General features: G+C 61.6%; 53 protein-coding genes (2 of these 53 cut by a window edge). 22 read left to right on the plus strand and 31 right to left on the minus strand.

Features of this window, described 5'->3' with window-relative positions:
- From J3D60_RS22475 to J3D60_RS22515, 9 genes are all read left to right on the plus strand, one after another.
- Positions 1 to 401 carry the 3' portion of a MetQ/NlpA family ABC transporter substrate-binding protein gene (locus tag J3D60_RS22475; RefSeq protein ID WP_027607851.1) on the plus strand. The gene continues 382 nt to the left of window position 1, outside the view, so only the last 401 of its 783 coding nucleotides appear in the window; its start codon lies beyond the left edge, outside the window; it ends in the stop codon at positions 399 to 401.
- Between the two features lie 510 nt (positions 402 to 911).
- Entirely contained in the window at positions 912 to 1,577 is a 666-nt protein-coding gene (locus J3D60_RS22480) for an amino acid ABC transporter permease (RefSeq protein ID WP_057725386.1), read from the plus strand.
- Positions 1,558 to 2,217 carry an amino acid ABC transporter permease gene (locus J3D60_RS22485; RefSeq protein ID WP_027607849.1) on the plus strand — a complete coding sequence of 220 codons (660 nt, stop codon included), beginning with the start codon at positions 1,558 to 1,560 and terminating at the stop codon, positions 2,215 to 2,217. The genes J3D60_RS22480 and J3D60_RS22485 overlap by 20 nt, the downstream gene beginning before the upstream one ends.
- Entirely contained in the window at positions 2,214 to 2,990 is a 777-nt protein-coding gene (locus tag J3D60_RS22490; protein ID WP_253492845.1) for an amino acid ABC transporter ATP-binding protein, read from the plus strand. Before J3D60_RS22485 ends, J3D60_RS22490 begins: the two co-directional genes overlap by 4 nt.
- Entirely contained in the window at positions 2,987 to 3,841 is an 855-nt protein-coding gene (locus J3D60_RS22495) for a transporter substrate-binding domain-containing protein (protein WP_092489312.1), read from the plus strand. The genes J3D60_RS22490 and J3D60_RS22495 overlap by 4 nt, the downstream gene beginning before the upstream one ends.
- Before the next feature lie 205 nt (positions 3,842 to 4,046).
- Positions 4,047 to 5,129 (plus strand): efflux RND transporter periplasmic adaptor subunit, encoded by a 1,083-nt coding sequence (locus tag J3D60_RS22500; protein ID WP_169899701.1) that lies wholly within the window; start codon positions 4,047 to 4,049, stop codon positions 5,127 to 5,129.
- Positions 5,126 to 6,196 (plus strand): efflux RND transporter periplasmic adaptor subunit, encoded by a 1,071-nt coding sequence (locus J3D60_RS22505; protein WP_027607845.1) that lies wholly within the window; start codon positions 5,126 to 5,128, stop codon positions 6,194 to 6,196. Before J3D60_RS22500 ends, J3D60_RS22505 begins: the two co-directional genes overlap by 4 nt.
- On the plus strand, positions 6,193 to 9,258 hold the full coding sequence (locus tag J3D60_RS22510) for an efflux RND transporter permease subunit (protein WP_253492846.1): 3,066 nt from the start codon (positions 6,193 to 6,195) through the stop codon (positions 9,256 to 9,258). The genes J3D60_RS22505 and J3D60_RS22510 overlap by 4 nt, the downstream gene beginning before the upstream one ends.
- A 221-nt stretch (positions 9,259 to 9,479) precedes the next feature.
- Positions 9,480 to 11,651, plus strand: a complete 2,172-nt coding sequence (locus tag J3D60_RS22515; protein WP_253492847.1) for a glycoside hydrolase — start codon at positions 9,480 to 9,482, stop codon at positions 11,649 to 11,651.
- Between the two features lie 83 nt (positions 11,652 to 11,734).
- Here the strand turns inward: J3D60_RS22515 and J3D60_RS22520 are convergent, their stop codons facing one another.
- The 12 genes from J3D60_RS22520 to J3D60_RS22575 all read right to left on the minus strand — a co-directional run bounded on the left by J3D60_RS22520 (position 11,735) and on the right by J3D60_RS22575 (position 23,545).
- Positions 11,735 to 12,361 (minus strand): bifunctional 2-polyprenyl-6-hydroxyphenol methylase/3-demethylubiquinol 3-O-methyltransferase UbiG, encoded by a 627-nt coding sequence (locus J3D60_RS22520; protein WP_253492848.1) that lies wholly within the window; start codon positions 12,359 to 12,361, stop codon positions 11,735 to 11,737.
- A 39-nt stretch (positions 12,362 to 12,400) separates the two neighbouring features.
- Positions 12,401 to 13,045: a methionine ABC transporter permease gene (locus J3D60_RS22525; RefSeq protein WP_027607841.1), complete on the minus strand. Its 645-nt coding sequence runs from the start codon at positions 13,043 to 13,045 to the stop codon at positions 12,401 to 12,403.
- Positions 13,035 to 14,150 carry a methionine ABC transporter ATP-binding protein gene (locus J3D60_RS22530; RefSeq protein ID WP_253492849.1) on the minus strand — a complete coding sequence of 372 codons (1,116 nt, stop codon included), beginning with the start codon at positions 14,148 to 14,150 and terminating at the stop codon, positions 13,035 to 13,037. Before J3D60_RS22530 ends, J3D60_RS22525 begins: the two co-directional genes overlap by 11 nt.
- Positions 14,147 to 14,962: a MetQ/NlpA family ABC transporter substrate-binding protein gene (locus J3D60_RS22535; protein ID WP_065941082.1), complete on the minus strand. Its 816-nt coding sequence runs from the start codon at positions 14,960 to 14,962 to the stop codon at positions 14,147 to 14,149. Before J3D60_RS22535 ends, J3D60_RS22530 begins: the two co-directional genes overlap by 4 nt.
- A gap of 79 nt (positions 14,963 to 15,041) precedes the next feature.
- Positions 15,042 to 16,394, minus strand: a complete 1,353-nt coding sequence (locus tag J3D60_RS22540) for an LLM class flavin-dependent oxidoreductase (RefSeq protein WP_253492851.1) — start codon at positions 16,392 to 16,394, stop codon at positions 15,042 to 15,044.
- Positions 16,394 to 17,587, minus strand: a complete 1,194-nt coding sequence (locus J3D60_RS22545; RefSeq protein WP_253492854.1) for an SfnB family sulfur acquisition oxidoreductase — start codon at positions 17,585 to 17,587, stop codon at positions 16,394 to 16,396. The genes J3D60_RS22540 and J3D60_RS22545 overlap by 1 nt, the downstream gene beginning before the upstream one ends.
- Before the next feature lie 24 nt (positions 17,588 to 17,611).
- On the minus strand, positions 17,612 to 18,853 hold the full coding sequence (locus J3D60_RS22550; RefSeq protein ID WP_253492858.1) for an SfnB family sulfur acquisition oxidoreductase: 1,242 nt from the start codon (positions 18,851 to 18,853) through the stop codon (positions 17,612 to 17,614).
- A gap of 187 nt (positions 18,854 to 19,040) precedes the next feature.
- Positions 19,041 to 19,817 carry a hypothetical protein gene (locus J3D60_RS22555; RefSeq protein ID WP_253492861.1) on the minus strand — a complete coding sequence of 259 codons (777 nt, stop codon included), beginning with the start codon at positions 19,815 to 19,817 and terminating at the stop codon, positions 19,041 to 19,043.
- A gap of 305 nt (positions 19,818 to 20,122) precedes the next feature.
- A complete protein-coding gene (tcyN, locus tag J3D60_RS22560; RefSeq protein WP_027607834.1) occupies positions 20,123 to 20,869 on the minus strand; it encodes an L-cystine ABC transporter ATP-binding protein TcyN in 747 nt (248 codons plus the stop codon).
- A 3-nt stretch (positions 20,870 to 20,872) separates the two neighbouring features.
- Positions 20,873 to 21,538, minus strand: a complete 666-nt coding sequence (tcyL, locus tag J3D60_RS22565) for a cystine ABC transporter permease (protein ID WP_253492864.1) — start codon at positions 21,536 to 21,538, stop codon at positions 20,873 to 20,875.
- Positions 21,538 to 22,332, minus strand: coding sequence for a cystine ABC transporter substrate-binding protein (gene tcyJ, locus J3D60_RS22570; RefSeq protein WP_108573701.1), 795 nt, complete (start codon positions 22,330 to 22,332; stop codon positions 21,538 to 21,540). Before tcyJ ends, tcyL begins: the two co-directional genes overlap by 1 nt.
- 217 nt (positions 22,333 to 22,549) lie before the next feature.
- A complete protein-coding gene (locus J3D60_RS22575; protein ID WP_065941087.1) occupies positions 22,550 to 23,545 on the minus strand; it encodes a D-cysteine desulfhydrase in 996 nt (331 codons plus the stop codon).
- A 166-nt stretch (positions 23,546 to 23,711) separates the two neighbouring features.
- Here J3D60_RS22575 and epsC point away from each other — a divergent pair, with 166 nt between their 5' ends.
- Together epsC and betT are read left to right on the plus strand one after the other, a co-directional pair.
- Positions 23,712 to 24,638 carry a serine O-acetyltransferase EpsC gene (gene epsC / locus J3D60_RS22580; RefSeq protein WP_027607830.1) on the plus strand — a complete coding sequence of 309 codons (927 nt, stop codon included), beginning with the start codon at positions 23,712 to 23,714 and terminating at the stop codon, positions 24,636 to 24,638.
- A 392-nt stretch (positions 24,639 to 25,030) separates the two neighbouring features.
- Positions 25,031 to 26,992 (plus strand): choline transporter BetT, encoded by a 1,962-nt coding sequence (gene betT / locus J3D60_RS22585; protein WP_168209042.1) that lies wholly within the window; start codon positions 25,031 to 25,033, stop codon positions 26,990 to 26,992.
- Between the two features lie 3 nt (positions 26,993 to 26,995).
- Here betT and J3D60_RS22590 read toward each other — a convergent pair whose 3' ends face one another.
- The 5 genes from J3D60_RS22590 to J3D60_RS22610 are packed head-to-tail and all read right to left on the minus strand — an operon-like array spanning position 26,996 to position 29,913.
- A complete protein-coding gene (locus tag J3D60_RS22590) occupies positions 26,996 to 27,244 on the minus strand; it encodes a hypothetical protein (protein ID WP_065941089.1) in 249 nt (82 codons plus the stop codon).
- A 2-nt stretch (positions 27,245 to 27,246) separates the two neighbouring features.
- Positions 27,247 to 27,702, minus strand: coding sequence for a DoxX family protein (locus J3D60_RS22595; RefSeq protein ID WP_253492865.1), 456 nt, complete (start codon positions 27,700 to 27,702; stop codon positions 27,247 to 27,249).
- A gap of 17 nt (positions 27,703 to 27,719) precedes the next feature.
- Positions 27,720 to 28,616: an SDR family oxidoreductase gene (locus J3D60_RS22600; RefSeq protein ID WP_065941091.1), complete on the minus strand. Its 897-nt coding sequence runs from the start codon at positions 28,614 to 28,616 to the stop codon at positions 27,720 to 27,722.
- A 25-nt stretch (positions 28,617 to 28,641) separates the two neighbouring features.
- Positions 28,642 to 29,151 carry a DUF1097 domain-containing protein gene (locus J3D60_RS22605; RefSeq protein WP_253492866.1) on the minus strand — a complete coding sequence of 170 codons (510 nt, stop codon included), beginning with the start codon at positions 29,149 to 29,151 and terminating at the stop codon, positions 28,642 to 28,644.
- A gap of 30 nt (positions 29,152 to 29,181) precedes the next feature.
- Positions 29,182 to 29,913, minus strand: a complete 732-nt coding sequence (locus tag J3D60_RS22610; protein ID WP_253492867.1) for an SDR family oxidoreductase — start codon at positions 29,911 to 29,913, stop codon at positions 29,182 to 29,184.
- Between the two features lie 121 nt (positions 29,914 to 30,034).
- On the opposite strand from J3D60_RS22610, the gene J3D60_RS22615 reads away from it, so the two are divergent.
- From J3D60_RS22615 to mgrA, 3 genes are all read left to right on the plus strand, one after another.
- On the plus strand, positions 30,035 to 30,925 hold the full coding sequence (locus tag J3D60_RS22615) for a LysR family transcriptional regulator (RefSeq protein WP_253492868.1): 891 nt from the start codon (positions 30,035 to 30,037) through the stop codon (positions 30,923 to 30,925).
- 161 nt (positions 30,926 to 31,086) lie between these two features.
- Positions 31,087 to 32,415: an OprD family outer membrane porin gene (locus J3D60_RS22620; protein ID WP_253494028.1), complete on the plus strand. Its 1,329-nt coding sequence runs from the start codon at positions 31,087 to 31,089 to the stop codon at positions 32,413 to 32,415.
- A gap of 108 nt (positions 32,416 to 32,523) precedes the next feature.
- Entirely contained in the window at positions 32,524 to 33,561 is a 1,038-nt protein-coding gene (mgrA, locus tag J3D60_RS22625; protein ID WP_027607827.1) for an L-glyceraldehyde 3-phosphate reductase, read from the plus strand.
- Between the two features lie 127 nt (positions 33,562 to 33,688).
- On the opposite strand, the gene tauD is transcribed toward mgrA, so the two are convergent.
- The 7 genes from tauD to J3D60_RS22660 all read right to left on the minus strand — a co-directional run bounded on the left by tauD (position 33,689) and on the right by J3D60_RS22660 (position 41,843).
- Positions 33,689 to 34,525 (minus strand): taurine dioxygenase, encoded by an 837-nt coding sequence (gene tauD / locus J3D60_RS22630; protein WP_253492871.1) that lies wholly within the window; start codon positions 34,523 to 34,525, stop codon positions 33,689 to 33,691.
- An 11-nt stretch (positions 34,526 to 34,536) separates the two neighbouring features.
- A complete protein-coding gene (tauC, locus tag J3D60_RS22635; protein ID WP_253492874.1) occupies positions 34,537 to 35,370 on the minus strand; it encodes a taurine ABC transporter permease TauC in 834 nt (277 codons plus the stop codon).
- Positions 35,367 to 36,146, minus strand: a complete 780-nt coding sequence (gene tauB, locus J3D60_RS22640) for a taurine ABC transporter ATP-binding subunit (RefSeq protein WP_065925820.1) — start codon at positions 36,144 to 36,146, stop codon at positions 35,367 to 35,369. The genes tauC and tauB overlap by 4 nt, the downstream gene beginning before the upstream one ends.
- An 18-nt stretch (positions 36,147 to 36,164) precedes the next feature.
- Positions 36,165 to 37,142 (minus strand): taurine ABC transporter substrate-binding protein, encoded by a 978-nt coding sequence (gene tauA / locus J3D60_RS22645; RefSeq protein WP_065941101.1) that lies wholly within the window; start codon positions 37,140 to 37,142, stop codon positions 36,165 to 36,167.
- A gap of 183 nt (positions 37,143 to 37,325) precedes the next feature.
- The gene (gshA, locus tag J3D60_RS22650) at positions 37,326 to 38,909 is read right to left on the minus strand and encodes a glutamate--cysteine ligase (protein WP_253492878.1); all 1,584 of its coding nucleotides are present in this window, start codon (positions 38,907 to 38,909) and stop codon (positions 37,326 to 37,328) included.
- Positions 38,910 to 39,123: 214 nt separating this feature from the next.
- The gene (locus J3D60_RS22655) at positions 39,124 to 39,507 is read right to left on the minus strand and encodes a PaaI family thioesterase (RefSeq protein WP_253492879.1); all 384 of its coding nucleotides are present in this window, start codon (positions 39,505 to 39,507) and stop codon (positions 39,124 to 39,126) included.
- Positions 39,507 to 41,843: a Tex family protein gene (locus J3D60_RS22660; RefSeq protein WP_065941102.1), complete on the minus strand. Its 2,337-nt coding sequence runs from the start codon at positions 41,841 to 41,843 to the stop codon at positions 39,507 to 39,509. Before J3D60_RS22660 ends, J3D60_RS22655 begins: the two co-directional genes overlap by 1 nt.
- 355 nt (positions 41,844 to 42,198) lie before the next feature.
- On the opposite strand from J3D60_RS22660, the gene ompR reads away from it, so the two are divergent.
- Both ompR and J3D60_RS22670 read left to right on the plus strand, forming a co-directional pair.
- Complete coding sequence (ompR, locus tag J3D60_RS22665; RefSeq protein WP_015373500.1) at positions 42,199 to 42,939, plus strand: two-component system response regulator OmpR; 741 nt, start codon at positions 42,199 to 42,201, stop codon at positions 42,937 to 42,939.
- Between the two features lie 116 nt (positions 42,940 to 43,055).
- On the plus strand, positions 43,056 to 44,369 hold the full coding sequence (locus tag J3D60_RS22670; RefSeq protein ID WP_115487864.1) for an ATP-binding protein: 1,314 nt from the start codon (positions 43,056 to 43,058) through the stop codon (positions 44,367 to 44,369).
- A 98-nt stretch (positions 44,370 to 44,467) separates the two neighbouring features.
- Here J3D60_RS22670 and rimK read toward each other — a convergent pair whose 3' ends face one another.
- Genes rimK through J3D60_RS22685 form a run of 3 tightly spaced genes read right to left on the minus strand, consistent with a single transcriptional unit; the run spans position 44,468 to position 46,645 of the window.
- Positions 44,468 to 45,373, minus strand: coding sequence for a 30S ribosomal protein S6--L-glutamate ligase (gene rimK, locus J3D60_RS22675; protein WP_003171022.1), 906 nt, complete (start codon positions 45,371 to 45,373; stop codon positions 44,468 to 44,470).
- Positions 45,370 to 45,819 carry an ATP-dependent zinc protease gene (locus J3D60_RS22680; protein WP_169899741.1) on the minus strand — a complete coding sequence of 150 codons (450 nt, stop codon included), beginning with the start codon at positions 45,817 to 45,819 and terminating at the stop codon, positions 45,370 to 45,372. Before J3D60_RS22680 ends, rimK begins: the two co-directional genes overlap by 4 nt.
- Positions 45,820 to 45,865: 46 nt before the next feature.
- A complete protein-coding gene (locus J3D60_RS22685) occupies positions 45,866 to 46,645 on the minus strand; it encodes an EAL domain-containing protein (protein WP_027605150.1) in 780 nt (259 codons plus the stop codon).
- A 116-nt stretch (positions 46,646 to 46,761) separates the two neighbouring features.
- On the opposite strand from J3D60_RS22685, the gene J3D60_RS22690 reads away from it, so the two are divergent.
- Positions 46,762 to 47,169: an RNA-binding S4 domain-containing protein gene (locus tag J3D60_RS22690; protein WP_027605149.1), complete on the plus strand. Its 408-nt coding sequence runs from the start codon at positions 46,762 to 46,764 to the stop codon at positions 47,167 to 47,169.
- A gap of 42 nt (positions 47,170 to 47,211) precedes the next feature.
- On the opposite strand, the gene J3D60_RS22695 is transcribed toward J3D60_RS22690, so the two are convergent.
- A complete protein-coding gene (locus tag J3D60_RS22695) occupies positions 47,212 to 48,015 on the minus strand; it encodes a phosphatase PAP2 family protein (RefSeq protein WP_253492880.1) in 804 nt (267 codons plus the stop codon).
- A 126-nt stretch (positions 48,016 to 48,141) separates the two neighbouring features.
- Between J3D60_RS22695 and hslO the strand changes: the two genes are divergently transcribed.
- Both hslO and J3D60_RS22705 read left to right on the plus strand, forming a co-directional pair.
- A complete protein-coding gene (gene hslO / locus J3D60_RS22700; RefSeq protein ID WP_065941106.1) occupies positions 48,142 to 49,044 on the plus strand; it encodes an Hsp33 family molecular chaperone HslO in 903 nt (300 codons plus the stop codon).
- 179 nt (positions 49,045 to 49,223) lie between these two features.
- A complete protein-coding gene (locus J3D60_RS22705; RefSeq protein ID WP_065941107.1) occupies positions 49,224 to 50,765 on the plus strand; it encodes a phosphoenolpyruvate carboxykinase in 1,542 nt (513 codons plus the stop codon).
- Positions 50,766 to 50,892: 127 nt separating this feature from the next.
- Here the strand turns inward: J3D60_RS22705 and J3D60_RS22710 are convergent, their stop codons facing one another.
- From J3D60_RS22710 to J3D60_RS22720, 3 genes are all read right to left on the minus strand, one after another.
- On the minus strand, positions 50,893 to 51,249 hold the full coding sequence (locus tag J3D60_RS22710; RefSeq protein ID WP_027605145.1) for a DUF1493 family protein: 357 nt from the start codon (positions 51,247 to 51,249) through the stop codon (positions 50,893 to 50,895).
- A 711-nt stretch (positions 51,250 to 51,960) separates the two neighbouring features.
- Positions 51,961 to 52,560 (minus strand): putative adenosine monophosphate-protein transferase Fic, encoded by a 600-nt coding sequence (locus J3D60_RS22715; protein WP_253492881.1) that lies wholly within the window; start codon positions 52,558 to 52,560, stop codon positions 51,961 to 51,963.
- Positions 52,560 to 52,730 carry a YhfG family protein gene (locus J3D60_RS22720; protein WP_003236014.1) on the minus strand — a complete coding sequence of 57 codons (171 nt, stop codon included), beginning with the start codon at positions 52,728 to 52,730 and terminating at the stop codon, positions 52,560 to 52,562. Before J3D60_RS22720 ends, J3D60_RS22715 begins: the two co-directional genes overlap by 1 nt.
- 176 nt (positions 52,731 to 52,906) lie before the next feature.
- Here J3D60_RS22720 and J3D60_RS22725 point away from each other — a divergent pair, with 176 nt between their 5' ends.
- From J3D60_RS22725 to J3D60_RS22735, 3 genes are all read left to right on the plus strand, one after another.
- The gene (locus J3D60_RS22725; RefSeq protein ID WP_253492882.1) at positions 52,907 to 54,082 is read left to right on the plus strand and encodes a tetratricopeptide repeat protein; all 1,176 of its coding nucleotides are present in this window, start codon (positions 52,907 to 52,909) and stop codon (positions 54,080 to 54,082) included.
- 286 nt (positions 54,083 to 54,368) lie between these two features.
- Entirely contained in the window at positions 54,369 to 56,306 is a 1,938-nt protein-coding gene (locus J3D60_RS22730) for an ATP-dependent DNA helicase RecQ (RefSeq protein WP_253492883.1), read from the plus strand.
- A gap of 23 nt (positions 56,307 to 56,329) precedes the next feature.
- Positions 56,330 to 56,376, plus strand: the beginning of a protein-coding gene (locus J3D60_RS22735) for a thioesterase family protein (RefSeq protein ID WP_065925806.1). Its footprint extends 385 nt past the window's final position; only the first 47 of its 432 coding nucleotides appear in the window; it begins with the start codon at positions 56,330 to 56,332; the stop codon falls past the right edge of the window.

Consider the following 56,376-nt stretch of genomic DNA (forward strand, 5'->3'; position numbering starts at 1 on the left):
ACGAAGGCTCCAACAGCGGCCGCGCCCTGTTGCTGCTGCAGAAAGCCGGCGTGATCACCCTGAAAGACCCGACCAACGCCCTGGCCACGCCGAAAGACATCGCCAGCAACCCGAAGAACCTGAAGTTCAAGGAGCTGGAATCGGCCCTGCTGCCACGGGTGCTGGACCAGGTTGACCTGGACTTGATCAACACCAACTACGCCCTGGAAGCTGGCTTGAACCCAGCCAAGGACGCGCTGATCATCGAAGATGCCAAGTCGCCGTACGTGAACTTCCTGGTGGCGCGCCCGGACAACAAGGACAGCGACGCTATCCAGAAACTGTCCAAGGCCCTGACCAGCCCGGAAGTCAAAGCCTTCATCGAGAAGAAGTACAACGGCGCAGTCGTGCCCGCGTTCTGATGTAAGCCAAAACCCCCTTCAAGGTTTCAACGCCGACGGCTCACATAGCGTCGGCGTTTTTTATGTGTGGAATCTGGAATGCAATCAAAATGTGGGAGGGGGCTTGCCCCCGATAGCAGTGGTTCAGTCAATGCATCTGTGACTGACATACCGCTATCGGGGGCAAGCCCCCTCCCACATTTGATCTTCATCTCACAGTGGATTTTCAGCGTATCAGAGCGCGCGGCTATTGATCGCCCTGCGCAACGCCACCAACCATTTCACCAGCTCCTGCGGATCAATCGGTTTCGCTTTGTTCATTGTTCATTCCCTCGAAACACAGACCCCCCAACCATAGCCGTCACCTGGAAAACCCGCGAATCCGTCGGTTATCTTTTTGGGTGATATCAATATGCTTTTTCGGTATTTAAATTTTACTTTTTATACCTTTAAAGTTCGCGCTACCCGGCGTTACCCACGCCGGATCGGACGGCGCTCGCCGCATTACCCCTGCGGTGTCATGGACTCACAATGACCTTCGATTTCGCTTTTATCCTCAGCACCCTGCCGGCGTTTTTGAAAGCCGTGGGCGTCACGCTGCAAGTGGGCCTGATCGCCATTGCCACCTCGTTGCTGGTGGCGCTGATCAACGCTGCACTGCTGGTGTTTCGCACGCCGTACTTGTCGCGCCTGGTGGCGCTCTATGTGGAACTGGCGCGCAATACACCGCTGCTGATCCAGCTGTTCTTCGTGTACTTCGCCTTGCCGGCCCTGGGTTTGAATATCTCCGGGTTCTGGGCGGCGATCATCACCATGACGTTCCTCGGCGGTGCCTACCTCACCGAAGTGCTGCGCGCCGGTGTGGAAGCGGTGCCGCTGGCGCAGATCGAGTCGGGCAAGTCCATCGGCCTGTCGGACTGGCAACTGCTGCGCCATGTGATCCTGCCCCAGGCCGGCATCCTCAGCCTGCCGGCGTTGTTCGCCAACTTCATCTTCCTGCTCAAGGAGACCACCGTGGTCTCTGCCGTGGCGGTGCCGGAGATTCTCTACACCACCAAGAGCTACATCGCCCTCTACTACAAAACCTACGAAATGCTCGCCGTGCTGACGCTGATTTGCGTGCTGCTGTTCTTGCCGCTGTCGCTGCTGCTCAGCCGCCTGGAAAGGAGGCTCCAGCATGGCCAGTTCGGGTCTTGAGTTGTTGTGGGTGTCGTTGCCGCAACTGGGCAAGGGCGCTGCGCAAACCCTGTCGATTTCGTTGTTGAGCATCGCCTTCAGTACGGTCGGCGGTGTGTTGTATGGCGTGCTGCGCACCTTGAACAACAGGCTGGTCAACGCGGTGCTGCGGGTTTACCTGGAGCTGTTCCGGGCGATTCCGGTGCTGGTGTGGTTGTACCTGCTGTTCTTTGGTCTGCCGATCTTCTTTGGCCTGAGCATCCCCAGCTTCTGGTGCGCGGTGCTGGTGTTGTCGCTGTGGGGCGCCAGCGAAGTGGGCGAAGTGGTACGCGGCGCGTTGCATTCGCTGCCCCGCGGCCAGCGCGAAGCGGGCCTGTCGATTGGCTTGTCCGACCCGCAGTTGTACGGCTACGTGTTGCTGCCCCAGGCCCTCAAGCGCATGACGCCGCCGACCATCAACGTCTACACGCGCATCATCAAGACCAGTTCCCTGGCGGTGCTGATCGGTGTGGTGGACGTGATCAAGGTCGGCCAGCAAATCATCGAGCGCACCTATGAGTCGGTGTTGATCTACGGCGCGCTGTTCCTGTTTTTCTTCTTTATCTGCTACCCGTTGTCGGCCGCCTCCAAGGTGCTGGAACGGCGCTGGGCCCAAGCATGAGCGCATTGATCGAGTTCCAGGGTTTCAACAAATTCTTCGGCGACCAGCAGGTGCTCAAGGGCATCGACCTGAGTGTGCAAAGCGGCGAAGTGGTGGTGATCCTCGGCCCCAGCGGCTGCGGCAAAAGCACCTTGCTGCGCTGCCTCAACGGCCTGGAAGTGGCCCATAGCGGCAGCCTGCGGTTTGCCGGCAAAGAGTTGTTGGATAAAACCACCGACTGGCGCCAGGTGCGCCAAGACGTGGGCATGGTGTTCCAGAGCTACCACCTGTTCCCGCATATGAGCGTGCTCGACAACATCCTGCTCGGCCCGCTGAAAGTGCAAAAGCGCGAGCCGCGCGAAGCCCGCGCGCAGGCCGAGAAACTGCTGGCGCGCGTCGGCCTGGCGGACAAGCGCGACGCCTTCCCGCGCCAGCTCTCCGGCGGCCAGCAGCAACGCATCGCCATCGTCCGTTCGCTGTGCATGAACCCCCAGGTCATGCTGTTTGACGAAGTCACCGCCGCCCTCGACCCGGAGATGGTCAAGGAGGTGCTGGAGGTGATCCAGGGCCTGGCCCGCGATGGCATGACCCTGCTGATCGTCACCCACGAAATGGCCTTCGCCCGCGCCGTCGCCGACCGCGTGGTGTTTATGGAGGCCGGTTGCATCCTCGAACACAACACCCCCGAAGAATTCTTTACGAACCCGCAAACCGCACGCGCGCAGCAGTTCCTGGAGAAGTTCTCCTTTGTCTCAACACTGCCCAAGAAAACCAAGGAACTGGAGCTGCTATGAAAAAGTTACTGCTGCCACTGTTGGCTGTCGCCTTACTGGCCGGCTGCGATAAAAAGGCCGAAGAGCCCACCAAGCCTGCGGCCGCTGCCGTGAGCTACCTCGACAAGATCAAGGCGCGCGACAAGCTGATCGTCGGCGTATTCACCGACAAGCCACCGTTTGGCTTCGTCAACGAAGCGGGCCGCTATGTCGGTTTCGATACCGACATCGGCCGCCAATTCGCCAAGGACCTGTTGGGCGATGAGAACAAAGTCGAATTCGTCGCCGTCGAGCCGGCCAGCCGTATTCCGTTCCTGCAAAGCGACAAGGTCGACCTGATCCTCGCCAACATGACCGTGACGCCCGAGCGCAAGGAAGCAGTGGACTTCACCAACCCCAACCTGAAAGTCGCGGTGCAGGCTTTGGTGCCCCAGGACAGCGCGGTGAAAAGCCTGGATGACCTGGCCACCCGCACCACCATCGTCACCACCGGTACCACTGCCGATATCTGGCTGACCAAGAACCACCCGGACTGGAAACTGCTGAAGTTCGAGAAAAACTCCGAGTCGCTGCAAGCGCTGTCGGCCGGGCGTGGCGATGCCTACGCGCAAGACAACCTGGTGCTGTTCAGCTGGGCCAAGCAGAACCCGGGCTACCGCGTGCTGGAACAGAAACTCGGTGACGAAGCGCCCATCGCCCCGGCGGTGAAGAAGGGCAATATCGAACTGCGTGACTGGGTGAATGCCGAGTTGGCGAAGCTGGGTGAGGAGAAATTCCTGCTCAAGCTCTACGACCAATATGTGCGCAAGGAGCTGAGCGATGACACCAAGCCTGAGAGCGTGATCGTTGAAGGCGGGAAGTGGCAGGGCTAGTTCTGCGCTGACTGTTATGCCGCTATCGGGAGCAAGCTCCCTCCCACATTTGAATGTATTCACACGTCACATGTGCGAGAGGACTTGCCCCCGATGAGGCCGATGAACTCACCTCAATACGCCTTCCCCATGCAGATAAGGAACCCTGAACTAAGCTCACAGTCGCATACACACTGGCACATCGCATCGCGCACAAGGAGTCTGCATGGGCGGTCGTATTTCCATCTGTATCGTCGGTCTGGGTTTAGTGGTGTTGCTGAGCGCGTGTGGCCAGGAAAAAGCTGAGCCCAAGGCCCATTCGCGGGTTTTTGTTCAAACCGTACAACCCGCCGATTTCGCCGCGGCCGTCACGCTGACCGGAGATATCCAGGCCCGCGTGCAAACCGATTTGTCCTTCCGGGTCGGCGGCAAGATCATCCAGCGCATGGTGGATGTGGGCGATCGCGTCAAAGCCAGACAGGTGCTGGCCAGGCTCGATCCCAAGGATTTGCAGACCAACGTCGATTCCGCCCAGGCCCAGGTCGTGGCCGAGCAGGCGCGGGTCAAGCAAACCGCCGCTGCGTTTGTGCGCCAGGAAAAGCTCCTGCCCAAGGGCTACACCAGCCGCAGCGAATACGATTCCGCCCAGGCCGCGCTGCGCAGCAGCCAAAGTGCCCTGGCCGCCGCGCAGGCGCAGTTGGCCAACGCCCGTGAACAACTCGGCTATACCGCGCTGATCGCGGATGCGCCGGGGGTGATCACCGCGCGCCAGGCCGAAGTCGGTCAGGTGGTGCAGGCCACCGTGCCGATTTTCAGCCTGGCCAGCGATGGCGAGCGCGATGCGGTGTTCAACGTCTATGAGTCACTGCTGGTTGAGCCGCCGCCGGATGCGCCGATCACCGTCAGCCTGCTGGATAACCCGAGCATCAAGGCCGTAGGTAAGGTGCGTGAAGTCACACCTGCCGTGGCCGCCAATACCGGCACGGTGCAAGTGAAGATCGCCCTGCAATCGTTACCCGAAGGCATGCGGCTTGGTTCGGTGGTCAGTGCCACCGCCAATGGCCCGGCCAAGGCGAGTATCGAGCTGCCCTGGTCGGCGTTGACCAAAGACCTCAACGAGCCCGCCGTATGGCTGGTGGACGGCGAGGGCAAGGCGCAACTGCACAAGGTCACGGTGGCGCGTTACCTCACCGGCAAAGTGATTATTGGCGACGGCCTCAAGGGTGGCGAAAAAGTCGTGGTGGCCGGTGGGCAATTGCTGCACCCCGGCATGCTGGTCGAGATTGCCCAGCCAGGAGCCCAGCCATGAAGCGCCTGACGGTTGTACTCGCCGCCAGCCTGTTGCTGATGGCCTGCTCCAAAGAAGAACCGGCGCCCGAGCCCGTGCGCCCGGTGCTGTCCATGGAGGTGAAATCCGAGGACCAGGAAACCCTCGGCCGTTTCGCCGGCACCATCCAGGCGCGCTATGAAAGCAATCTGGGCTTCCGGGTCCCCGGTCGCATCGCCCGGCGTGCCGTGGATGTGGGCGCCGAAGTGGACAAGGGCGCCTTGCTCGCGGTGCTTGACCCTACCGACCAACAGAACCAGTTGCGCGCCGCCCAGGGCGATTTGGCACGGGTGCAGGCCCAGTTCATCAACGCCCAGGCCAATGCCCGTCGCCAGCAGGAGCTGTTCAACCGTGGCGTCGGCGCCCAGGCCCAACTGGACGTGGCCCAGACCGACCTGAAGACCACCCAGGCCTCCCTCGACCAGGCCCAGGCTTCGGTCAACCAGGCCAGGGACCAGCTCAACTACGCCGAGCTGCGCACCGACCACGCCGGCATCGTCACCGCCTGGAATGCCGAGGCCGGCCAGGTGGTCAGCGCCGGTCAGCAAGTGGTGACCCTGGCACGCCCGGACATCAAGGAGGCGGTGATCGACCTGCCCGCCGGCCTCGCCGAGCGCCTGCCGGCGGATGTGGTATTCCTCGTCGCCGGGCAACTCGACCCCAGCGTCCACACCACCGCCACCGTGCGCGAGATCGAACCCCAGGCCCAAAGCGCCACGCGCACCCGTCGCGCGCGCTTGACCCTGGCCGAAACGCCGCCCGCATTCCGCCTTGGCACGGCGATCAGCGTGACCTTGAGTTCGGCCATCGCCCCACGCATCGAGTTGCCCCTGAGCGCCTTGCAGGAAGTCGACGGCAAGACCCGCATCTGGATCCTCGATACCCAAAGCCAGACCGTGCAACCGCGCGACATCACGGTGCTTAGCCGTGACGCTGACAGCGCCTTGCTCAACGGCGGCGTCAAACCCGGCGAGCGTATCGTTACCGCCGGCGTGAACAGCCTGAAGCCCGGGCAGAAAGTCAAAATCGACGAGGACAGCCCGCGATGAAAGGCAGCTTCAACTTATCCGACTGGGCCCTCAAGCATCAGTCCTTCGTCTGGTACCTGATGTTCGTCGCGCTGCTGATGGGCGTGTTCTCCTACATGAACCTGGGCCGCGAGGAAGACCCCTCGTTCACCATCAAGACCATGGTGATCCAGACCCGCTGGCCGGGCGCGACCCAGGAAGAAACCCTCAAGCAGGTCACCGACCGCATCGAGAAAAAGCTCGAGGAACTCGACGCCCTCGACTATGTGAAAAGCTACACGCGACCGGGTGAATCCACGGTGTTCGTGTTCCTCAAGGACACCACCAGCGCCAAGGCGATTCCGGAGATCTGGTACCAGGTCCGCAAGAAGATCGACGACATTCGCGGCACCTTCCCCCAGGGCTTGCAGGGGCCGTCGTTCAACGACGAATTCGGCGATGTGTTCGGCTCGGTGTATGCCTTTACCGGCGACGGCCTGTCGATGCGCCAGTTGCGCGACTACGTGGAGCAGGTGCGCGCCGAGATCCGTTCGGTGCCGGGGCTGGGCAAGGTCGAGATGATCGGCCAGCAGGACGAAGTGATTTACCTGAACTTCTCCACGCGCAAACTGGCGGCCCTGGGCATCGACCAGCGCCAGGTGGTGCAAAGCCTGCAATCGCAGAACGCGGTGACCCCCGCCGGGGTGATCGAGGCCGGGCCGGAGCGCATCTCGGTGCGTACCTCGGGGCAGTTCGCTTCGGAGAAAGACCTGGCCAACGTCAACCTGCGCCTCAATGACCGCTTCTATCGCCTGGCGGATATCGCCGAGATCAGCCGTGGCTACGTCGACCCGGCGCGGCCGATGTTCCGTTTCAACGGCAAGCCGGCGATTGGCCTGGCCATCGCCATGCAGAAGGGCGGCAATATCCAATCGTTCGGCAAGGCCCTGCACACGCGCATGGACGAACTGACCGCCGACCTGCCGGTGGGCGTCGGTGTGCATAAGGTCTCCGACCAGGCCGAAGTGGTGGAAGAGGCCGTCGGCGGCTTTACCAGCGCGCTGTTCGAAGCGGTGATCATCGTGCTGGTGGTGAGCTTTATCAGCCTCGGCATGCGCGCCGGGCTGGTGGTGGCGTGCTCGATTCCACTGGTGCTGGCGCTGGTATTCGTGTTCATGGAATACAGCGGCATCACCATGCAGCGTGTGTCGCTGGGTGCGTTGATCATCGCCCTCGGCCTGCTGGTGGACGATGCGATGATCACCGTGGAGATGATGATCACGCGCCTGGAAAAAGGCGAAACCAAGGAGCAGGCGGCGACCTACGCCTACACCTCCACGGCATTCCCGATGCTCACCGGTACCTTGGTGACCGTGGCCGGCTTCGTGCCGATTGGCCTCAACGCCAGTTCGGCGGGCGAGTACACCTTTACCCTGTTCGCGGTGATTGCCGTGGCGATGCTGGTGTCGTGGGTGGTGGCGGTGCTGTTTGCGCCGGTGATCGGCGTGCATATCCTCAGCGCCAAGGTCAAACCCCACAGCGCCGAGCCGGGGCGCATCGGCCGCGCGTTCAATGGCGGCATGCTGTGGGCCATGCGCAACCGTTGGTGGGCGATCGGCATCACCGTGGGCCTGTTCGTGGCGTCGGTGTTCTCCATGCAGTTTGTGCAGAACCAGTTCTTCCCGTCGTCGGACCGCCCGGAAATCCTCGTCGACCTCAACCTGCCGCAAAACGCCTCGATCAACGAGACGCGCAAGGCCGTCGACCGCCTCGAAGCGATCATCAAGGACGACCCGGACATTGCACGCTGGAGCACGTATATCGGCCAGGGCGCGATCCGTTTCTACCTGCCCCTCGACCAGCAACTGGAAAACCCCTACTACGCGCAGTTGGTGATCGTCAGCAAAGGCCTGGAAGAGCGCGGCGCCCTGATTGCGCGCCTGCAGAAGCGCCTGCGTGATGACTTCGTGGGTATCGGCAGTTTTGTGCAACCACTGGAAATGGGCCCGCCTGTGGGGCGTCCGATCCAGTACCGCGTATCCGGCAAAGACACCGACCAAGTGCGCAAGCACGCCATCGAACTGGCGACCCTGCTGGATCAAAACACCCACCTGGGCGAGATCATCTACGACTGGAACGAGCCGGGCAAAGTGCTGCGCATCGACATTGCCCAGGACAAGGCGCGCCAGCTCGGGCTGTCCTCCGAAGACGTGGCGCAACTGATGAACAGCGTGGTCAGCGGCGCCTCGGTGACCCAGGTGCACGACGATATCTACCTGATCAGCGTAGTCGGCCGTGCCGAAGACGCCGAACGTGGCACGCCGGAAACCTTGCAGAACCTGCAGATCGTCACCCCCAACGGCACCTCGATTCCGCTGCTGGCCTTCGCCACTGTGCGGTATGAGCTGGAGCAGCCGCTGGTGTGGCGCCGCGACCGCAAGCCGACCATCACGATTAAAGCGTCGGTCCGCGATGAGATGCAGCCGACCGACCTGGTCAAGCAGCTCAAGCCGGAGATCGATCAATTCAGCGCCGGCCTGCCGGTGGGCTACAAGGTCGCCACCGGCGGTACCGTGGAAGAAAGCGGCAAGGCCCAGGGCCCGATTGCCAGCGTGGTGCCGTTGATGCTGTTCCTGATGGCGACGTTCCTGATGATCCAGCTGCACAGCGTGCAGAAGATGTTCCTGGTGGCCAGTGTCGCGCCGCTGGGGCTGATCGGCGTGGTGCTGGCGCTGATCCCCACGGGCACGCCCATGGGCTTTGTGGCGATCCTCGGCATCCTGGCGCTGATCGGCATCATCATCCGCAACTCGGTGATCCTGGTGACGCAGATCCACGAATATGAAGTGGCCGGCTACACGCCGTGGGACGCGGTGGTGGAAGCCACCGAGCATCGGCGCCGGCCGATCCTGCTCACGGCGGCGGCGGCGAGCCTGGGCATGATCCCGATTGCCCGGGAAGTGTTCTGGGGACCGATGGCCTACGCGATGATCGGCGGGATCATCATCGCCACCTTGCTGACGCTGTTGTTCCTGCCGGCGCTGTATGTGGCCTGGTACAAGATCCGCGAGCCAAAGCAGGAACAACAGGAACAACACGGTTAAAAATGTGGGAGGGGGCTTGCTCCCGATGGCGGTGGGTCAGCAAAAAATATTTGTCTGACCCACCGCCATCGGGAGCAAGTCGAATCGTCGCACCGCCCCTCCCACAATTGATCTCAGCTGGGCATGTGAGACGTGGGAAATTTCCGGAAGTGACGCCTGTTGCCCTGGCCAACCGTTGAGCGCTTTACCCTTCGACCTCCACCTCTCAACGGTCGCCTGCCATGAACCGTCTGCGTCTTACCTTGCTGATCTGCTGCTTCCTGTCGCCCCTGGCCTTTGCCGGCACCGTATTGGAAAACCCGTTGTGGCGAGTCGAACTCGACCCGGCCACCCTCGCCATCCGTGTGACACCCAGTGGTCAGCCCCAGGTGCAGGCCTCCAACGGCGTAGCGGCGCGTGCCGTCAGCCAACTCGAACAAAACGCGCAACAGGTCAGGTGGCAATGGGACGACGGTGCTTATCGTCTGACCGCCAGCCTTGAGCAGCGCGACCTGGTGCTGTCGATCACGGCGCGGGAAGCCGGTGAGCTGCCGATTCTTCTGCAACCGCCGAGCGCCATGGGCCGAGGGTTGATATGGCCGTTGGCCGAGGGGCATTACGTGCCGGCCGGCAATGCCATGTGGAACGCTTTCCTGGTGGCGCAGGGTGACATCAACACCACCCAGGACCTCAGCCTGCCGCTGTGGGGCGTCGATCACGGCGCCTTTACCCTCAACTGGCTGCTGACCAATCCCTATAACAACCGCCTGCGCTGGCGGGGCCAGGCGTTGTCGCTGGCCCATGAGTTCACCTCGCTCGGGCCTGCCGCCCCCATGACCCTGCTGTTGCACCTGGGCGAAAGCGATCCCCTGGCCGGGGCCAAGCGCTATCGCCGATGGCTGGTCGCGCAGGGTCGCTATGAGCCCCTGGCAGACAAGCTGCGGCAAACCCCTGGGGCTGAAAAGCTGCTGGGCGCCAGCCATGTCTACCTGTGGGGCAATGACCTGCTGGCGCCGGAGGATGTGCGTGATTGGCCGTTGTTGCTCCAGCGTTTGCGCGCTCATGAACTCAGTGGCCTGTTGGACAAGGACTCCGCAGCGGTGCTGGTGCAGCCCCGCGCCTTGAATCGCTACGAGCAAGGCGTGCTGTTACGCGGCCTCAACGCCGCGATCAACAGGAAGGCCCGGCAGAGTTGGCAGGTGGACGAGCCCGATATGACCCGTCTTGCCGCGCGCTACGGCGAGTTGCGTCGCGAATTGGCCGTGGACTTTGCCGGTGCCCTGCGCGATAGCCCCGGCACCTGGGGCAGCCAGGTGGTACAGACGCTGCGCGACGCCGGGCTGCCACGCTTGATGCTGACCCTGGGCGAAGGCTGGGAAGGCGGCCTCTGGCACCCCGAAACCATCCGCGCCGGTGTCGACGCCGGCTACCTGATGGCGCCCTACGACTCCTACCAAACCGCATTGTCCGCCACCGAAAACCCCGACTGGACCACCGCCCACCTGGGCAGCCAGGCTTACCGCGACTGCGCCATCGTGTTGAAGGACGGCACGCTCAAGACCGGCTTCCAGCAGTCCGGCCACTACACCGACCCGCGCTGCGTGCGGCCTCTGCTGGAGGCGCGGGTGAAAGCCGTGCAGGTCAAGGCCGGCTTCAACGCCTGGTTTCTCGATGCGTACGCCACCAGCATGCTGTTCGACAGCTACCGCGGCAGCGCACCGATGACCCAGGCGCAAAACGCCGAAGGCAATATCGATGCAGCCCGTTGGCTGAACACCACACTGCAATTGCCGACCGGCTCCGAAGACGGCAACGCCATCACCGCCCAGGGCATCCTGTTCGCCCATGGCATGCAAACCCCGGTGCTGGGCTGGGGGGATCGCGACATGACCCAGGACAAACAGTCGCCCTACTACGTGGGCAACTGGTACCCGCCGGAGCAACCGGCGGTGTTCTTCAAATCGGTGCCGCTGAACGAGCCGTTTCGCACCCTCTACTTCGACCCGACGCTGCGCCTGCCGCTGTATCAGGCGGTGTTCCATGGCTCGGTGATCACCACCCATCACTGGCTGTTCGACAGCCTCAAGCTGAGCAATGTACGGGCTGAAAATGAGCTGACCCAACTGCTCTACAACGTGCCGCCGCTGTATCACCTGAGTGCTGCGACGCTCAAGGCGCGGCTGTCGCTGATCCAGCGCCAGGATCGATTTTTCCGACCGCTGCATGAGCGCCTGGCCACCCAGGCGATGACCGGGTTTCGCTGGCTGACGGCGGATCGGCAGGTGCAGGAAACCACGTTTGCCGATGGCACGCGGTTGGTGGCGAATTTTTCCACGGGGTCCAGAGAGGGGTTTGCGGCAAGGAGTGTGACAGCGGTGGTGGATGGGACCTCGGTGGTGTATCAGGTGCAGTAGGGGTGTGTATCAGTCCGTCATCGGGGGCAAGCCCCCTCCCACAGGGGCATGCATTCCAAATGTGGGAATGCGCTTGCCCTGACTCAAGCCTTGCGCCAAACGCTGGCCAACCAGGGCTGCTGGGGTCGAGGCAACCCGGCGGGTCGGTAGTAATGCTCCAGTTCCACGAAGCCGGCGGCGGTGAGCAGTGCCTGCCACGCCTCGAGGTCGTGATAGGAACCATAGCGCGGCCCATTCCAGCCTTCCTGGTTCTCACCCCGTGGATTGGAACTGAACAGCACACCGCCGGGCTTCAGCGCCCCATGCAGTTGCTTGAGCACACGGGGCAGTTCCTGCTTGGGGATATGAAACAGCACCGCATTGGCAAAGATCCCGTCAAAGCGTTCGGTGGGCAGATCCAGCTTGAGGAAGTCCTGCTGCAACACCTCACAGCCGCTGTCTTCGCGCGCCATTTGCGCAAACCGCTCGGAGCCATCCAGGCCGACGGCGATATGCCCCAGGCGCGTAAAGGTCTGCAAGTCCCGCCCCGGCCCGCAGCCGAAATCCAGCACGGTAAAGGGCGCCGAGCCCTGGATATGGCGCAGCAGCGCGTCGATGTTCTGGCTCACATCGTGATCGCGGGTGCCTTCACGGAAATCCTCGGCCACCTTGTTGTAGTGGCCGAGGGTGGTGGACGTGATCTGGTCGAGGTCGTCGGGTTTGAGGGGCATGGTGATGAATACCGGGCGCTGAGATGGCCCGACTATACCTCACCTCTTGTTCAGTACTCGCGCCAGGCGATCGCCGCCGAGTTGAATCACCGCCACCAGGATCACCAGCAGCACAATCACTGTGAGCATGATCTGCGTATCGAAACGCTGGTAGCCGTAGCGATAGGCAATGTCGCCCAAGCCACCGGCCCCGATCGCCCCGGCCATGGCCGACGAGTTGATCATGGTCACCAGGGTGATGGTGAACCCGCCGACAATCCCCGGCAGCGCTTCGGGCAGCAGTACATGCCAGATGATGTGCCAGCGCCGGCAACCCATGGCCTGGGCGGCTTCGATCAGGCCGTGGTCGACCTCGCGCAGACTCACTTCGGCGATCCGCGCAAAAAACGGCGTGGCGGCGATGGTCAGCGGGACGACCGCCGCCCACACGCCATAGGTGGTGCCGACGATCAGCCGCGTGAACGGGATCAACGCCACCATCAGGATCAAAAACGGAATCGAGCGGAACAGATTGACGAACGCCCCCAGCACCCGGTTCAGCGTCGGCGCCTGGTAGATGCCGCCCTTGTCACTGGTCACCAGAAACACTGCCAGCGGAATCCCCACCAGCAAGGCGATCAACGACGACACGCCGACCATCAACAAGGTGTCGATGGCGCCTTGCACTAAACGATCAAACCACATAGCCCAGCACCTCCACCTGTTGTGCCCAGTTCGCGGCGCGGTTGCGCAGTTCTTCGGTTCCATGGGGCGAGCCATTCACCGCCAGCAGCAGTTGCCCCAGTGCGTGGCCCTGAATTCGTTCGACACCGCCCTGCAGTAAGCGCACACGCCCGCCGAGGGCGCTGAACAGCGCGGCCAGGTCCGGTTCATCGCTGGCACTGCCGGTGAACTGCAAGCGCAGCACTACGGCGGCGTCCGGCGATTCAGGCTGGGTGTGCAAACGGCTTTGCAGTTCTTCCGGCAGCCCATGTTGCAGCGGCGCCAGCAGGGTCTGGCTGACCTCGTGCTGCGGGTTGCCGAACACTTGCCACACCGGGCCTTGCTCGACGATGCGCCCGTGTTCCAGCACCACCACGCGGTCGCAGATGTCGCGGATCACCGCCATCTCATGGGTGATCAAGACGATGGTCAGGCCCAGGCGCCGGTTGATCTCGCGCAACAGGCCGAGAATCGATTGGGTGGTCTCCGGGTCGAGGGCCGAGGTGGCTTCGTCGCACAGCAGGATCTGCGGGTCGTGCACCAGCGAGCGGGCAATGCCCACGCGCTGTTTCTGCCCACCGGACAGCTGCGCCGGGTAGGCCTTGTGCTTGTCCTGCAAACCCACCAATTCCAGAAGCTCACGCACCTTTTGCTCTCGCTGGGGCTTGGGCACGCCGGCGACTTTCAGTGGCAATTCGACGTTCTGCCACACGGTCTTGGCCGACATCAGGTTGAAGTGCTGGAAGATCATGCCGATACGCCGGCGCAGCGCCACCAGGTGGTCTTCGTCGAAGTCGCCGATGTCCACCTGATCGATCAGCACGCGCCCGCTGCTGGGTTGTTCCAGGCGGTTGATGGTGCGGATCAGCGAGGATTTGCCGGCGCCGCTGCGGCCGATAATGCCGAACACTTCACCGTGCTGGATCGCCAGGTCGATGCCTTGCAAGGCATGCACGCCGCCGTCGTAGGTCTTGCCCAGGTTGATAAAGCGCACGTGCGCGCGGTTCAGGTCCGGATGCAGTTCTGTCTGCTCGGCGTCCCTGGGCGGTGAACCCAGGTCGCGCAGTCGAGAGTGGGCGGCGGTCATTTTTTATCTTCCCAACCGACTTGGTAGAGCTTGCCGAGGGATTTATCCAGGGCGGCACGCACCACCGGCGAGTGCTGGTAGATGTCGACGAACTTGATCACGCGCGGGTCGGTTTTGCTTTTTGGCTGGATCACGAACTGGATCACGTATTCCGGGTGGTCGAGGCCGTCGAACAGCAGCGCCGACTCGGCATCGAAGGTCTTGGACAGGCGGATGTAGGCCGGGTAGCCCTGCACCAGGTCCGCGTCGTCATAGGCGCGCACCAGTTGCACGGCTTCGACTTGCAGGATCTTGATCTTCTTCGGGTTGCTGACGATGTCTTCTTCGGTGGCCTTGTAGCCCACGCCCGGCTTGAGGGTGATCAAGCCGGCCTTGGCCAGCAGTTGCAGGCCGCGACCGCTGTTGATCGGGTCGTTGGCAATCGCCACGCTGGCGCCCTGGGGCAGGTCGTTGATGCTTTTGTATTTCTTCGAGTACAGCCCGACGTTGTTGATGATGCCCGGCGCGTACGGCACCAGGTCAAAACCGGCGGCGGCCTTGGCGTTTTCCAGGAACGGGATGTGCTGGAAGTAGTTCACGTCAATATCGCCGGCGGCCAGGCTGACGTTGGGCGCGATCCAGTCGGTGAACTCCACCAGCTCGACCTTCAAGCCTTGCTTGCCGGCTTCGGCGACGGCGGCTTCCAGGGGAATCGCGAAGGCGGCGGTGGTGCCGATTTTCAACGGTGCATCGGCGGCGAACACCGCCGAGCTGAACAACCCGAAGGCCAGGGCCAGTGCTTTGACTGGGTGGGAGAGCAGTGTTTTTTTCATGGTCGATTTCCAGTCATAAGGTATTTGTACAAGCAGTGGAGATCCACTGTGGGAGGGGGCTTGCTCCCACATTTTCCAATCAGTGGCGGTAGGTCGAGCCGGTGTGTTGTTCGGGTAAGCGAGCACTGGCGTGGAAGACTTTTTCGCGCAGCGTGCCGGTCTCATAAGCGGTCTTGTACGAGCCCCGTCGTTGCAACTCCGGCACTACCAGATCGATAAAGTCCACATAGCTTTCCGGCGTGACAATGCGCGTGAGGTTGAAGCCATCCAGCCCGGTTTCGCTGATCCAGGATTCCAGCTCGTCAGCGACCTGTTCGGGGGAGCCGACCAGGGTGATATAGCGCCCGCCGAGGGCGTGCTGTTCGAGCAATTTGCGTCGGGTCCAGTCGTTGTTCTGCAGGTTCTTGGTGGCCGACTGGATCGCGTTGCTCTTCACGTACTGGATCGGCTCGTCCAGTTCGTACTGGGCAAAATCAATCGCGGTGGACGCCGAAAAGTGCGCGACGCCGGCCTCCGCGCTGGCATAGCTCAGGTACTGGGCATGCTTGGCCCAGGCCAGTTCTTCGGTGGCGCCGACGATCACGTTCAGCCCCATGAACACCTTGATGTCATCCGGGTTGCGCCCGGCCTCGACCGCGCTGGCGCGCACCTTGTCCACCTGCACCTTGGTCGCGGCCTTGTTCTGCCCGCTGATGAATACGCACTCGGCATGGCGCCCGGCGAACAACAGGCCACGGTCTGAACTGCCGGCCTGGAACAGCACCGGCGTACGCTGCGGCGACGGCTCGCACAGGTGATAACCCTCTACCTGGTAGAACTCGCCATGATGCTCGACTTTGTGCACCTTGCCCGGCTGCGCGTAGACCCGCGCCTGCGGATCGTTGAGCACCGCGTCGTCTTCCCAGCTGCCTTCCCAGAGTTTGTAGAGCACTTCCAGGTATTCATCGGCCTGGTCGTAGCGCCGGTCATGCTCGACCTGTTCGGTGAGGCCCATGGCCTTGGCGGCGCTGTCGAGGTAGCCGGTGACGATGTTCCAGCCGACCCGGCCACGGCTCAGGTGGTCGAGCGTGGACATGCGCCGGGCGAACAGATACGGCGGCTCATAGGTGAGGTTGGCGGTGAGGCCGAAGCCGAGGTTCCTGGTCACGGCGGCCATCGCCGAAACCAGCAGCAGCGGGTCGTTGACCGGCAGCTGGATCGACTCCTTGAGCGGCACATCGATGGAGTTCTGGTACACGTCATACACACCGACGATATCGGCGATGAACAAACCGTCGAACAGCCCGCGCTCCAGGGTTTGCGCGAGGTCGGTCCAGTACTCGATGCTTTTGTACTGGGTGGACGTGTCCCGTGGGTGGGTCCACATGCCGTGGTTGATATGCCCGATGCAGTTCATGTTGAAGGCATTGAGCAGGATCTTTTTCTTTGCCATCAAATGGTCCCCCGCAGTGGCGGGTTTTCAGCGTTGAGGTAGTAATTGCCCACCGCGTGGTACTTCCAGCGCACCGGGTCGTGCAGGGTGTGCACGCGGGCGTTGCGCCAGTGGCGGTCGAGGCCGTGCTCGGCGAGGGTGGCCTGGCTGCCGGCCAGCTCGAACAGGGTGCTGCCGGCGGCCAGGGAGATCTCTGTGCTCAAGGCGCGTACTTCAGCGACGGCGATGGACGCTGCCGCCACGGTCTCTGCATTGCTGTCGGCCTGGGCGCGGTCGAGGTATTCACCCGAACGCTCCAGCAAGGCTTCAGCGGCGTGCAGGCGAATGCTCAGGTGGCCGAAGCTCTTCAGGGTCAGTGGGTCTTCGGTGGCCTTGTCGTTGCCGGAGTCGATCCACGGGCGGGTCTTGGTGCGCACAAAGTGCAGCGCATCTTCAAAGGCGGCGCGGGCGATGCCGGTGTCGATGGCGGCGTGAAGAATCTGTGCCAGCGGGCCGACCGTGGTCGGGCGCTCGAAAGCGCTCTGGAACGGGATCACGTCGTGGGCAGCGACCCACACGTTATCGAACACCACCGAGCCGCTGCCGGTGGTGCGCTGGCCGAAGCCGCTCCAGTCGTCGATGACCGTCAGGCCTTCGCTGTCGCGGGGGACAAAGGCCAGTTGCTGGATGCCGTGCTCATCCACCACCGAGGTGGGAATGCGCTGGGCATAGATCGCGCCGGTGGCGTAGAACTTGCGACCGGTGATGCGGAAGCCGTCGCCGTCGCGGGTGATCTTGGTGACGCGATCATGGGCGGTCCTGGTGCCCAGTTCCGCCAGGGCGTTGCCGAAACGCTGGCCGGCGAGTACTTCGGCGTACAGGCGTTGTTGCTGTTCAGGGCTGCCATTCACGCGCAGCACTTCGAGGGCGTAGAAATGGTTTTGCGGAATCTGGCCCAGGGAGGCATCCGCCTGGGCGATCAGGGCAATGACCTTGGCCAGGGTGACGTTGGACACGCCCGCGCCACCGTACGCCTTGGGTACGCTGATGCCCCACAGGCCGGAGCGCGAGAACACGTCCAGCTCTGGCAGCGGCAGGCGGCGTTCGCGGTCGCGCTGGGCGCTGTCGCGGCGCAAGTCTTCGGCCAGGTCGCTGGCGACAATAAGGGCTTGTTCGTCGCTGGTGATAACCGCGACACGGTGAGAAAAGGTCATGAGTTTCTCCAGAGGTCTGGTCGGTTAAATCCAGGAATGGCGAGCCGGCAACGTGCCGTTCAAGCGATAGGCGCCGACGGCGTGATACTTCCAGCGCACCGGGTCGTGCAGGGTGTGCACCCGGGCGTTGCGCCAGTGACGGTCGAGGTTGAATTCGGCGAGGGTGGCGCGGCTGCCGGCCAGTTCGAAGAGCTTTTCGCTGACCAGCAACGACACTTCAGTGGTGAGCACCTTCGCTTCGGCCACGGCAATCGACGCACGCGCGGCGGACTGTGCGGTGATCGGCGCGGCGCTGACCTGGTCCAGCACTTGCCCGGCCTTGCGCAACAGCGCCTCGGCGGCGTGCAGTTCGATCTTCAGCTTGCCGATATCGGCGATCACGTAGAGGTCATCGCTGGCACGCTCGACCTTGGCGTCGATCCACGGGCGCGAACGCTCCCGCACAAAGGCGATGGTGTCATCCAGCGCGCCACGGGCGATGCCGGCGTCGATGGCGGCCTGGATCAGTTGGGAAACGGCGCCCTGGATAGTCGGGCTTTCGCCGATACGCCAGTTGTCTACGACCAGTTCGGCGTCCACGGGCACGCGGTCCAGCAGCACGGTGCCGCTGGCGGTGGTGCGTTGGCCGAAGCCCGACCAGTCATCCACGATGCGCAGCCCTGCGGTGCCACGGCGTACAAACGCCATGACCTGCCTGCCATCGTCGTTCAGCGCCTTCACCGCCACCCAATGGGCAAACAGTGCGCCGGTGGAGTAGAACTTCTGGCCGCTGATCACGTAACCGTCGCCTTGGGCGGTGATGCGCGCCTTGAGCTCCAGGGTGTTCCTGGTGCCGCGTTCCGGGCCGCCATTGCCGATGCGCCAGCCGTCGAGGACGCTCTGGAACAGCTGCTCTTTCTGGCGCTCGGTGGCGGCGCCCTGCAACACCTGCAGGATGCCGAAATGATTCTGCGGGATCTGCCCGAGGGCCGGGTCTGCCGCGCTGATGATCGCGAAGACTTCGGCCAGGGTCACGAATGAGACTTGTGGGCCGCCGTATTCGCGGGGGATGGAAATGCTGCCCAGCCCACTGCGGGTGAATTGTTCGATCTGCGCCCACGGCAGTTTGCGTTGCTGGTCACGCTGGGCGGCGTGCAGGCGCGCGGCCTGGGCCAGCTCATGGGCAGCCTTAAGCGCCTCTGCATCGTTGCGCAGCACGGTGGCCGGCAACAGCAGGGGAGCAACGTCCAGATCACTCTGGGGGGGTGTTAGAGCCAAGTTAGACATCAGCGCCGCTCCTTGGCTGCACGTAATGCCCTGGCGTTATGCACCGGGGTAATTCTGACCATACCGACCTCGCATTCAATGAAATAAAAACAGAAAAATCAGAGATGTCCGGTGGTCCGGTGCATATACCCTAAGCGTGTTAAATATTTAAATAAACTAACTTTTGGGAATATGTATAGAAGGTCTGTCACCCCGGTTCACAGGGTGAGCCGAGGGGCCGTGGTTGGTAGACCCGCGCGGTCCCGGCCGGCTGGCTCGGCGCGCAGGCGGCAATGCGCAACGTACGCGTGGGCGCCCAGCGCGAATTGTTGCCGACACGATCGAGAATGCAGTACGTCACCTCCAGGCGGCTGTCGTCACCCGCCTCGACAATCACCGTCGAAGGCACCCACACCTGCACGACCACCCCGACGGCTTTGGCCTGGATCCTGGGCAGGTCCATGCGTACATCTCCCCAGCGCAGGGTGATGGCATCGCCGGTGGCCATGTTCAGGTAAGGCGCGATGGTCAGCGGAATACCCCGTCGCACCTGGCGACCGTTGACGCCGTAGCGACGGATGGTCTCGGGCAAACCGACGGGGGCGAGGTTGTGGTTTTCGTCGCTGTACAGGGGGGAGGGCTGGCCGCCGGGGTATCGGGTCTTTACACACACACCTTTCACGGCCGAGCGGACAGGTGCACGACCGACTTGCATGACCTGGTAATGCACCTGGGCCGGGCCGTCCAGCACAAAACTTTCCGGCACCCGCAGATGGGTCGGCGAGCCGACCTTGCACGCGCTCACCCTGCGTGAGGCGGCAAAGCAGTTGTTCCAGAACAGTTCGATCAGGTCGCCCTCATCCATGCCGGGGTAAGGCGCGATGTCCACCTGCAGCTGACTGGCCGCCAGTGCGTTGATGCCGTGCCGGTTAGCCTGGGGCAAGGTGGGGGCCGTGAGCAGGGCCGGGGTTGCAGTGCGCGTCATAAGTAATCTCCTTGATGCAGCCAGCAGCAATCGTTCCAGCCCCGCGGCGCGGGTGCGCAGGTGGACTGAAAGGAACGATTCAGTGAGTAGCCGGGATAGGATCCAATCCTCTGGACGCTAGATAAGAGGGTTGGCCAAGGAGCGTCAATGGCGGCAAAAGGCTAAACGGCGGGTTGGAGCAGATTCAGAAAGGTCTGACTGGACAGGGGATTTTTGGATCGGGGAGACGGCGTGTTTACGCGTGGACGGCGAGGATTTTCTGTAGGAGCAGATTGTGTGGTGAGGGAGCAAGCTCCCTCGGCACATCAGTGGGCGAGGAACTTGCTCAGGAACTGCCGGGTGCGTTCTTCCTTGGGGTTGGCGAACAACGCCTTGGCTTCGCCTTGCTCCACGATCACGCCCTTGTCGAAGAAGATCACCCGGTTGGCCACATCGCGGGCAAAGCTCATTTCGTGGGTAACGATGACCATGGTGCGGTTTTCTTCGGCGAGGCTGCGGATGGTCGCCAGCACTTCGCCCACCAGCTCCGGGTCCAGCGCCGAGGTGGGTTCGTCGAACAGGATCACCTCCGGCTCCATGGCCAGCGCGCGGGCAATCGCCACGCGCTGTTGCTGGCCGCCGGACAGGCGCCGTGGGTAGGCGTCTTCCTTGCCCGCCAGGCCAACCCTGGCCAGCAGCTTGCGCCCAAGGGCAACAGCGGCTTCACGGGGCATCTTCTTGACCACGGTCGGCCCTTCGATGACGTTTTCCAGCGCTGTGCGGTGGGGGAACAGGTTGAAGTTCTGGAACACAAAACCCACGTGCTGGCGCAGGCGCCGCACCAGGCCTTGTTGCTGGTTGAGCGGTTTGCTGCCGTCGATCTGGATGTCGCCCACCTTGATCCGGCCGCTGGTGGGTTCTTCGAGGAAATTCAGGCAGCGCAGGAAGGTGGTCTTGCCGGAACCGCTGGGGCCGATGATGGCGACGACTTCGCCTTCCTTGACCTCCAGGTCGATGCCGTTGAGTACCACCTGACCGTTGAATTGTTTGGTCAGTTTTTCAACCACGATCATGCTTCAAGACTCCAGGTCATGCCGGTTGACCCGGTCTTCCAGGCGGTTTTGGAAATGCGCCAGGATGCTGGCCAGCACCCAGTAGATCAGGGCGGCGGACAGGTACATGGTGAAAATTTCGAAGGTGCGCGCAGACACCAGTTGAGCCTGGCGGAACAGTTCTGGCACCTGGATGGTGGCGGCCAGCGCGGTGTCCTTGACCAGCGAAATAAAGCTGTTGCCCAACGGTGGCAGGGCGGTGCGCATTGCCTGCGGCAGGATGGCCCGGCGCAGGGTCTGCGAACGGGTCATGCCGATACTGGCAGCGGCTTCCCATTGGCCACGCTCGATGGAGGCGATGGCGGCCCGCAGGATTTCACAGGCGTAGGCGGCCATGTTCAGTGAAAAGCCGATCATGGCGGCCGGGATCGGATCCAGCTCGATGCCCACTTGCGGCAAGCCGTAGTAGATCAGAAACAGCTGTACCAGCAAGGGCGTGCCGCGAAAGAACGACACGTAGACGCGGGCTGTCCAGCTCAGCAGTTTGAAGCGCGACAACCGCATCAAGGCCAGGCCGAAGCCCAGCAGCAAGCCGAAAAACATCCCGCCAAGGCTGAGAATCACCGTGTAATACGCGCCCTTGAGCAGAAAGGGCGCGGAGTCCAGCGCGAGTTGGAAACCTGCTTCCATTATTGAGTGACGTCAGCGTTGAAGTACTTCTCGGACAGCTTCTTCAAGGTGCCGTCGGCGCGCAGCTTGTCGAGGGCCTTGTTCACCGCTTCAAGCAGCTCGGGCTCGCCTTTGCGCAGGGCGATACCGGCTTCCTGGCGGGAGAAGGCGTCGCCGGCAGCGGCGGTGTCCGGGGCTTTCTTGGCGTATTCCAGGGCGGCCAGGCGGTCGATCAGGATGGCGTCGATACGGCCGATGCGCAGGTCCTGGAACTTGGTCGGGTCATCGTTATAGGTCTTGATAATGGCTTTGGGTTGGTTGTCCTTGAGCCATTGTTCGTAGTTGGTGCCCAGGCCTACCCCGACTTTCTTGCCGGCCAGGTCGTCGGCGGTCTTGATGGTGTCGACGTTCTTTTTCAGCACCAGCGCCTGGATACCGGACACCGTGTAAGGCGTGGAGAAGTCGTACTTCTTCTTGCGCTCTTCGGAGATGGTGACTTGGTTGACCACCGCATCCAGGCGCTTGGATTCCAGGGCGGCGAGGATGCCGTCCCATGGCGTGGCTTGCAGCTTGACCTTCACGCCCAGCTCTTTGGCCAGGGCCTCGGACAGCTCGACTTCGAAGCCGCTGAGCTTGCCGCTTTCATCGACGAAGCTGAACGGCGGGTAGGTGCCTTCCAGGCCGATTTTGATCTCGCCGGCCTTTTTGATGTTGCCCAGTTGCTCGCCGGCAACCGCCTGGCCCAGCCAACCGGCGCCGAGAGCCAGACCCAAAGTGCCAACCAGCAACGTGCGACGGAATACAGAAATAGTCATGAAGAGCCCCTGTGTTTTTTATGTTGAGCGAAGCAGGTGACGCAGTAGACGTATCCTGCCTTAAAGCGCGTAGCGCGTCTTCGCCTACGGCGCGATGATAAAGCCGGGTTTTAAGACTTGAAAATAATATAAATCTTATTTGATATTCTAATTAGGAATATTTGGCGAGTCTAATGTGGGAGGGGCAGGCCCCCTCCCACAAGTAGCCCGCGTTTATTCAGTTGAAAACCGAGTCATAGGCAAACAACGCCGGTGCTCCACCGGTATGCAGGAAAATAATCGGCCCATCTTCGAAGCGCTGGCGGCCGATACCGTCCAGCAAGCCGGCCATGGCCTTGCCAGTGTAGACCGGGTCCAGCAGCAGGCCTTCCTGGCTCGCCAATAGCTTGACCGCCGACAGGGTGCCGGCGTTCGGTTCACCATAACGGGGGCCGAAATATTCGTCCCACAGGATCACCTTGAACGCGTCGGGGAGGTCCACGCCGAGCAACTCGGCCGTGCGTTCGGCCAGGCCCTGGACTTTCGGGAACTGCGCTTCTTCCGTGCGCGATACGGTGATGCCGATCACAGGCAACTGCGGCAGCACTTCACTCAAGGCCAGGGCCAGGCCGCTGTGGGTACCGGCGCTGCCGGAGGCCAGCACCACGGCGGCGAATTCGATACCGCTGTCTTCGATCTGTGCGGCCAGCTCCAGGCCGGCGCGCACGTACCCGAGGGCGCCGAGGGCATTGGAGCCGCCGATGGGCACCAGGTATGGCTTCTTGCCGTTGCTGCGCAGGCGATCGGCAAGGGCGTTGAGTTGGTCGTCGACGTTGTCGAGGTTTTCCACCAACTCTACCTTGGCGTCGAACAGCTCCAGCAGCAGGCGGTTGCCGTTGCCCAGGTAGTTGGGGTCTTCGGTGCCGGTGGGGTTTTCCAGCAGGGCGACGCAGCCCAGGCCGAGCCTGGCGGCGAGGGCGGCGGTCTGGCGTACGTGGTTGGACTGGATCGCGCCGGCGGTCACCAGGGTATCGGCGCCCTGGGCGATGGCATCGGCCGCCAGGTATTCGAGTTTGCGCAGCTTGTTGCCGCCCATGGCCAGCGGCGTGGTGTCGTCGCGCTTGACGTAGATGTCGCGTCCCAACCAGGTCGACAGCCGTTCGAGTTTTTCCAGGGCGGTGGCGCCGCCGAGCAGTTCCAGGCGGTTAAAACGGTCGAGCTGTTGCTTGATCATGGCTACGCACGGTGGCTAAGGGATGGAGCGACTATAGGCAGGCACTTTTCATCGGGCAACCGACAATCGCTTATGTCTGATGGTTCTTAGCATCACACCATTGGTTCTTAAGGGCGGCCAGGGTGGATACCGTAAAGTGATGGCCATTACGTCAGGAGTGAATACCGTGAGTGAGCGTTCCAGCCATTGGCAATTACAGACCATCGTCAGCCAACTGCGCAGCGCCCGTGACCAGTGGCGAACACGCAATGGCCGCTTGAGCGGCGAGCATGGCGGCCGCGAATTGCCGTCCCGTGAAGCCGTTGCCCAGATTCTCGAGTCCCTTTGCGGTGCGTTGTTTCCGATGCGCCTGGGGCCGGCGGACTTGCGTGAAGAAAGTGAAGATTTCTACGTCGGCCATACCCTCGATGTCGCACTGAATGCCTTGCTGGCCCAGGCGCGCCTGGAGTTGCGTTATGCCGCGCGCCAGGGCGGCGAGGATGACAGCCAGATCGACGCCCATGCCATCCGGCTGATCCAGGATTTCGCCCTGGCCTTGCCGTCCCTGCGCAGCCTGTTGGACACCGACGTACTCGCTGCCTACCACGGCGACCCGGCCGCACGCAGCGTGGATGAAGTGCTGCTGTGCTACCCGGGGATCCTCGCGGTGATTCACCACCGCCTGGCCCACCACCTGTACCGCGCCGGCTTGCCGCTGCTGGCACGGATCAGTGCGGAAATCGCCCACTCGGCCACCGGCATCGATATCCACCCCGGCGCGCAGATCGGCCCGAGTTTCTTCATCGACCACGGCACGGGCGTGGTGATCGGCGAAACCGCGATCATCGGCGAGCGGGTGCGCATCTATCAGGCCGTCACCTTGGGGGCCAAGCGCTTCCCGGCGGACGAAGATGGGCAACTGCAGAAGGGCCATGCGCGCCACCCGATTGTCGAGGATGATGTGGTGATCTATGCCGGGGCGACGATCCTCGGGCGCATCACCATCGGCAAGGGCTCGACCATTGGCGGCAATGTGTGGCTGACCCGCAGTGTGCCGGCGGGGGCGAATATTACGCAGGCGAATCTGCAGCATGATGATGGGGCGCAAAAATAGCGCCGGTCTTAAAAATCACACAAAACCCTGTGGGAGGGGGCTTGCTCCCGATAGCGGAGTGTCAGTCAAAAATGAATTGGCTGGACCACCGCCATCGGGGGCAAGCCCCCTCCCACATTTTGACGGCATTTCACACGGAGCCCGTATTTCAGTCAGCAGTCGCTGAACGATTTCCTTTGCTCACCCGTCATACCACTCAGCCCTGCGATTAGCCCCAAACCGCCTATTCATGTTTAACTTGAACGTTCGTTCAAGTTAAACCCGGTGGTTCGCTGCCCGCTCACAACAGGAGGCTTACCTTTGCTGAGTCCGTTTTATACAGCCACATCCCTCACCCTCGGGGTGCATCGTTCATGAGTGCATCGTCCACCCCATCCAGCGGCCTGGTGCGCATGAATGCGCCGGTCTTTTACTTTGCCGCCACCTTCATCTTGCTGTTCGGCATCACTGTCATCGCTATCCCGCAACAGGCCGGGGCCTGGTTGCTGGCGGCGCAAAACTGGGCGGCCAACACGGTCGGCTGGTACTACATGCTGGCGATGACCCTGTATCTGGTCTTCGTGGTGGTCACCGCGCTATCGGGCTACGGCAAGATAAAACTCGGTGCCGACCACGACGAGCCCGAATTCAGTTACCTGTCCTGGGCCGGCATGCTGTTCGCCGCCGGGATCAGCATCACGTTGTTCTTCTTCTGCGTGTCCGAGCCGCTGACGCACCTGGTGCAACCGCCCCAGGGCGAGGCCATGAATGCCGACGCCGCGCGCCAGGCCATGCAGGTGCTGTTCCTGCACTGGGGCCTGCACGGCTGGGGCGTGTTTGCCTTTGTTGGCATGGCGCTGGCGTATTTCGCCTACCGGCATAACCTGCCGCTGGCGTTGCGCTCGGCGTTGTACCCGCTGATCGGCAAGCGCATCAATGGCCCTATCGGCTATGCGGTGGATGGCTTCGGCATCATTGCCACGGTGTTCGGCCTGGGGGCCGACATGGGCTTTGGCGTGCTGCACCTCAATTCCGGCCTCGACTACCTGTTCGGCGTTGCCCACACCCAGTGGATCCAGGTCGGCCTGATCACCCTGATGATGGGCGCGGCGATCCTGGTCGCCGTGGCCGGCGTCGACAAGGGCGTGCGGGTGATGTCCGACATCAACATGCTACTGGCCTGCGCGCTGCTGCTGTTCGTGTTGTTCGCCGGGCCGACCCAGCACTTGCTCAACACCCTGATCCAGAACATCGGTGACTACCTGGGCGCGTTGCCGACCAAGAGTTTCGATGTGTACGCCTACGACAAACCGAGCGACTGGCTGGGCGGCTGGACGGTGTTCTACTGGGCCTGGTGGATCGCATGGTCGCCGTTCGTAGGCCTGTTTATCGCGCGCATTTCCCGTGGCCGGACCATCCGCGAATTCGTGTTCGGCGTGCTGCTGATCCCGCTGGGCTTCACCCTGGCGTGGATGTCGATCTTCGGCAACAGCGCCATCGACCAGGTGCTCAACCACGGCATGGCCGCCCTCGGCCAGTCGGCCATCGATGATCCGTCGATGAGCCTCTACCTGCTGCTGGAAACCTACCCGTGGAGCAAAACCGTCATCGCGGTCACGGTGTTTATCAGCTTCGTGTTCTTCGTAACTTCCGCTGACTCGGGCACCGTAGTGCTGTCCACCCTCTCGTCCAAAGGCGGCAACGCCGATGAAGATGGACCGAAATGGCTGCGGGTGTTCTGGGGTGCGATGACCGCGCTGGTCACCAGTGCCTTGCTGTTTGCCGGCAGCATCGATTCGCTGAAATCGGCGGTGGTGCTGACCTCGTTGCCGTTCTCGCTGATCCTGCTGCTGATGATGTGGGGGCTGCACAAGGCCTTCTACCTCGAGTCGCAAAAGCAGATTGCGCAGTTGCATTCGCTGGCGCCGGTGTCGGGCTCCCGCAAGGGCACCGGCGGTTGGCGCCAGCGTTTGAGCCAGGCCGTGCATTTCCCGTCGCGGGACGAGGTGTACCGTTTCCTTGAGACCACGGTGCGTCCGGCGATCGAAGAAGTGACGGCGGTGTTTGTCGAAAAAGGCCTCAATGTCGTCACCCAGCCCGACCCGTCCAACGACAGCGTCAGCCTGGAAATCGGTCACGGCGAAGAGCATCCGTTCGTGTACCAGGTGCAGATGCGCGGCTATTTCACGCCCTCATTTGCACGCGGCGGCATGGGTTCCAAGCAGCTCAACAATCGCCGCTACTACCGGGCGGAAGTGCACCTGAGCGAGGGCAGCCAGGACTACGACCTGGTGGGCTACACCAAGGAGCAGATCATCAACGACATCCTCGACCAGTACGAGCGCCACCTGCAGTTCCTGCACTTGGTGCGTTGAGGCTCAGGCCCTGAGGTACAGGGCCAGTGCCACCAAGGGCACGCCAAACACGCCACTGCCGATCACCAGCTCCGACACCAGGGGTTGGCCGGCAGTGACCACCCCCACGGCGCCATTGATCAGCGCCACCCCCAACCAGATCGCCACAAAGCTGTAGGCCAGAATGTTCCGGCTGACGCCAAGCTTCTGTCCGATCAACAGCATCAGGGCCAGCAGGATCAAGCCCGCGGTGATCACCAGGGTGGTGTGCATGTTCAGAGCTCCTTGCCCAGCGCGCTGTCCAGGGAATAGCGGCCTGCACCGCGAAACACCAGGTACAACGATAGCAGCGCCATCAGCACCGGGTACTCGATGCCTCGGTCGATCCACGGCCACGTCGGCCCCAGCAAGTAAGCAATGGTCAACATCTGCACGGTCAGCATGGCCGCGACCAGCCGTGTGCCCAGGCCGAGGATCAACAGCAATCCACCGACCGCTTCCAGCAAGGCCACCAGCAGGCCGATCAGCTCCGCCTGCGGCAAGTGCAGGCGGTTCTGGATCAGGTTGATGGAGGCCGCCATCGGGTCTGCCATCGAACCATGGGCGTTGCCCAGCAATTTGGGCAGCCCGTGGGTGATCATGATCACCCCAAAGCCTGCGCGCAGCAGCGTGTAGGCCAGGGGTTCGGCGAAGCGGTAAAGCGGGGCGAGTGCGGGGATCAACAAGGTCATGGCGAGCCTCCGTGTTCTCAGTGGTTGACCGGCTTGAGCAGGTCCTGCAGACCGACTTTCCAGAACAACTCGGCACGTACCCGGTCGGCCACACCGTTGACGATTTCGCAGCCGTCTTCGGACGGGTCGATATGCCGACGCAAAGGGCGTGTGCCGAAGGGCAAGTCGACGATCTCGACGATGGCCTGGGCGACTTCGGCCACATCAGCATCCGCGGGCTCCAGTGCCGCCAGGCCGTGCAGGGCAGCTTGCGCCACACCGGCATAAGGGCCGTCTTCATACTCACTCACCCGCGCCTGGTCGGCGGGCTTGCCGGAGTGGACGAAGTGGTTGGTGCCCTTGGTGAATGCGCCGGGCACGATGATCGAGGTCTCGATGCCCCAGCGGGTCAGCTCACTGGCGTAGGACACCGCCAAGGAGTCCATCGCTGCCTTGGCCGCGAAGTACGGCGCCAGAAACGGCGGTGTTCCACCACGAGCGCTGCTGGACGACACCCACATCACCAGGCCTTTGCCCTGCTTGCGCAAATACGGCAGTGCGGCGCGGTTGACCCGCTGGGTGCTCAATACGTTGATGTCATACAGCTGGGCGAATTGCTCCGGCGTGAAGGCTTCGGCCGGGCCGAACGACATGTGTCCGGCGTTGTGGATGATCACATCCAGGCGTCCGCAGTCCGCGACAATCCTGGCAACGCCGGCCTCTACTGAATCGCTGTCGGTCACGTCCAACTCGGCACTGCGCAAGTCCACCTGATGCGCGCGGGCATAGCGCTGCACTTCGGCCACCTGCGGCGCATTGCGCCCTAGGGTTTCGCGCATGCTGGCGTAGACCGTATGGCCGGCGTCGGCCAAGGCGCGGGCGGTGAGCGCGCCAAAACCGCTGGACGCACCGGTAATCAGGATGATCGATTTCATGGGGGTGACCTCGTCGGAAGTGGGCTTAGGCGTAGCGGTGGAAACGTTGCTGCACGGCGTGGGAGAACCAGCCGGCGAAGGCCCCGAGGCTGCTGGCACCGCCCAGTTCGGCGAAGGTTTCCAGCGATGGCTCGAGGTGCGAGGCGAAGTAGGTGATCAGGCCGAGAAAGTAGCTGACGAGGTTGTTCATCACCGGTACGGCCCTCAGGGAAACCACGACCATGGCCACGACAAACACGACGGCAGGTAATGCCCATACGCCGAGAATCGGAACCAAGGCAGCGATGCTCCTGGCCGCCAACATGCCGAACACAATCCCAAGCAATACGCAGCCGAGGTTGGCCAGGCCGTCGTGCAGGGTCAGGCCGCGACTGAAGAAGGCGACCCAGCCGACAAACATCGCCCAGACGGGCAAGGTCAGCATCCCGCTGGTACCTGCCGCCACGGCGGCAGTGGTCGCCGCGATGGCTGTTATCAGGTTGAACATCCACTTGGATTGGCTGCGAGTGTGGTTAGTACGGTCGAGTGAGTTCATGAGCACGACTCCCTATTTTTGGTGGGTGGTTTAAACGAGCCCGCCGTTGGCGCGCAGGATTTGCCCATTGATCCAGCCACCGGCCGGGCTCACCAGAAACGCCACCACGCGGGCGATGTCTTCCGGTTGTCCAAGGCGTTCCAGCGGCGGCATCTTGGCCATGCCCTGGATCTGCTCTTCGCTCTTGCCGTGCTGGAACAACTCGGTGGCGACCGGGCCTGGCGCCACGGCGTTGACGGTAATGCGCCGCCCGCGCATCTCTTTGGCAAACACCTGGGTCAGGGACTCCACTGCCGCCTTGCTGGCGATGTACACCGCGTAGCCGGGGAAGTTGAGGCCGACGGTGCTGCTGGAAAAATTGACGACGCGCCCGCCGTCGTTCAAGCGGGTGGCGGCTTCACGCAGGGCGTTGAACGTGCCACGGGTGTGGAGATCGAAGTTCTGGTCGTAGAGTTCGTCGCTGTGCTGGGCCAGGGGCAGCGTCTTGAGGATGCCGGCGTTGTTGATCAGCACATCGACCTTGCCCAATTGCGCCTCGGTTTCGTCGAACAGGCGCTTGATGTCGGCGGGTTTGGCGACGTCACCTTGGATCGCTATGGCCTGATGGCCCGCCTGACGCAGTTCCACCACCAGCTTCGACGCCTCGGCGGCGCTGCTGGCGTAGTTGATGGCCACGGCGTAACCGTCGGCGGCGAGTTGTTTGGCGATGACGGCACCAATACCACGGGAAGCGCCGGTGATGATTGCCACTTGAGTCGTCATGATCTGGGTTCCTTGAACGGGGGGCTGGAAGCAGATTCACATGTTTACCCTGGGCGATAAATGCGCCAGAGTTGCCTTGACTGTTCAATAATCACCAACAATAAGGGTGTAGGAGTACAGCGTGGATCAAGTCAAAGCCATGAAGGTCTTTGTGCGTATTTACGAGCGTTCCAGCTTCACGCTGGCGGCTGATGACTTGAACCTGCCCCGTGCGACCCTGACTCACACCCTCAATCAATTTGAAGCCTGGCTGGGTACGCGCCTGCTGGAGCGCAGCACTCGGCGTGTGCGCCCGACCCTGGATGGCGAGGCGTACTACCAACGCTGCGTGCAGCTACTCGCGGAGCTGGAAGAAGCCGAGTTGGCGTTCCGCAGCGTGGCGCCCAAGGGGCGTTTGCGCGTGGACCTGCACGGCACGCTGGCCAAGTATTTTGTGGTGCCGGCGCTGCCGCAATTCATGGTGCGATACCCGGATATCGAGCTGTCCATCAGTGAGGCGGACCGCTTTGTCGACCTGATCGCCGAGGGCGTGGATTGCGTATTGCGTGCGGGCACCCTGGGGGATTCCGCGTTGATTGGTCGGCGCGTCGCCAACCTGCGCCAGGTGACGTGCGCGAGCCCTGCCTACCTGCGCAAATACGGCGAACCCAAGAGCCTGGCCGAGTTAAGTAAACACCGCGCGGTGAACTACATTTCACGCACCACGGCCAAGCTGTTTCCGTTCGAGTTTATGGTCGATGGCGAGTTGCAGGAAGTGAGTATCGACGGTGCGCTGTCGGTGTTCGGCGCGGAGATTTACTCCGCCAGTGCGGTGGCTGGGTTGGGGATTATCCAATGCCCGCATTACCGCATGGCCGATCTGATCGAGCAGGGCGTGATGCGCGAAATTCTGCAGGAAACACCGCCGCCCTTGATGCCGGTGTCGGTGCTTTATCCACAGAACCGACACATGTCGCCGAGGGTGCGTGTGTTCGTCGACTGGCTCGCGGAAATCTTCGAAAACGCCCGCTAACCCGCGTAGTTAAAGGCTTTCATAAATTTAATTTCATCCGTCTGCATGGGGTTTTGACGCGCAACTGTCATCTGGTCACTGCGTAATTGTGTGAAGCGTTTGACGCTTTCATTTCAGAATAGTGACGGAGACCGGTAACAATGAAGACGTTGATAAGCCCTATGGTGGGTGCCGCCATGGCGAGCTTTATGCTGTCCGCCCACGCCGATTTTATCGATGACAGCCACGCCGACGTGACCCTGCTCAACCGCTATCTCAACCAGCAGGGACGGGACGTGGTGAACAGCAACGCCAAGGCCCACAGCATTCGGGATTGGGGCCAGGGTTTCGAGTTCAATTTCAAGTCCGGCTACACCGAAGGGCCGGTGGGCTTCGGCCTCGATCTGCAGGCGTTCTATGGGTTGAAACTGGATTCCGGCGGCGACCTCAACGACAAGGATCACCAGGGCCGCTATCCCGGCAGCATGTTCCCGCTGGACAACGGCAAATCCGCCGATCAGTTCGGCGTGCTCAGCCCGACGTTCAAGATGCACTTTGCCAAGGATGAGTTGCGCGTCGGTACGCTGTACGGCAACAACCCGGTGCTGGCCAACACCGACGGGCGCCTGTACCAGCAGACCAATACCGGTGTGCAACTGGTGTCCAAGGACCTCAGCGACTTCACCTTCACCGGCGGCGATATCTTCAAGACCAAGATCCGCAACGAAACCGGCGACCAGGGCATGATCACCGCGGGCGGGACCAAAGAGAGCGACCGCTTCCTGTTCGGTGGTGCGGATTACACCGGTATACAGAACACCACTGTCAGCCTGTGGTACTCCAACCTGGAGGATTACTACCAGCAGTTCTTCCTCGGCGCCAAGCGCCATGACGCCTTGTCGGTCGGTGCGATCGATACCGACGTGCGCGTGTTCCGCAGCCTGGGTGTGGGCGGCAACGCCGACGGTGACAAGGACTTTGCCGCAGCGGGCCTGTATGGCGATGGCGTGAACAAGGGCCGCATCAACCAGTCCACCGTCAGCCTGCTGGAAAGCTACAGCCTGGACGGTCATACCGTCGGCCTGGGCATCCAGAAAAACAGCGGCGACAGCGACTTCCCGTACCTCGACTCCGGCCTTAACAGCGGTGACGCGCGCCAAGGCCCAGGCTCGGGTGCCGACACCCCGGCGCTGACCAACATGCAGCTGAACAAATTCCAGCATGCCGGCGAACGCACCTGGCTGGCGCAGTACAAATATGATTTCGGCAAACTCGGCCTCAACGGCCTGACCTTCTCCGCCGCCTACGCCCACGGCGATGACATCCGCACCGCCCAGGGCACCACCAGCGAATGGGAGCGAAACGTGGCGGTGGCGTATCAAGTGCCGACCGGTACCCTCAAAGGCCTTGGCGTGACCTGGAAAAATGCCCACGCCAGTCCGGACATTACCGGTGCCACCGTGCAGGATGAAAACCGCTTCTATGTCAGCTATGTCGTTCCACTCTGGTAGGAAATTGCTGTAAAACGGAAGGGCAGACTTAAGCGATTCAGCTGGTTAAAAGGCCTGGGAATATCGTTATTCCCAGGCCTTATTTGCCTACGTCCAAGAGAGGATTCGATGACTTACATTGCTGCCGAAAACCGCTATGAATCTATCCCGTATCGCCGCGTAGGCCGCAGTGGACTGGTGCTGCCGGCACTGTCCCTGGGGCTGTGGCACAACTTTGGCGACAGCACCCCGATCGACACCCAGCGCGCCCTGCTGCGCACCGCGTTCGACCTGGGCATCAACCACTTCGATCTGGCCAACAACTACGGCCCACCCTACGGCAGCGCCGAGATCAACTTCGGTCGTTTGCTGCGCGAAGACTTCAAGCACTACCGCGACGAATTGATCATCTCCAGCAAGGCCGGCTGGGACATGTGGCCGGGGCCTTACGGCCAGGGCGGCGGCTCGCGCAAATACGTGCTGGCCAGCCTGGACCAGAGCCTGCAACGCCTGGGCGTCGACTACGTGGATATTTTCTACTCCCACCGTTTTGATGCCGACACGCCCCTGGAAGAAACCGCCAGCGCCCTCGCCACCGCCGTGCAACAGGGCAAGGCGTTGTACATCGGTATCTCGTCTTACTCCGGGGTGAAAACCCGCGAAATCGCTGCGCTGCTCAAAGAGTGGAAAGTCCCGCTGCTGATCCACCAACCAGCCTACAACCTGCTCAACCGCTGGGTGGAAAAAGACCTGCTGGACACCACCGAAGAACTCGGCGCCGGAGTGATTGCCTTCACGCCGCTGGCCCAGGGTTTGCTCACCGACAAGTACCTCAATGGCGTGCCGGCCGACGCCCGGGTCAACCGCCCGGGTGGTGGTTCGTTGCAGGCCAAGCACCTGTCTGAAACCAACATCGCCCACGTGCGTGCGTTGAATGAAATCGCCCAGCGCCGCGGCCAGAGCCTGGCGCAATTGGCGCTGGCCTGGACGTTGCGCGACCCACGGGTGACCAGCGCGTTGATTGGCGCGAGCCGGCCGGAGCAGATCATCGAGAACGTCGGCGCGTTGAAGAACTTGAGCTTCAGTGCGGAGGAACTGGCGGAGATCGATCGGTTTGCGCAGGAAGGTGGGATTAACCTGTGGGAAAAGCCATCCAGCGCGGAATAACCTGATAGCACCGGGTCAATGTGGAAGGGGGCTTGCCCCCGATGGCGGTGTGTCAGTCACTTGATTAGTTGACTGACCCAGAGCTATCGGGGGCAAGCCCCCTCCCACATTTGATTTGCAGTGTGGTTTAGAACGGCACATCCCCAAGAATCGTCGCCCGATGCATCACCCGCCGTTGCGGCCGGTAGTCATCCACCGCGTAATGTTGGGTCACGCGGTTATCCCAGAACGCCACGTCGTTCTCCTGCCAGCGCCAGCGGAGGGTGAATTCCGGGCGTGTCGCGTGGGCGAACAGCAGCTTGAGGATCGCCTCGCTTTCCGCCGGTTCCAGTTCATTGATCCTGGTGGTAAACCCATCACTGACAAACAGCGACTTACGCCCGCTCACCGGATGCGTGCGCACGACCGGGTGCGACAGCGGTGGGTTTTTCCTGCGGGTTTCTTCCCAGCGCGACAGGTCTTCGGCACTGTTGCCAAAGCGTTCCAGCGGGAAGGATTTGGTGAAGTCGTGGGTAGCCGTCAGCCCATCGAGCAACCGCTTCAACGGCTCGGACAGCGCCTCGTACGCCGCGATGCCACTGGCCCACAGCGTATCGCCGCCGTACGCCGGCAGCAGCTTGGCACTCAGCACCGCACCGAGGGCCGGGGTGGGCAGGAAGGTCACATCGGTGTGCCACACGGCGTTGTCGCGCACGTCGGTGACGGCGGTGTCGAGGATCAGCACTTCGGGCTGTTCCGGCACGTTGGGGTAGATCGGATGGATGTGCAGGTCGCCGAAGTTCGCCGCGAACCGCGCCTGTTGCGGCGGGGTGATCGGCTGGCCACGGAAGAACAGCACCGAATGGCTGAGCAACGCCTGTTCGATGGCATCGCGATGTTCGGTGCTCAGCGGCCGGGTAATATCCACGCCACTGATCTGGGCGCCCAGGGCGGTGCTCAAGGGGGTAACGGTCAGGCTGCTCATGCTGTTCTCACTCAATGTGCCTGGCCATGCCAAGGCACTAACTTACGCTGCAGGGCGCGCAGGCCCATTTCCATGGCGAAGGCGATCAGGGCGATCACCAGGATCCCCAGCACCACCACATCGGTCACGAGGAACTGCGCCGCCGACTGCACCATGAAACCCAGGCCGCTGGTGGCCGCGATCAGTTCGGCGGCGACCAGGGTCGACCAGCCCACACCCAGGCCGATGCGCACCCCGGTGAGGATGTCGGGCAGGGCGCTCGGCAGGATCACATGGCGAATCAGCTGCGCACGGGTGGCGCCCAGCGACTGCGCCGCCCGCAGCTTGGCCGGGTCGACGGTGCGTACGCCGGTCGCGGTGGCGATGGCGATCGGCGCAAAGATCGCCAGGTAAATCAGCAGCACCTTGGACAGCTCGCCGATACCGCACCAGATCACGATCAACGGCAGGTAAGCCAGGGGCGGAATCGGCCGGTAGAACTCGATCAGCGGGTCGAGAATGCCGCGGGCGATGCGGTTGGCGCCGATGGCAATGCCTACCGGCACGGCGGTCAGCACCGCGAAGCCCAGGCCCAGGCCGATCCGGCTGAGGCTCGCGCCCAGGTGCTGCCACAAGGTGGAATCCATATAGCCCGTGGTCGCCAGCAGCCAGCCTTTTTGCAGCACGGCGGAGGGCGGTGGCAGGAACAACGGTTCGATCAGGCCGGTGGCGGTGACAGCCCACCAGAGGGCCAGCAAGGCGACCAGGGTCAACAGGCTGATCCAGCGTGTACTCAGGCTACGACGCACAGGAATGACCGCGTGCGCCACCGGCTTGGCAGCGGCGGGGAGTTCGTAGCTGCTCATGCGGACACCTGCCGTTGCGAGAACACTTTGCCCAGCACGTGTTCGCGGGTTTCGATAAAGCGCGGGTCGGACTTGATCGCCCGCGCCGACTCACCGGCGGCGTAGCGCTGGCCGAAGTCCAGGTGCAGGCGTTCGACGATCTGGCCCGGGTTGGGCGCCAGCAGGATCAGGTCGGTGGCGAGGAACACCGCTTCTTCGATGTCGTGGGTAATCAGGAACACCGGCTTGGCCGTGCGCCGCCAGACTTGCAGCAACAGTTCCTGCATCTGCTCTCGGGTGAAGGCATCGAGGGCGCCGAAGGGTTCGTCCATCAGCAGCACGCGCGGGTCGGCGGCCAGGGCGCGGGCCAGGCCGACGCGTTGCTTCTGGCCGCCGGAGAGTTGCCAGATGCGGCGATTGTCGAAGCCGGCGAGGTCCACCAGCGCGAGCATTTCCCGGGCGCGTACTTCGCGCTGCGCCTTGGGCATGCCGGCCAGTTCCAGGCCGAAACCGACATTGGCCAGCACGTCCTGCCAGGGCAGCAGGGCGTCGTCCTGGAACACCACGCCACGTTCGGCGCTGGGGCCTTTGACCGGTACGCCATCGAGGGTGATGCGCCCGGCGGACGGTTCGACAAAGCCGGCAATGAGGTTCAACAGCGAAGTCTTGCCACTGCCGGACGGGCCGAGGGCCACCAGCAATTGCTGGGGCCCCAGGTCGAGTGAAATGTCGGACAGTACCGGTTCTGTGGCGCCTGGGTACTGTGCGCTGATGCGCTCCAGTTGTAGCAAGGCCATCGCGATGAACTCCTTGAATCAGTTAGTGATGAACTTGGCGCTGACGTATGGGGCGTAGTCCGGCAGCACGGCGTCGACCTTGCCTTGTTCCTTGAGGAACGCAGCGGTATCGGTCACGGCCTTGGTGGTCGGTGCGCCCAGCAGGGTCACCTGGTCAGCGGCCAGCGGGTAGACGTTGCCTTGCAGCAGCAGCGGGATGTCGCTGGCCTTGGCGCCGGAGAGTTTCACCAGTTTGTCGACGTTGCCTGTGTCGGCGAGCCAGGCTTGTGGGTCTTTGCGGTAGGCGGCGTAGGCATCCAGGGTGACTTTGGCGAAGGCGGTGACGATTTCCGGGTGCTTCTCGGCAAAGTCCTTGCGCACGATCCAGGCATCGAAGGTCGGCGCGCCGAACTTGGCCAGCTCGCCGGAGGTGATCAGCACCTTGCCGTTTTCCTTGGCCACGCCCAGGGCCGGGTCCCATACGTAGGTAGCGTCGATGTCACCGCGCTTCCAGGCCGCGATGATCGCCGGCGGTGCGAGGTTGAGGATGGTCACTTTCGATGGGTCGATGTTCCAGTGCTTCAGCGCGGCCAACAGGCTGTAGTGGCCGGTGGAAACGAAGGGCACGGCGACTTTCTTGCCGATCAAGTCCTGGGGACCGTTGATCCCGGAACCGTTGCGCGCCACCAGGGCTTCGGCACCGCCGATCTGGGTGGCAACCAGGAAGGTTTCCACCGGCACCTTGCGGGTGATCGCAGCGGTCAGCGGGCTGGAACCGAGGTAGCCGATCTGCACGTCGCCGGAGGCGATGGCGGCGATGATGTCGGCGCCATTGTCGAATTTGCGCCAGTCGATCTTGGCGTTAGTGGCTTTTTCGTACGCGCCGTCGGCCTGGGCAACTTTGGCCGGGTCTACGGTGGTCTGGTAAGCGATGGTCACATCCGCCGCCTGGGCAAACAGGCTGGCACCGGCCAGGGACAACGCGGCCAGGAGGCGCAGAGGGGTTAACAGTTTCAAGGGGAAGCTCCTCAATCAGGCGGCCGAGGGTCGGCGTGTGAGGAGACTAAATGATCTAAGAATCCGAAAATAAATAACATTTTCGAATTAGCTTATGGGCGAAAGGTTGAAGCGAATCTTGAGCGTGATGAGGGCAAATGTGGGAGGGGGCTTGCCCCCTCCTACTATGGACCGAGTTCGGTCTTAGTTACTGATCGCCAGAATGCTCGCCTGGTACGAGCCGACAAACACATCAAAGTCGCCCACTTCGTTCTGCTCCAGTTCCGCCTGCTGCGCCAGCGACGTGCGCGCCAGCTCTTCAAAGCGTGCCTGCTCTTCTGCGGGCAACGGCTCGCGGCGGAAGTACTCGGCGTGCACCTCGCTCTGATGCAGGGAGAACTGCGCGAAACTCTCTTTGCGCTCGGCCATCGCCGCCAATACCTGTGCCGAAGGGGTCAGGGACGGGTCCTTGACCTTGGCCAGCTGGGCGTCCAGCGCCTGGCTGTGTTCGGTGATGCCGTGGCTTTCATCCAGCAGCGCAGCCAGCGGGGCAATCTTCTCCAGCAGCTCGGTGGCCCATTCCTTCATGTCCACCGCCTGGCCCTTGCGCTGCAATTGCAGGCCCGGGCGCCGGCCTTCCTTGACCACGCTGAGGAAGTTGGACGTGGCGTTGCCGCACTCGTTGTCGGCGAACAGCGGGCTGTCGTTCAACGCGCAGTACAGCAGGAATGCGTCGAGGAAACGCGACTCCGGCAGGTCGATGCCCATCGGCAGGAACGGGTTGATGTCCAGGCAGCGCACTTCGATGTACTGGATGCCACGGGCCATCAGCGCCTGGATCGGCCGCTCGCCGGTGTAGGTCACGCGCTTGGGGCGGATGTTGGAGTAGTACTCGTTTTCGATCTGCAGGATGTTGGTGTTGAGCTGTACCCACTCACCGTCCTTGTGGGTGCCGACTTCGACATAGGGCGCGTAGGGCGTTGCCACCGCTTCGCGCAGGCTGTCGGTGTAGCTGGCCAGGTCGTTGTAGCACGGCGTCAGGCCGGCTTGGGCGTTGCTTTGGTAACCCAGGTCGCTCATGCGCAGGCTGGTGGCGTACGGCAGGTACAGGGTGTCTGCATCGAGCACTTCCAATTGGTGCGAGCGACCGCGCAGGAAACCCGCGTCCAGGGCCGGCGATGCGCCGAACAGGTACATCAGCAGCCAGCTGTAGCGGCGGAAGTTGCGGATCAGTGCGATATAGGCCGTGGACTGATAGTCACGGTCGGTGCCGACGAAGCCTTCAGTCTCCTTGAGCAGCGGCCACAGCTGTTCCGGCAGGGAAAAGTTGTAGTGGATGCCCGCGATGCACTGCATGGTCTTGCCGTAACGCAGGGCCAGGCCCTTGCGGTACACGTACTTGAGCTGTCCGATATTGGAGGTGCCGTAGTAGGCAATCGGAATGTCTTCCTCGGCCGGCAACGGGCACGGCATCGAGGGGCTCCACAGGTATTCACTGCCGAGCTTGGTGTAGGCAAAGCGATGGATCTTGTCCAGGCTGCTCAAGGTACCGGCCGGGTTGGGCAGGGCCGGGGTAATGAACTCCAGCAGCGATTCCGAGTAGTCGGTGGTGATCTGTTCATGGGTCAACGCGGCGCCCAGGGCTTCGGGGTGCGGCGTTTGCGCCAGGCGACCCTCACCGGTGACACGTAGGCATTCACGCTCGATGCCGTGCAAGCACTGCTCTAGCAGGGAGAGGTGTTCGCGCTTGCCGAGCAGGGCCAGGCGGCGGTTGAGAAGTTCGCTCAAGTTGGATTCCTTCACGCGTCAGTCGCCCCAATATGGGGGTGGGCAGGACGGTCTACAAGGGTGAAGTTAAAACTGGCGTGATCGCCTGGTTTTGAGTCGATTTGACCCGCGTTAAAAAAGCCTACTTCACTCCATGAATTGGGCTATAGCGCAGCAAGAAAATTCCGACGCTGTTATCGCAGCGCCGAAATTAACTCAAATCGGGGGCGGGGAGCTATAGGACAGCGAACGTGCCCTGTGCTTTTGCGACAAGTCTTTCGTCCTGATACACATCGGCTTCGACCACCAGCGTGCGCCGACCGGCGTGAATCACGCGGCTGGTACACAGCACGTCACCGTCTTCCACGGCGCGGATGTAGTTGATCTTGCATTCGATGGTCGCGCTCTGCTGGTCAAACCCATGGGTGCTGGAACAGGCCAGCCCCATGGTGATGTCCACCAGACTGAAAATCGCCCCGCCATGGAGCTTGCCCGCGCGGTTGCGCAGGTGCGGCTCCAGGGTCAGGGCCACTTCGGCAACGCCTTCTTCGAGGCGTTGCAGGCGGCAGCCGATCAGTTCGCTGAACGCGCTCTGGGTCAAACCGGCGGGGATTTCCATCAGCGTTTCTTCAACTGCTTGGCGTTGGCGAACAGCGAGGCCATGGCGTTGTTGCTTGGCGCCGCGGTGGCGGTTTCCTTGCGCGGTTGACTGTTTTCAGAGCGGTTCTGTGACTGGCGCGGTGCCGAGCCAGGACGTGCACCACGGGCGCCGTCGATTTTTTCGCCGGGGGTGTCGCCCATGCGCATCGACAGGCCAACGCGTTTACGCGGGATGTCGACTTCCATGACCTTGACCTTGACCACATCACCGGCTTTCACCGCTTCGCGCGGATCCTTGATGAACTTCTCCGAAAGCGCAGAAATGTGTACCAAACCGTCCTGATGCACGCCGATATCGACAAACGCGCCGAAGTTGGTCACGTTGGTGACCACGCCTTCGAGGATCATGCCCAGTTGCAGGTCCTTGAGGTCTTCGACGCCGTCCTGGAACTCGGCGGTCTTGAACTCGGGACGCGGGTCGCGGCCAGGTTTTTCCAGCTCTTGCAGGATGTCGGTGATGGTCGGCACGCCGAAGGTTTCGTCGGTGTACTTCTTTGGATCCAGGCGCTTGAGGAACGCGGCGTCGCCGATCAGCGAGCGGATATCGCGGTCGGTCTCGGCGGCGATACGTTGCACCAATGGATAGGCTTCCGGGTGAACGGCGGACGAGTCCAGCGGGTTGTCGCCGTTCATCACGCGTAGGAAGCCGGCGGCTTGCTCGAAGGTTTTTTCACCCAGGCGCGCGACTTTTTTCAGCGCAGCACGGGTTTTGAAGGCGCCGTTTTCGTCGCGGTGAGTGACGATGTTCTGCGCCAGGGTGGCATTGAGGCCGGAGATACGCGCCAGCAACGCTACCGAGGCCGTGTTCACGTCCACGCCCACGGCGTTTACGCAGTCTTCGACTACCGCATCCAGGCCGCGTGCCAGTTTCAGCTGCGACACATCGTGCTGGTACTGGCCGACACCGATGGATTTAGGATCGATTTTCACCAGTTCTGCCAGCGGATCCTGCAGGCGACGGGCAATGGACACCGCGCCACGGATCGACACGTCGAGGTCCGGGAATTCCTTGGAGGCCAGTTCCGACGCCGAGTACACCGAAGCACCGGCTTCGGAGACCATCACCTTGGTCATCTTCATGGCCGGGTATTTCTTGATCAGCTCGGCGGCCAGCTTGTCGGTTTCACGGCTGGCAGTGCCGTTGCCGATGGCGATCAGGTCCACCGAATGTTTGGCGCACAGGGCGGCCAGGATGGCGAGGGTCTGGTCCCACTTGTTGTGCGGCACGTGTGGGTACACGGTGGCGTGGTCCAGCAGCTTGCCGGTGGCATCGACCACGGCGACCTTGCAGCCGGTGCGCAGGCCCGGGTCGAGGCCCAGGGTGGCGCGCGGGCCGGCCGGGGCGGCCAGCAGCAGGTCGTGCAGGTTGTGGGCGAATACGTTGATCGCCTCGGTTTCGGCGCCGTCGCGCAATTCGCCGAGCAGATCGGTTTCCAGGTGGGTGTAGAGCTTGACCTTCCAGGTCCAGCGCACGACTTCACCGAGCCACTTGTCCGCAGGACGATTCTGATTCTGGATGCCGAATTGTTGGCCGATCATGCCTTCGCACGGGTGCATGGTGCCCGGCAGTTCGTCGCCGACTTTCAGCGCGGAGCTGAGAATGCCTTCGTTGCGGCCACGGAAAATCGCCAGCGCACGGTGGGACGGCATACTTTTCAGCGGTTCGTCGTGTTCGAAGTAATCGCGGAACTTGGCACCTTCTTCCTCTTTGCCGGCGATGACGCGGGCGCTGAGGGTGGCTTCCTGTTTCAGGTAGTTGCGCAGTTTTTCCAGCAGGTTGGCGTCTTCGGCGAAGCGCTCCATCAGGATGTACTTGGCGCCTTCGAGGGCGGCCTTGACGTCGGCAACGCCTTTCTCTGCATTGACGAAGCGCGCGGCTTCGGTCTCCGGGGTCAGCGACGGTTCGTTGAACAGACCGTCGGCCAGCTCTCCCAGGCCGGCTTCCAGGGCGATCTGGCCCTTGGTGCGGCGTTTCTGTTTGTATGGCAGGTAAAGGTCTTCGAGGCGGGTCTTGGTGTCGGCGAGCTTGATGTCGCGTTCCAGCTGCGGGGTCAGCTTGCCCTGTTCCTCGATGCTGGCGAGGATGCTGATACGCCGTTCGTCGAGTTCTCGCAGGTAGCGCAGGCGTTCTTCCAGGTGCCGCAGCTGGATGTCGTCGAGGCTGCCGGTCACTTCTTTCCGGTAACGGGCGATGAAGGGAACCGTGGAGCCTTCATCCAGTAGAGCGACGGCCGCTTCGACCTGTTGTGGGCGTACGCCGAGTTCTTCGGCGATGCGGCTGTTGATGCTGTCCATAAAACCACCTGAAATTCTGAAAAGCAGCCCGCAGGCCCGGAAAACAAGGCCTTGCGCGGCTGGTTGAGCGGCCCGACCGGCGCCGCTACCTGGGTCAATAGGCAGCCTATTGACCCTCGAAATCGAAAAAATCACGACAAGCGGGTGAAAAAAACCGGCATTAAACGGCAACGATCTGACGTTGCCCTGCACGAAGGCGCCGCATTATAACCAGCGTTCTGCTCTTGGGGGGTACTGCGCCAGTGGTTGGAAGGCGCGGGTTCGCTGGCAGTAGAGGAAAAATCTGCTAACAATGCACACGGTGCGTATAACGGCAGCTACGCCATAATGCGCGCCGAGATAAGAGGAGCATCCAATGAGCAGCACTGCACAAACTGCTGAAGGCGAAAAAATTCTCATCGTTGATGACGATCCGGGGCTGAGCAGCCTACTGGAGCGTTTCTTCAACTCCAAGGGCTATCGTGCCCGCGCGGTGCCGAACACCGAGCAGATGGACCGTCTCCTGGGGCGTGAAGTATTCAACCTGGTCGTACTCGACCTGATGCTGCCCGGCGAAGACGGCCTCACCGCCTGCAAGCGCCTGCGCGGCGCGAACAACCAGATTCCAATCATCATGCTGACCGCCAAGGGCGATGAGCTGAGCCGCATCAAGGGCCTCGAGCTGGGCGCCGATGACTACCTGGCCAAACCCTTCAACCCAGACGAGTTGATGGCGCGGGTCAAAGCCGTGTTGCGTCGTCAGGCACCGCCGGTACCGGGCGCGCCGGGCAGCGAAGACGAAAGCGTTACCTTTGGCGACTACGAACTGTCGCTGGCAACCCGCGAGCTCAAGCGTGGCGACGAAGTGCACATGCTCACCACCGGTGAGTTCGCCGTGCTCAAGGCCCTGGTGATGAACGCGCGTCAGCCGCTGACCCGCGACAAACTGATGAACCTGGCACGCGGTCGCGAATGGGACGCCCTGGAGCGCTCCATCGACGTGCAGATTTCCCGTCTGCGCCGGATGATCGAGCCGGACCCGTCCAAACCTCGGTATATCCAGACGGTATGGGGTGTGGGCTATGTGTTTGTGCCGGATGGCACCGCAACCAAGTGACCGATGATTTGCAGGGCGGGCATCCTGGCGCTTGACTCCATGAGGGTCGACGGGATGCCCGGCGTCTGCAATTCTGCGAGCGCCGCTCGTTCCTGCAAGGTGTCCAGCTGTCTTCTATGAAAACCCCTCTGTGGTTCCCGCAAAGTTTCTTCTCCCGCACCCTTTGGCTGGTGCTGATCGTCGTGCTGTTTTCCAAGGCGCTGACACTGGTTTATCTGCTGATGAACGAAGACGTGCTGGTGGACCGGCAGTACAGCCACGGTGTCGCCCTGACGCTGCGTGGTTACTGGGCCGTAGACCCTGAGAACCGCGAAAAGGTAGCCAAGGCCTCGACGTTGACCCGCGTTGACGGGGCTGGTGTACCCGAGGGTGAGCAGCATTGGCCCTACAGCGAGATCTACCAGCGCCAGATGCAGGCCGAGCTGGGCGAGGACACCGAGGTGCGCTTGCGCATGCATGTTTCACCTGCACTGTGGGTGAGGGCGCCGAGCCTTGGCGATGCCTGGATCAAGGTTCCGCTGTATCCGCACCCTTTGCGGGGGCAGAAGATCTGGAACGTGTTGGGTTGGTTCCTGGCCATCGGCTTGCTTTCCACCGCGTCCGCGTGGATTTTCGTTCGCCAGCTTAACCAACCGCTTAAGCGCCTGGTGTTTGCCGCCCGCCAATTGGGCCAGGGGCGCAGCGTGCGCCTGCCGGTCAGCGATACGCCCAGTGAAATGACCGAGGTGTATGGCGCCTTCAACCAGATGGCGGAGGATGTCGAACAGGCCGGGCGCGAGCGCGAGCTGATGCTGGCGGGGGTGTCCCATGACTTGCGCACGCCCTTGACGCGATTGCGCCTGTCCCTGGAGCTGATGGGCAACCATAGCGACCTCACCGACGACATGGTTCGCGACATCGAAGACATGGACGCGATTCTCGACCAGTTCCTGGCGTTTATCCGCGATGGTCGTGACGAGGTGGTGGAGGAAGTCGATCTTACGGACCTGGTGCGTGAGGTTGTCGCGCCCTACAACCAGAATGGCGAGCAAGTGCGCATGCGCCTTGAACCGATCCAGCCGTTTGCGTTGCGTCGGGTCTCGATGAAGCGCCTGCTGAACAATCTGATAGGCAACGCTTTGCACCATGCCGGTTCGGATGTGGAAGTGGCTGCGTATGTGTCTGGCGACAGTGCTGCGCCGTACGTAGTGCTGAGTGTGATGGACCGGGGGGCGGGCATCGATCCGGACGAACTGGAGGGTATCTTCAACCCCTTCACCCGTGGCGACCGTGCCCGGGGTGGCAAGGGGACCGGTCTGGGGCTGGCGATCGTGCGGCGGATTGCGTCGATGCACGGCGGCAATGTCGAGTTGCGTAACCGCGAAGACGGTGGTCTTGAGGCGCGGGTACGTTTGCCGCTTGGGCTTATGCTGCCAAGGGACGCGGTCTAGAAACAGCTGCAAGTTTCAAGCTTGAAGCCGCAAGAGAAAGGCAGACAGCTTTCGCCCTTTCTCTTGCAGCTTATAGCTTGAAGCTGACAGCCGCGTCTCTAGCCCTTGCCCTTGGTCCTGGTCATATTCGGCCCACCATTTTTCTCCAGATGCTGGATGATGATCCCCGCCACATCCTTCCCGGTGGTGGTCTCGATCCCTTCCAGGCCCGGCGACGAGTTCACCTCCATCACCAGTGGCCCATGGTTGGAGCGCAGGATGTCCACACCCGCCACGGCCAGCCCCATGACCTTGGCCGCTCGCAACGCGGTCATGCGTTCTTCCGGGGTGATCTTGATCAGGCTGGCGCTGCCGCCGCGGTGCAGGTTGGAGCGGAACTCTCCGGGCTTGGCCTGGCGCTTCATGGCCGCGATCACCTTGTCGCCCACCACGAAGCAGCGGATATCCGCGCCACCGGCTTCCTTGATGTACTCCTGGACCATGATGTTCTGCTTGAGGCCCATGAACGCCTCGATCACGGATTCCGCTGCGGTCGCGGTTTCACACAGCACCACACCGATGCCCTGGGTGCCTTCCAGCACCTTGATCACCAGCGGCGCGCCGTTGACCATTTCGATCAGGTCGGGAATGTCGTCGGGGGAGTGGGCAAAGCCGGTGACCGGCAGGCCGATGCCCCGCCGCGAGAGCAGTTGCAACGAGCGTAATTTGTCCCGCGAGCGTGCAATGGCCACGGATTCATTGAGGGGGAAGACCCCCATCATTTCGAACTGGCGCAACACGGCGCAGCCATAGAACGTCACCGAGGCGCCAATCCGCGGGATCACCGCATCAAACCCCTCCAGCGGTTTGCCGCGGTAATGGATCTGCGGCTTGTGGCTGGCAATGTTCATATAGGCACGCAACGTGTCGATCACCACCATTTCATGGCCACGTTCGGTGCCGGCCTCGACCAGGCGGCGGGTGGAATACAGACGCGGGTTTCGCGACAGCACAGCAATCTTCATGCAGCACCTGGGGCAGAAATAGTAGAGACCGGGAACACCGGCTTGTCTTGAACGTACTTGACGCCGGGATTGACCACCAGGTGGCCGTCAATCAGCGCCTTGGAACCCAGCAACAGGCGGTAACGCATGGCTTTGCGGCAGGCCAGGGTGAACTCCACCCGCCATACCCGATCACCCAGTGCCAGGGTGGTGCTGATCACGTAGCGCACCTGCGCATGGCCATTGGAGCTCTTGATGGTTTTCATCGTCACCAGGGGCGCTTCGCAGCGGCGATGACGCAGTTGCACAACGCTGCCCAGGTGCGCGGTAAAGCGCACCCACTTCTCACCGTCGCGCTCAAAAGGCTCGATGTCGGTGGCATGCAGGCTGGAGGTGCTGGCACCGGTGTCGATCTTGGCACGCAGGCCTGCCACTCCCAAGTCGGGAAGTGCCACCCACTCACGCAGACCTACAACGGTCAAATGGTCAAATGTCTTCAATATGGGTAACCGGTCAATTCGCCCAGGCCTGAGGAGAAACCTCGGCCAGGGCTTTGAATGCGGGCCTGGCGAACCAGTAGCCTTGCATCAGAAATATTCCGCAGTCAGACAGAAAGTCGCGCTCGCCGGCACTTTCGATGCCTTCGGCGATGACAGTAACGTTCAACTGCTCACAGATTGTGACAATCCCCTGGACGATCACCTGGCGGACACGATCCTGGTCGACATCGCGGATCAGCGCCATGTCGAGTTTGATCAAGTCAGGTTGGAAATCGGCCAGCAGATTCAGCCCCGAATAGCCCGCGCCGAAGTCGTCGATGGCGGTCTTGAAGCCGAACTCGCGGTATTCACGCAGAATATTCGTCAAATGGCGATAGTTATCTACATGCTCGCTTTCCAGTGTTTCGAAAATCAGTTGGTTCAGCGGGAAGTTGTGCGCGCGAGCCGCCTCGAGGGTGCTGCGGATGCACAGCTCCGGACGGTACACAGCGTTGGGCATGAAGTTGATGGAAAGGTGGGTTTGCATCCCCAGGGCCGCAGCACCGGCGATCGCCTGGGTGCGGCAGCGCTGGTCGAAGCGGTAGCGGTTGCTGTCATTGACCTTTTCCAGCACCGACATCGCCCCTTCGCCCTGTGTACCGCGCACCAAGGCTTCGTGGGCAAAAATCGAATGGTCCCGAAGGTCCACGATAGGCTGGTAGGCGAAAGCAAACTCGAAACCCAGGGGTTCGCTTTGCTGGCAGCCTGCGCAACGCTGTTCAGGCGAGGTGAGTGAAGTGGGAAAGTCGGTCACGGCGTATCCTCGCGAAAACAGGGTGCTACCTGGCGTATCTTAGGTGAGCCTTGAGGTTTATGCGTCGAAGGGTTTCAACGTTACAGTTGCGACATTTGTCAGAGCGAGGAATTCAAGTGGCTCAAAAGCAGGAAGAGGAAGAAAAGGTCCGTCTGGACAAGTGGCTTTGGGCGGCGCGTTTCTTTAAGACACGTGCCTTGGCCAAGGCCGCGATTGAGAGCGGCAAGGTGCATCATCGAGGCGAGCGCTGTAAGCCGGGCAAAGAGCCACGTGTCGGTGATGAGCTGCAGATTCGGATAGGTTTTGACGAAAAGACCGTCGTGGTTCAGGCACTTTCCATCGTGCGCCGTGGCGCCCCCGAAGCACAGGCGCTGTACACCGAAACCGAAGCCAGCATTGCCAGGCGCGAAAATGCGGCTGCCCTGCGCAAGGCGGGCGCCACGGGGATGACCACCGATGGCAAGCCGAGCAAGAAGCAGCGCCGCGACCTGTTCAAGTTTCGCGGCAGTGGCAATGATGACTGATTGCGCAGCGGCCCATTCAAGTGTGGGAGGGGGCTTGCAGCGTTAAGGGGATGTACGCACGACGCTCAATCCACTGATCACTGGCAGCTTGCCAAGTAACCTGAAGATCGGCGTCGTCACGTGTAACAAAGCGGCCGACACCTTCGCTGCAAACGGCGTGTAATAACCCCAGCCCAACGCCAACAGTGCCAGCAGCACCCCGCCGATATAATCGTCCTGCCCCCAATGCGCGCCCGCTACCAGCCGCGGCATCATGAACAACAGCGCCAGGCCCCAGATCACCAGCACCTGGCCGATACGTCTGGCGAACACGCTCATGAACATTGCCCAGATCAGCAACACCGAGGCGTGATCCCCCGGAAAGCTTTGGCTTGAGCGGTCCTTCAGCTCCCAGGTCTTCTCCAGCCCCGGGAAATAGTCACTCATCTGGATCGCCCCGGCGATGACCATCGACGGGCTGCTGTGTTGCCAACCCATCTGCGCCGCGAGTTTGGAAAACAGCATGCGGATAAACAGCAAGAGCAACAAAATACCGACAAAACCTAACAGGGCCTGGCGTACCTGCGCGGCTTTGAACACCCAGTCGCCGCGAATCAGCAGCATCAGCAGGATCACCCCGACCACCGCATCAAACGGCCGCAGACTGGCCACGGCCCACACGTGCAGCCATGTCGCGCTGCTCGCCAGCGGGTCGTTGAGAAGGTGAAACAGCCACTCGTCGAAAATCACACAGAGCATCTGCCCCGTGGGCCACAGCCAAAAACACAGCAGCCCGATAGCGAGTAGATTGCACAGAGCCCATCGCCGGAGGTTCCACTTGGCTTGGAACAAACCCGGATTGTTCATAAACTGTCCCTCTTCGCTTTATATAAGCTCTCTGTTTCCAGGAGAAAGCCGCACCAAGATGGTGCTAAAGCGTTTAATTTTATAAACCTTGTAACCAATTTGTCATCAATTCAGATACCCAGACCTATGACTGATCTACCGGATACCGACTTCACCCAACGCTTCATCTTCGACGAGAGCGACGCCCGCGGCGAAATGGTTTCGTTGGAGCGCAGCTACGCCGAAGTCCTCGCCAAGCACCCCTATCCGGAGCCGGTCGCACAACTGCTCGGTGAGCTGATGGCCGCTGCTGCGTTGCTGGTGGGCACCATGAAGTTCGACGGTTTGCTGATCCTGCAAGCCCGTTCCGAAGGGCCGATTCCGCTGTTGATGATCGAGTGCTCCAGCGAGCGCGAAATCCGTGGCCTGGCCCGTTATGAAGCCGACCAGATTGCCGCGGACGCCAGCCTGGCCGAGCTGATGCCCAACGGCGTCCTGGCGCTCACCGTCGACCCTACCTCAGGCCAGCGTTACCAGGGCATCGTCGACCTCGACGGCAAAACGCTGTCGGAATGCTTCACCAACTATTTCGTGATGTCCCAGCAAGTGGGCACCAAGTTCTGGCTTAACGCCGACGGCAAGCGCGCCCGTGGCATGTTGCTGCAACAACTGCCGGCCGACCGTATCAAGGACGACGAAGATCGCGCTGAAAGCTGGCGGCACTGCATTGCCTTGGCCGATACCCTGAAAGCCGAAGAACTGCTGGGCCTGGACAACGAAACCATCCTGCACCGCCTGTACCACGAAGACCCCGTGCGCCTGTTCGACGCGCAGACCTTGCACTTCCACTGCAGCTGCTCCCGCGAGCGTTCGGGTAACGCCCTGGTCAGCCTGGGCCTGGAAGATGCGCAGAACCTGGTGGTGGAACACGGTGGCAATATCGAGATCGACTGCCAGTTCTGCAACGAGCGCTACCTGTTTGACGCTGCCGATGTAGCGCAATTGTTCGCCGGCGCAGGTATCGACACGCCTTCCGACACCCGCCACTAAAACGTTTAAGCACAGGTAAATCACCTGTCAAATGCCGGATTAGAGGCGTTCTGACGGGAGGGCCCTACTCTTTTTGGGCTTTTCTGGCATAATCCGGCCCACTTTTTTCGCGGTAGTAGTGCGCAACTTTCTACTACAAAACGTTTGGAGCACTCGGCCACAGGCCGACGGGGAACCTCATGACGCAAGCCAATAACGCCGTATACACCGATCTGAGTGTTGACGATCTGGTCAAAGAAGCCCTGCAGCGCGGTGAAGGCGTGCTTGCCGATACCGGCGCGCTGGTCGTGGAAACCGGTCACCGTACCGGCCGTTCGCCAGTCGACCGTTTCATCGTTGAAGAGCCTTCCACCCAGGATTCCATCGCCTGGGGCCCGATCAACCGCAAGTTCCCGGCCGACAAGTTCGATGCCCTGTGGGCCCGCGTCGAGGCGTTCAACAACGCGCAAGAGCATTTCGTTTCCCACGTTCACGTAGGGGCTTCCGAAGACCACTACCTGGCTGTGAAAATGACCACCCAGACTGCCTGGCAGAACCTGTTCGGTCGTTGCCTGTTCATCAACCCGGCCCAGTACAACCCGGCCGGTCGTGACGAGTGGCAAGTGCTCAACGTGGCCAACTTCGAGTGCGTGCCTGAGCGTGACGGCACCAACTCCGACGGTTGCGTGATCCTCAACTTCGCCCAGAAAAAAGTGCTGATCGCCGGCATGCGCTACGCCGGTGAAATGAAGAAAGCCATGTTCTCGGTGCAGAACTACCTGCTGCCGGCTTCCGACGTACTGCCGATGCACTGCGCCGCCAACATTGGCGAAGCAGGCGACGTGACCCTGTTCTTCGGTCTGTCGGGCACCGGCAAGACCACCCTGTCCGCCGACGAAAGCCGCTACCTGATCGGTGACGACGAACACGGCTGGGGCGAAGGCGTGGTGTTCAACATCGAAGGCGGTTGCTATGCCAAGTGCATCGACCTGTCCGAGAAGAACGAGCCGGTTATCTGGAAAGCCATCAAGCACGGCGCCGTGCTGGAAAACGTCGTCATCGACGAGGCCAAGCACGCCGACTACGCCGATGTCAGCCTGACCCAGAACAGCCGCGCCGCCTACCCGCTGGAGCACGTTGCCAAGCGTTCCGAGAAGAACCTGGGCGGCGAGCCAAACGCGGTGATCTTCCTGACCTGCGACCTGACCGGCGTACTGCCGCCCGTGTCTATCCTCAGCGAAGAACAAGCGGCCTACCACTTCCTGTCCGGCTACACCGCACTGGTGGGCTCGACCGAAATGGGTTCCGGCAGCGGCATCAAGTCGACCTTCTCCACCTGCTTCGGCGCACCCTTCTTCCCACGCCCGGCCGGCGAATACGCAGAGCTGCTGATCAAGCGCATCCGCGGCTTCGGCTCCAAGGTGTACCTGGTCAACACCGGCTGGACCGGCGGCGGCTACGGCGTTGGCAAGCGCTTCAACATCCCGACCACGCGCGGCGTGATCGCGGCGATCCAGAGCGGCGCGTTGATCGGTGCTGAAACCGAACACCTCGACACCATCAACCTCGACGTGCCATTGGCTGTACCGGGCGTTGAGACCGGCCTGTTGAACCCACGTAACACCTGGGCTGATAAGGCTGCTTACGATGAAGCGGCGAAGGCCCTGGCTGGTCTGTTCATCGAGAACTTCAAGAAGTTTGAAGTGAGCGAAGCGATCAAGGCTGCGGGTCCGAAGTTGTAAGATTCGCAAGCTGTTAAAAAGCCGTCCCTAGCGGGCGGCTTTTTTGTGCGCGAAGGGTTAGTCGACGATAGGCAGAATCATTGCCCCTCCACCTTTGACTTGCGGTGTGCCTGGAGCTGATCTTCGTTCAGCTCAGGTTTTCCAGCGTCTGGGTGTCCCAGCTGTGGGTCTTGATGGCCAGGTAGAGCATGCCGATGGTCAGCGGGACCTTGTCGCCATGCCCCTTGCCCCGACGCTTGAGGAACACGTCAAAGACCGGTGGGTTGAAGTAACGATAAGTGTCGTAGTCGCCGAGGTCGAGGGCGAACTCCTGCTCCAGCGCTTCCATGAGTTGCTTGGCTTCACTGCCGTCACAGCCCAGGTCGAAATTGAGTGAGGTTTGCAGGCGGATGGTCTTGTGTTTCGGCAGGCCGATTTCTTCGTGCAGCAGTTGCAGGAGTTGCTGCATCACGGGGTCTTCGGGGAAGTTGGGGGCGAGGTTCATGGTGGGGGCACGCAGGAGTGGATGAAGGGGCTGGTTGCGTTGGAGGCGGTATTTGTTTCGAGTGATGAAGAGCGCCAAGCCTATCAAGAATACAAAGACAGGTAGGAGGGGCATTCTGAGGATCACCGCTACGTAGGGTAGTAGGAACGTCAAAATAAGGCCTGTTGTAAGAAATGTGACTGCGAAGTGCTTTCTGAGCATTGGGTCTGTGATTTGGTAGTGCAGCACCAAATAGATAATGAGAAAGGAAGCGGATTGAAGGTAAAGGGCCATGTCACTAAGACTCGTCCGAGTAGACATGCATTGAGAGTGTTGACCGCGCCACCGTTTTTGCTTCAAGCAGGCATAGATTGGCCAAAGCATGCCGATTGTCAGGCACAACAGTGAAGCGAGTCACTGTGAAGATGACGCCATAGTGGCCGATGTGTTGAGCCCTTTCGATGTTCACAGGTTTCTGCCGAGAAAGTTGAGACCGCGCTATTTTCATTCAGCTACGGGTAACTTCTATAGAGGGTCAAGCGGGTGTTTGGAGCAATTTGGGAAGGGGATGTCGCGGTGTTTGGAGGTTTCCTACAACGGTTTCCGGCATTTGTGGCTTGGCAGTGCTTGTAGGAGCGAGCGTGCTCGCGAAAAACTCAAGGACGCCGTGTTTTTTCTGGTCCATCGCCTCGCCGTTGATCAGATCATTTCCACGCAGAGCGCGAGGAGCGATCACTGCCCTGCAGGCCTGCTGACACACCGCTCAAAAATCGCCTCCAACCCCCGATAATCACACGCCACCGCATCAATATTCGCCGGTATCCATGCCGCGTGTTTCACCAGCCACCAGTTCACTGAAAACCCCGCGTTGACGATGATCTGTTCGAACAAAATCCGCTGCGCCCGGCCGTTGCCCTCGCGGAAGGGGTGGATGACGTTGAGGTCGCCATAGGCTTGGGCAATCCTGCTTATCAACTCGGTTTGGCTGGCACCGACAAACCAGTTTGCCTCTTCCATCTGCCGGATGATCTTCGCGGCTTCCGGGGGGATGCGCTCCGGGGTGCAGAACAAGGTGTCGCCTTTCTGGATGTTCACGCTGCGCAACTCACCGGCCCAGTCGTAGATGTCACCGAACAGCGTGCGGTGGATGTGTTGCAGGCGGTCGAGGTCGTAGGGCGGGGGGAAGAGCGGGAGGCTGCCTACGGCGATTTCGGATAATTCCCGCTCGGCCTGGTGCAGGCGGGCGTCGTCGAGCAAATCGAGGCGGTTGCGCAGGACGCTGCTACCGGGATAGCAGTACGGATCCTGGCCCACCCCGTATTTGTCGAGCATCAGCGTGGGGTGTTGCGGTACTTGGCAAGGACGGCTTCGCGGGTCGGCAGGGGTTTGTCGACGTCGGCCGGCTGGGTGTCGAACCCTTCCAGGCGCAGGCTGGCCAGGTAATTGGAACGGCGGATCTTGTGGTAATGATCCTGTTTTTGCTCAAACGTCAGTTCGCTCATCGCAGCGTACTCCTGGGTAGCAAGGTTTGATTGTAGCGCAATGCTTCAATGGGCAGGCGGGATAAAAACCACGTCACATTTTGTATAAAAAGTCCGCCGACACCCGGAATTCAGCGTATGTTTCACCGCAAAATCTTGCAGGGCGATTTCCGCCCGCGACTTAAAGGGAGTTAGGCATGGGTTTGCTTCGTGTTGCTTCGGCGATGTCATTGTGTGCGGTGGCTTTTTCGGTCCAGGCCGGGCAGTTGCCGATCGAAGTGCTCAGTGCGGTGGTCAAGGACCAGAAAATCGCCGATGCCGAAGTGCTGCTGCAACGTAACGGCGCACAGAACGTGGTGGGCCGCACCGACGCCCAGGGCCAAGTGACGCTGACCAGTGAGGCTGCCGATGATGGGAGCAACCTGCTGATCATCAAGAAGCCTGGTTACTCCAACCTGGTGGTGAAGTGCCCCTGCGCGGGCATGACCTACGCCATCAGCCCGGTGATGGAAAACCTCGATGGCCTGCGCGTGGTGCTGACCTGGGGCAAGACGCCGAGTGACCTCGATTCCCACATGATTTTCCCCGGCAATAACATCTACTTCGAAAACCAGAAGGGTACCGATGCCGAGTTGGATGTGGATGACACCGACAGCTACGGCCCGGAAACCATCACCCTGCAGAAAAAACACTACGGCGAAAGCTACGTTTATGCCGTGCATGACTACAGCAATGGCGGCAACCCAGGCTCGCGCCAGTTATCCGACAGCGAAGCCAAGGTGTTCGTGTACATGGGCCAATCGCTGGTGCGTACCTACTACGTGCCCAAGAACCGCAGCGGCAACCTGTGGACGGTGTTCCGCATGACCGGCAGCGGCGACTTCCAGGACATCAATACCTTCAGTGGTGTGACCGTGAATGCGGCGAATGTGCTGAACGAAGTCAAACCGCTGCTGGATGACAGCGTGGCGGTCACCGCCGTCACCGTCAGCTCTTCCGTACAAACCGATGCGAAGCGTCTGAACCTGCAGGGTGAAGCGGCCTACCAGGCCGGCAAGCTGGACCAGGCGATCGACCTGTTCCGTCAGGCTATCGAGCTGGACAATGGCTTCGGCAAGGCCTACGGCAACCTCGGCCTGGCGTATCAGAAAGCCGGCAACACTGCCGAGTCGATCTGGGCCAATCGCAAGGCTATCGCCCTCGCCACCGGTGCCAATGCTGCAACCGTACGTGCAGGTGCCTATTACAACATTGCGCGGATCTACGAAGCGGCGGGGCAGTTCCCGGATGCATTGCGTCACTACCAGTTGGCCAAGGAGCAGAAGGCCAACCCGGTGTATGACACGGCGATTGAGCGGGTGCAGAACCGCTGATTCAGCTGTAGCGCAGGTCTGAAAATGTGGGAGGGGGTTTGCTCCCGATAGCAGGGGGTCAGTCAGTTATTGGTAACTGATCCATTGCCATCGGGGGCAAGCCCCCTCCCACATTTGGATCTGTGTCTTTCCTGCAACCTCCTCAGTTTATTCCCGATTCGGCCCTAGGCCGTCCCCCACCCTGTGTATCATCCTGTCTCTTTTTTCCATGCGACCTTTCTCGATTCGCTGAACGTGCTGGGCTACGTTTTTAAGCCACCTTCAGCGGTCAATGGAGTGACAGCCTATGCACGACACCCTCCAGCAGGTCTTTGGTTATCCACAGTTTCGTCCGGGCCAGGAAGAAACGGTCAGCGCCGTACTGGCCGGTCGTTCGGCTGCGGCCATTTTCCCTACGGGGTCGGGCAAGTCCCTGTGTTATCAGCTGTCGGCGGTGTTGCTGCCGCACCTGACGCTGGTGGTGTCGCCGTTGTTGGCGTTGATGCAGGACCAGTTGGGCTTCCTGCAACGCCACGGTATTTCGGCGGGCAGTATCGATTCGGCGCAAAGCCGCGAGGACGCCAATGACGTGATGGCCCGCGCGCGTTCCGGCGAGCTGAAAATCCTGATGATTTCCGTGGAGCGCTTGAAGAACGAGCGTTTTCGCCACTTCCTGCAAAGTGTGCAGATCTCGCTGCTGGTGGTGGATGAGGCGCACTGTATTTCCGAGTGGGGCCACAACTTCCGCCCGGATTATTTGAAGCTGCCGGACTACCAGCGCCAGTTCAAGATCCCACAAGCGCTGCTGCTGACGGCTACGGCCACGCCCAAGGTGATTGCCGACATGCAGGCCAAGTTCGCCATTGCGCCGGACGACGTGGTCACCACGGGCTTCTACCGGCCCAACCTCAACCTGTTGGTGGAGCCGGTCGCCGGTGCGGACAAGCGTCGTCGCCTGGTGCAGTGGATGAGCGAGCGGGCCAACCAGCCCAGCATCGTCTACGTCACCTTGCAGAAAACCGCCGAGCAGATTGCCGAGCACCTGAACCGCAACGGTATCCAGGCCGAGGCGTATCACGCCGGCTTGCCCCACGACAGGCGTGAAGGCATCCAGCAGCGCTTCATGGGCGGGCGCTCCAATTGCATCGTCGCTACCATCGCGTTTGGCATGGGCATCGACAAGAGCGATATCCGCAATGTCGTGCATTTTGACCTGCCCAAATCCATCGAGAACTACAGCCAGGAAATCGGCCGCGCGGGGCGTGATGGGCAGCCCTCGGACTGCCTGGTGCTGGCCAACCGCGACAGCCTCAATGTGCTGGAAAACTTCGTGTATGGCGATACGCCCGAGCAGGACGGTATTCGGCGGGTGCTGGAAGAGTTGCAGGCAGCGCGCAGTGAAGGGCAGTGGGAGTTCCTGCTGAGGTCGCTGTCGGACCACAGCAACATCCGCGAACTGCCACTGAAGACACTGCTGGTGCAATTGGAGCTCAAGGGCGTGATCGCGCCGCGCTACGCGTTTTATGCCGAATACCGATTCAAGTACCTGGTCGAGCCCGAGGCCCTGCTGGCGCGTTTTTCCGGCGAGCGCCAGCAGTTTGTCGCGGCGATCATCCAGGTGTGCAAGCGCGCGAAAACCTGGGCGACCGTGGATTTCGACGCGCTTTACCAGCAACACAATGCCGAACGCGGCCGGGTGGTGAAGGCCCTGGATTACTTCCAGGAGCAAGGCCTGATCGAGTTGGAAAGCAAGCAGATGACGGAGGTCTACAGCCTGCTGGATACCGAGTTTGATCCACAGGTGTTGAGCGCCGAGTTATACACAGGCTTCAAGCAGCACGAGGTGACGGAGGTGGCACGGATCCACGCCATGCTCGATCTGTTCGCCACCGAACATTGCCTGGGGCAGCGCCTGGCGCGTTACTTTGGTGATGAAAATGCACCGCAGCGCTGCGGGCACTGCTCTGTGTGCCACGGCCATGTCGCGCATTTGCCGGCGCCGCCGAGCCTGCCGCCGCTTGTGGATAAAAACTTCATGGGGCTGTGCGGTGATTTTATCCACAGGCATCATGAGCACACCGGCCAACTGCCGGGCGCTGAGCGGCTGACACGGTTCCTGGGGGGTATCAGCGTGCCGCTGTTTACCAAGCTGAAGGCGCGGGGCATTCCCGGTTTCGCAGCGCTGGAAGACTACCCCTACGCCGACGTGCGTGAGTGGGCCCAGGCCCATTTGAATGCCCTGTAATCCTACTTTCATGAGACGTGCCCATGCCTGACTCAATGCCGCAACGCGCCGATTACCGTCACTTCCAGCC

Source organism: Pseudomonas sp. S3E17, from assembly GCF_024168685.1.
GTDB classification, from domain to species: domain Bacteria; phylum Pseudomonadota; class Gammaproteobacteria; order Pseudomonadales; family Pseudomonadaceae; genus Aquipseudomonas; species Aquipseudomonas marginalis.

Coding starts and splice junctions, on each gene's coding strand:
- J3D60_RS22495 (WP_092489312.1), top strand. CDS start 2,987: ATGAAAAAGTTACTGCTGCCACTGTTGGCTGTCGCCTTACTGGCCGGC.
- mgrA (WP_027607827.1), top strand. CDS start 32,524: ATGACTTACATTGCTGCCGAAAACCGCTATGAATCTATCCCGTATCGC.
- tcyN (WP_027607834.1), bottom strand. CDS start 20,869: ATGATCGTGGTTGAAAAACTGACCAAACAATTCAACGGTCAGGTGGTA.
- J3D60_RS22555 (WP_253492861.1), bottom strand. CDS start 19,817: ATGACGCGCACTGCAACCCCGGCCCTGCTCACGGCCCCCACCTTGCCC.
- J3D60_RS22715 (WP_253492881.1), bottom strand. CDS start 52,560: ATGCTCGACAAATACGGGGTGGGCCAGGATCCGTACTGCTATCCCGGT.
- tauD (WP_253492871.1), bottom strand. CDS start 34,525: ATGAGCAGCCTGACCGTTACCCCCTTGAGCACCGCCCTGGGCGCCCAG.
- J3D60_RS22545 (WP_253492854.1), bottom strand. CDS start 17,587: ATGACCTTTTCTCACCGTGTCGCGGTTATCACCAGCGACGAACAAGCC.
- J3D60_RS22725 (WP_253492882.1), top strand. CDS start 52,907: ATGGGTTTGCTTCGTGTTGCTTCGGCGATGTCATTGTGTGCGGTGGCT.
- J3D60_RS22480 (WP_057725386.1), top strand. CDS start 912: ATGACCTTCGATTTCGCTTTTATCCTCAGCACCCTGCCGGCGTTTTTG.
- J3D60_RS22590 (WP_065941089.1), bottom strand. CDS start 27,244: ATGCACACCACCCTGGTGATCACCGCGGGCTTGATCCTGCTGGCCCTG.
- J3D60_RS22605 (WP_253492866.1), bottom strand. CDS start 29,151: ATGAACTCACTCGACCGTACTAACCACACTCGCAGCCAATCCAAGTGG.
- tauB (WP_065925820.1), bottom strand. CDS start 36,146: ATGGCCTTGCTACAACTGGAGCGCATCAGCGCACAGTACCCAGGCGCC.
- J3D60_RS22520 (WP_253492848.1), bottom strand. CDS start 12,361: ATGCCCCTCAAACCCGACGACCTCGACCAGATCACGTCCACCACCCTC.
- J3D60_RS22720 (WP_003236014.1), bottom strand. CDS start 52,730: ATGAGCGAACTGACGTTTGAGCAAAAACAGGATCATTACCACAAGATC.
- J3D60_RS22525 (WP_027607841.1), bottom strand. CDS start 13,045: ATGTGGTTTGATCGTTTAGTGCAAGGCGCCATCGACACCTTGTTGATG.
- J3D60_RS22655 (WP_253492879.1), bottom strand. CDS start 39,507: ATGGAAATCCCCGCCGGTTTGACCCAGAGCGCGTTCAGCGAACTGATC.
- J3D60_RS22595 (WP_253492865.1), bottom strand. CDS start 27,702: ATGACCTTGTTGATCCCCGCACTCGCCCCGCTTTACCGCTTCGCCGAA.
- tcyJ (WP_108573701.1), bottom strand. CDS start 22,332: ATGACTATTTCTGTATTCCGTCGCACGTTGCTGGTTGGCACTTTGGGT.
- J3D60_RS22535 (WP_065941082.1), bottom strand. CDS start 14,962: ATGAAAAAAACACTGCTCTCCCACCCAGTCAAAGCACTGGCCCTGGCC.
- J3D60_RS22695 (WP_253492880.1), bottom strand. CDS start 48,015: ATGAACAATCCGGGTTTGTTCCAAGCCAAGTGGAACCTCCGGCGATGG.
- rimK (WP_003171022.1), bottom strand. CDS start 45,373: ATGAAGATTGCTGTGCTGTCGCGAAACCCGCGTCTGTATTCCACCCGC.
- J3D60_RS22600 (WP_065941091.1), bottom strand. CDS start 28,616: ATGAAATCGATCATCCTGATTACCGGTGCGTCCAGCGGTTTTGGCGCG.
- J3D60_RS22500 (WP_169899701.1), top strand. CDS start 4,047: ATGGGCGGTCGTATTTCCATCTGTATCGTCGGTCTGGGTTTAGTGGTG.
- J3D60_RS22510 (WP_253492846.1), top strand. CDS start 6,193: ATGAAAGGCAGCTTCAACTTATCCGACTGGGCCCTCAAGCATCAGTCC.
- J3D60_RS22575 (WP_065941087.1), bottom strand. CDS start 23,545: ATGATCAAGCAACAGCTCGACCGTTTTAACCGCCTGGAACTGCTCGGC.
- J3D60_RS22505 (WP_027607845.1), top strand. CDS start 5,126: ATGAAGCGCCTGACGGTTGTACTCGCCGCCAGCCTGTTGCTGATGGCC.
- tcyL (WP_253492864.1), bottom strand. CDS start 21,538: ATGGAAGCAGGTTTCCAACTCGCGCTGGACTCCGCGCCCTTTCTGCTC.
- J3D60_RS22550 (WP_253492858.1), bottom strand. CDS start 18,853: ATGTCTAACTTGGCTCTAACACCCCCCCAGAGTGATCTGGACGTTGCT.
- J3D60_RS22530 (WP_253492849.1), bottom strand. CDS start 14,150: ATGACCGCCGCCCACTCTCGACTGCGCGACCTGGGTTCACCGCCCAGG.
- J3D60_RS22490 (WP_253492845.1), top strand. CDS start 2,214: ATGAGCGCATTGATCGAGTTCCAGGGTTTCAACAAATTCTTCGGCGAC.
- J3D60_RS22730 (WP_253492883.1), top strand. CDS start 54,369: ATGCACGACACCCTCCAGCAGGTCTTTGGTTATCCACAGTTTCGTCCG.
- J3D60_RS22610 (WP_253492867.1), bottom strand. CDS start 29,913: ATGACGACTCAAGTGGCAATCATCACCGGCGCTTCCCGTGGTATTGGT.
- J3D60_RS22705 (WP_065941107.1), top strand. CDS start 49,224: ATGACGCAAGCCAATAACGCCGTATACACCGATCTGAGTGTTGACGAT.
- J3D60_RS22485 (WP_027607849.1), top strand. CDS start 1,558: ATGGCCAGTTCGGGTCTTGAGTTGTTGTGGGTGTCGTTGCCGCAACTG.
- J3D60_RS22515 (WP_253492847.1), top strand. CDS start 9,480: ATGAACCGTCTGCGTCTTACCTTGCTGATCTGCTGCTTCCTGTCGCCC.
- J3D60_RS22660 (WP_065941102.1), bottom strand. CDS start 41,843: ATGGACAGCATCAACAGCCGCATCGCCGAAGAACTCGGCGTACGCCCA.
- ompR (WP_015373500.1), top strand. CDS start 42,199: ATGAGCAGCACTGCACAAACTGCTGAAGGCGAAAAAATTCTCATCGTT.
- J3D60_RS22540 (WP_253492851.1), bottom strand. CDS start 16,394: ATGGCAAAGAAAAAGATCCTGCTCAATGCCTTCAACATGAACTGCATC.
- J3D60_RS22670 (WP_115487864.1), top strand. CDS start 43,056: ATGAAAACCCCTCTGTGGTTCCCGCAAAGTTTCTTCTCCCGCACCCTT.
- J3D60_RS22620 (WP_253494028.1), top strand. CDS start 31,087: ATGGTGGGTGCCGCCATGGCGAGCTTTATGCTGTCCGCCCACGCCGAT.
- hslO (WP_065941106.1), top strand. CDS start 48,142: ATGACTGATCTACCGGATACCGACTTCACCCAACGCTTCATCTTCGAC.
- betT (WP_168209042.1), top strand. CDS start 25,031: ATGAATGCGCCGGTCTTTTACTTTGCCGCCACCTTCATCTTGCTGTTC.
- tauC (WP_253492874.1), bottom strand. CDS start 35,370: ATGAGCAGCTACGAACTCCCCGCCGCTGCCAAGCCGGTGGCGCACGCG.
- J3D60_RS22710 (WP_027605145.1), bottom strand. CDS start 51,249: ATGAACCTCGCCCCCAACTTCCCCGAAGACCCCGTGATGCAGCAACTC.